This window comes from Breznakibacter xylanolyticus (assembly GCF_003254275.1).
Taxonomy (GTDB): domain Bacteria; phylum Bacteroidota; class Bacteroidia; order Bacteroidales; family Marinilabiliaceae; genus Breznakibacter; species Breznakibacter xylanolyticus.
This window is the reverse complement of record NZ_QKZK01000023.1, coordinates 1-55,824: the sequence shown is the minus strand read 5'-3', so window position 1 is coordinate 55,824 and position 55,824 is coordinate 1. Positions and strand designations below refer to the sequence as shown.

Annotated in this window: 35 protein-coding genes and 1 pseudogene; 22 read left to right on the top strand and 14 right to left on the bottom strand. The window is 47.3% G+C overall.

The genetic code is table 11. From position 1 onward, the window contains the following. Positions 1 to 276 precede the first annotated feature (276 nt). Positions 277 to 675, bottom strand: coding sequence for a hypothetical protein (locus LX69_RS17545; protein ID WP_146260732.1), 399 nt, complete (start codon positions 673 to 675; stop codon positions 277 to 279). Positions 676 to 808: 133 nt separating this feature from the next. On the opposite strand from LX69_RS17545, the gene LX69_RS12645 reads away from it, so the two are divergent. From LX69_RS12645 to LX69_RS12630, 4 genes are all read left to right on the top strand, one after another. Beyond that, positions 809 to 2,749, top strand: a complete 1,941-nt coding sequence (locus tag LX69_RS12645; RefSeq protein WP_111446420.1) for a KUP/HAK/KT family potassium transporter — start codon at positions 809 to 811, stop codon at positions 2,747 to 2,749. A 350-nt stretch (positions 2,750 to 3,099) separates the two neighbouring features. Then, the gene (locus LX69_RS12640; protein WP_170124383.1) at positions 3,100 to 8,967 is read left to right on the top strand and encodes an alpha-2-macroglobulin family protein; all 5,868 of its coding nucleotides are present in this window, start codon (positions 3,100 to 3,102) and stop codon (positions 8,965 to 8,967) included. A gap of 295 nt (positions 8,968 to 9,262) precedes the next feature. Beyond that, positions 9,263 to 10,234 carry a tetratricopeptide repeat protein gene (locus tag LX69_RS12635; protein ID WP_111446418.1) on the top strand — a complete coding sequence of 324 codons (972 nt, stop codon included), beginning with the start codon at positions 9,263 to 9,265 and terminating at the stop codon, positions 10,232 to 10,234. A 269-nt stretch (positions 10,235 to 10,503) separates the two neighbouring features. Next, entirely contained in the window at positions 10,504 to 10,701 is a 198-nt protein-coding gene (locus LX69_RS12630; RefSeq protein ID WP_111446417.1) for a hypothetical protein, read from the top strand. 121 nt (positions 10,702 to 10,822) lie between these two features. Here LX69_RS12630 and LX69_RS12625 read toward each other — a convergent pair whose 3' ends face one another. The 3 genes from LX69_RS12625 to LX69_RS12615 form a co-directional block, all read right to left on the bottom strand. Further along, positions 10,823 to 12,469 carry an AMP-binding protein gene (locus LX69_RS12625; protein ID WP_111446416.1) on the bottom strand — a complete coding sequence of 549 codons (1,647 nt, stop codon included), beginning with the start codon at positions 12,467 to 12,469 and terminating at the stop codon, positions 10,823 to 10,825. A gap of 12 nt (positions 12,470 to 12,481) precedes the next feature. Continuing rightward, entirely contained in the window at positions 12,482 to 13,060 is a 579-nt protein-coding gene (locus LX69_RS12620; RefSeq protein WP_111446415.1) for a helix-turn-helix domain-containing protein, read from the bottom strand. Between the two features lie 262 nt (positions 13,061 to 13,322). Beyond that, positions 13,323 to 13,925 (bottom strand): DUF4494 domain-containing protein, encoded by a 603-nt coding sequence (locus LX69_RS12615; protein ID WP_185741716.1) that lies wholly within the window; start codon positions 13,923 to 13,925, stop codon positions 13,323 to 13,325. A gap of 291 nt (positions 13,926 to 14,216) precedes the next feature. On the opposite strand from LX69_RS12615, the gene LX69_RS12610 reads away from it, so the two are divergent. The 12 genes from LX69_RS12610 to LX69_RS18250 all read left to right on the top strand — a co-directional run bounded on the left by LX69_RS12610 (position 14,217) and on the right by LX69_RS18250 (position 31,391). Continuing rightward, complete coding sequence (locus LX69_RS12610) at positions 14,217 to 14,825, top strand: TetR/AcrR family transcriptional regulator (protein WP_170124382.1); 609 nt, start codon at positions 14,217 to 14,219, stop codon at positions 14,823 to 14,825. 41 nt (positions 14,826 to 14,866) lie between these two features. Continuing rightward, the gene (locus LX69_RS12605; protein ID WP_170124381.1) at positions 14,867 to 16,168 is read left to right on the top strand and encodes a TolC family protein; all 1,302 of its coding nucleotides are present in this window, start codon (positions 14,867 to 14,869) and stop codon (positions 16,166 to 16,168) included. Between the two features lie 39 nt (positions 16,169 to 16,207). After that, entirely contained in the window at positions 16,208 to 17,344 is a 1,137-nt protein-coding gene (locus tag LX69_RS12600) for an efflux RND transporter periplasmic adaptor subunit (protein WP_111446412.1), read from the top strand. A gap of 11 nt (positions 17,345 to 17,355) precedes the next feature. After that, complete coding sequence (locus LX69_RS12595) at positions 17,356 to 20,727, top strand: efflux RND transporter permease subunit (protein WP_111446411.1); 3,372 nt, start codon at positions 17,356 to 17,358, stop codon at positions 20,725 to 20,727. A gap of 207 nt (positions 20,728 to 20,934) precedes the next feature. Further along, on the top strand, positions 20,935 to 21,177 hold the full coding sequence (locus LX69_RS12590; protein ID WP_245935016.1) for an acyl carrier protein: 243 nt from the start codon (positions 20,935 to 20,937) through the stop codon (positions 21,175 to 21,177). Between the two features lie 284 nt (positions 21,178 to 21,461). After that, positions 21,462 to 21,821, top strand: a complete 360-nt coding sequence (locus tag LX69_RS12585; protein WP_111446410.1) for an arsenate reductase family protein — start codon at positions 21,462 to 21,464, stop codon at positions 21,819 to 21,821. Positions 21,822 to 21,931: 110 nt separating this feature from the next. Beyond that, complete coding sequence (locus LX69_RS12580; RefSeq protein WP_111446409.1) at positions 21,932 to 22,621, top strand: head GIN domain-containing protein; 690 nt, start codon at positions 21,932 to 21,934, stop codon at positions 22,619 to 22,621. A gap of 67 nt (positions 22,622 to 22,688) precedes the next feature. Beyond that, positions 22,689 to 27,101, top strand: a complete 4,413-nt coding sequence (locus LX69_RS12575) for a hybrid sensor histidine kinase/response regulator transcription factor (protein WP_170124380.1) — start codon at positions 22,689 to 22,691, stop codon at positions 27,099 to 27,101. Between the two features lie 187 nt (positions 27,102 to 27,288). Next, positions 27,289 to 27,786, top strand: a complete 498-nt coding sequence (locus LX69_RS12570) for an RNA polymerase sigma factor (protein WP_111446407.1) — start codon at positions 27,289 to 27,291, stop codon at positions 27,784 to 27,786. Positions 27,787 to 28,086: 300 nt separating this feature from the next. Continuing rightward, a complete protein-coding gene (locus tag LX69_RS12560) occupies positions 28,087 to 29,283 on the top strand; it encodes a glycoside hydrolase family 88/105 protein (protein WP_111446405.1) in 1,197 nt (398 codons plus the stop codon). A 248-nt stretch (positions 29,284 to 29,531) separates the two neighbouring features. Continuing rightward, positions 29,532 to 31,163, top strand: a complete 1,632-nt coding sequence (locus LX69_RS12555) for a glycoside hydrolase family 43 protein (RefSeq protein WP_111446404.1) — start codon at positions 29,532 to 29,534, stop codon at positions 31,161 to 31,163. A gap of 93 nt (positions 31,164 to 31,256) precedes the next feature. Beyond that, the gene (locus LX69_RS18250) at positions 31,257 to 31,391 is read left to right on the top strand and encodes a hypothetical protein (protein WP_262509761.1); all 135 of its coding nucleotides are present in this window, start codon (positions 31,257 to 31,259) and stop codon (positions 31,389 to 31,391) included. 261 nt (positions 31,392 to 31,652) lie between these two features. Here the strand turns inward: LX69_RS18250 and LX69_RS12550 are convergent, their stop codons facing one another. Further along, positions 31,653 to 33,281: a T9SS type A sorting domain-containing protein gene (locus LX69_RS12550; protein ID WP_170124379.1), complete on the bottom strand. Its 1,629-nt coding sequence runs from the start codon at positions 33,279 to 33,281 to the stop codon at positions 31,653 to 31,655. Positions 33,282 to 33,675: 394 nt separating this feature from the next. After that, positions 33,676 to 34,881 carry a DUF5123 domain-containing protein gene (locus LX69_RS12540; RefSeq protein WP_111446402.1) on the bottom strand — a complete coding sequence of 402 codons (1,206 nt, stop codon included), beginning with the start codon at positions 34,879 to 34,881 and terminating at the stop codon, positions 33,676 to 33,678. A gap of 268 nt (positions 34,882 to 35,149) precedes the next feature. On the opposite strand from LX69_RS12540, the gene LX69_RS12535 reads away from it, so the two are divergent. Then, positions 35,150 to 35,884 (top strand): rhamnogalacturonan acetylesterase, encoded by a 735-nt coding sequence (locus LX69_RS12535; protein ID WP_111446401.1) that lies wholly within the window; start codon positions 35,150 to 35,152, stop codon positions 35,882 to 35,884. A 473-nt stretch (positions 35,885 to 36,357) separates the two neighbouring features. Here LX69_RS12535 and LX69_RS12530 read toward each other — a convergent pair whose 3' ends face one another. The 6 genes from LX69_RS12530 to LX69_RS12500 form a co-directional block, all read right to left on the bottom strand. Then, positions 36,358 to 37,284, bottom strand: coding sequence for a pectinesterase family protein (locus tag LX69_RS12530; RefSeq protein WP_111446400.1), 927 nt, complete (start codon positions 37,282 to 37,284; stop codon positions 36,358 to 36,360). Positions 37,285 to 37,570: 286 nt separating this feature from the next. Beyond that, positions 37,571 to 39,154: a glycoside hydrolase family 28 protein gene (locus tag LX69_RS12525; protein ID WP_111446399.1), complete on the bottom strand. Its 1,584-nt coding sequence runs from the start codon at positions 39,152 to 39,154 to the stop codon at positions 37,571 to 37,573. A 623-nt stretch (positions 39,155 to 39,777) separates the two neighbouring features. Further along, positions 39,778 to 40,449, bottom strand: a complete 672-nt coding sequence (locus LX69_RS12515; protein WP_111446397.1) for a TIGR00266 family protein — start codon at positions 40,447 to 40,449, stop codon at positions 39,778 to 39,780. Between the two features lie 6 nt (positions 40,450 to 40,455). Next, entirely contained in the window at positions 40,456 to 41,136 is a 681-nt protein-coding gene (locus LX69_RS12510) for a TIGR00266 family protein (RefSeq protein WP_111446396.1), read from the bottom strand. A 138-nt stretch (positions 41,137 to 41,274) separates the two neighbouring features. Then, positions 41,275 to 41,937, bottom strand: a complete 663-nt coding sequence (locus LX69_RS12505; protein ID WP_111446395.1) for a TIGR00266 family protein — start codon at positions 41,935 to 41,937, stop codon at positions 41,275 to 41,277. 12 nt (positions 41,938 to 41,949) lie between these two features. Beyond that, complete coding sequence (locus LX69_RS12500) at positions 41,950 to 43,065, bottom strand: M48 family metallopeptidase (RefSeq protein ID WP_111446394.1); 1,116 nt, start codon at positions 43,063 to 43,065, stop codon at positions 41,950 to 41,952. A gap of 1,082 nt (positions 43,066 to 44,147) precedes the next feature. Here LX69_RS12500 and LX69_RS12495 point away from each other — a divergent pair. The 4 genes from LX69_RS12495 to LX69_RS12480 all read left to right on the top strand — a co-directional run bounded on the left by LX69_RS12495 (position 44,148) and on the right by LX69_RS12480 (position 51,929). Continuing rightward, complete coding sequence (locus LX69_RS12495) at positions 44,148 to 47,459, top strand: SusC/RagA family TonB-linked outer membrane protein (RefSeq protein WP_111446423.1); 3,312 nt, start codon at positions 44,148 to 44,150, stop codon at positions 47,457 to 47,459. A gap of 18 nt (positions 47,460 to 47,477) precedes the next feature. Further along, positions 47,478 to 49,454 carry a RagB/SusD family nutrient uptake outer membrane protein gene (locus LX69_RS12490; protein WP_111446393.1) on the top strand — a complete coding sequence of 659 codons (1,977 nt, stop codon included), beginning with the start codon at positions 47,478 to 47,480 and terminating at the stop codon, positions 49,452 to 49,454. Positions 49,455 to 49,474: 20 nt separating this feature from the next. Continuing rightward, positions 49,475 to 51,187: a DUF5123 domain-containing protein gene (locus LX69_RS12485; protein ID WP_170124378.1), complete on the top strand. Its 1,713-nt coding sequence runs from the start codon at positions 49,475 to 49,477 to the stop codon at positions 51,185 to 51,187. A gap of 118 nt (positions 51,188 to 51,305) precedes the next feature. Next, positions 51,306 to 51,929 carry an energy transducer TonB gene (locus tag LX69_RS12480; protein WP_170124377.1) on the top strand — a complete coding sequence of 208 codons (624 nt, stop codon included), beginning with the start codon at positions 51,306 to 51,308 and terminating at the stop codon, positions 51,927 to 51,929. Between the two features lie 293 nt (positions 51,930 to 52,222). Here LX69_RS12480 and LX69_RS12475 read toward each other — a convergent pair whose 3' ends face one another. Further along, entirely contained in the window at positions 52,223 to 52,621 is a 399-nt protein-coding gene (locus LX69_RS12475) for a type II toxin-antitoxin system VapC family toxin (RefSeq protein ID WP_111446390.1), read from the bottom strand. A gap of 975 nt (positions 52,622 to 53,596) precedes the next feature. On the opposite strand from LX69_RS12475, the gene argS reads away from it, so the two are divergent. Beyond that, complete coding sequence (gene argS, locus LX69_RS12465) at positions 53,597 to 55,387, top strand: arginine--tRNA ligase (protein ID WP_111446388.1); 1,791 nt, start codon at positions 53,597 to 53,599, stop codon at positions 55,385 to 55,387. Between the two features lie 156 nt (positions 55,388 to 55,543). Here the strand turns inward: argS and LX69_RS12460 are convergent. Further along, positions 55,544 to 55,824, bottom strand: a pseudogene (locus LX69_RS12460) (IS1634 family transposase); the annotation flags it as partial.

Genomic DNA, 55,824 nt, shown 5'->3' with positions numbered 1-55,824 from the left:
GCCACCCTTGCCATCCTAACGAAAATATCCTATGGGGCAGGTGTTAATCCTCTCAAAGGAAAAAAAATGACAGACACAGTTTGATGAACACTACCGGGTGACCCTCCAAATTGCCGTTCCGAACCCCAATTTTCCCTGTTTGAACGGCAATGATCCCCTTCCGAACTCGCACATTCCCGCTTTGAACGGCAATGTTTCCCTTCCGAAGGGCAATGATTCCCTTCCGAAGGGCAATTTTTTGCCGGTTGGAGGAGTAATTTGCCGTTCCGAAGGCCATCATTTTTCTTCGCAACGGCAAATTGCTGTTCGGAAGTCCTGTTCATTTCCCTTGGGAAGGGAAATGTTCCTGTTCCGAAGGGAAATGTGCTCGCTTGGAACGGAAATTTGGGGGTTCCGAACGGCAATTTTCCCCTTCGGAAGGGAAAATTGCTGTCCGGGAACGGAAACTTGGTCGGTCGGAACGGAAATATTGTCGTTACTGACGGCACATTGCTCGTTTTGAAGGGCATCATCCATCCTCAAAACGGAATGGGAGGGGCTTTGGAGGTTTGTTTGGATGTGCTGATCCCATTCAATGTCGTTCGTAAAGAGAAGAAGACGATAGATCATGAAACGGATGATGAGATGGGGAAAGGGGTTGAGATTGGTTGTATATATCTCTTTAGTCTGATCCATCTGCTTGAAATCTAATTATCTTCATATCTAACACCAACGAAATTCATTGAAGAATTTTTTTTGGCCCATGGTGACATTCTATTGTGAAAACATATACTTTAGCGGCCTCATTTTTAGTCGTTTTTATTGAGCCATGGGACATCAGGGGAAGTTATCGAGGTTGAGTTTGGTGGGGGTGATTGTGTCGTTGGGCATTATTTATGGCGACATTGGCACGTCGCCCCTGTATGTGATGAAGGCCGTGCTACTGGCCACCCAAACGGTGGACGAATCGTTTATATTGGGTGCGTTGTCGTGCATCATCTGGACCCTCACGCTGCAAACCACCATTAAATATATCATCATCACCCTCAAAGCCGATAACCGGGGCGAGGGGGGCATCTTTTCGCTCTTTGCCCTGTTGAGGCGCAAACGGCGACGGTTGTTTTTCGTGGCCATCATCGGGGGGAGTGCCCTGCTGGCCGACGGGGTCATCACGCCATCCATCACGGTGATGTCGGCCATCGAGGCGCTCAATATTCTTGATCCGCGTATCCCGGTCATTCCGGTGGTGATAGCCATTTTGGCCGTGCTCTTTTTTGTGCAGCAGTTTGGCACTTCGGCCATCGGCAAGTCGTTTGGCCCCATCATGTTTGGATGGTTTACCATGTTGGCCGTGTTGGGGGTGGTGAACTTGCTGGCTTTTCCGTCGGTGCTCAAGGCCTTCAATCCTTATTATGCATGGAATGTATTGGTGAGCCATCCCGGCGGTTTTATTCTGCTGGGGGCTGTGTTTTTGTGCACCACCGGAGCTGAAGCATTATATACCGATTTGGGTCACTGCGGCATTCGCAACATTCGCGTGAGCTGGACGTTTGTCAAAACCGCTCTGGTGCTCAACTACCTGGGGCAGGGCGCCTGGGTGCTCTCGCATTTGGATTCGCTGGGCAATGCCAATCCCTTTTTTGCCATGATGCCGCATTGGTTCCTGCCCATGGGCATCGCCATGGCCACGGCGGCGGCCATCATTGCCAGTCAGGCGCTCATTAGTGGCTCCTTCACGCTCATCAGCGAGGCCATGTCGCTCAATTTTTGGCCCAAAATACGTTTGAAATACCCATCTACGGCCAAGGGGCAGATGTATGTCCCGGCCATCAATTGGATGCTGTTTGTGTCGTGCTGCGTGGTGGTACTGTTGTTTCAGCATTCGGCCAACATGGAGGCGGCCTACGGGCTTTCCATCACCATCACCATGCTCATGACCACGGTGCTGATGATTTCGTACCTGGCTTTGCGGCGCGTGAAGGTGGTGTGGATTGTGCTTTTTTCGATGGTGTTTTTTGCCATCGAAGGCGTCTTTTTCGTGTCCAATGCCACCAAATTTATGCACGGCGGATGGTTCACGGTGTTGATGGCCTCGGGGCTGTCGTTCATCATGTTTATGATGTATGGCGGACGTCGGGTGCGCAACCGATTCATCACCTTCGATAAAATTGACCCTTACCTGCCCGTGCTGTGCGACCTCAGTGGCGACGAGTCGGTGCCCAAATATGCCGGCAACCTGGTGTACACCACCCATGCCGACAATCGTACCGACATTGAGTCGAAGGCCATTTATTCCATCATCAGTCGTCAGCCCAAGCGTGCCGATATGTATTGGTTTTTGCACGTCGATATTCTCGACAATCCCTCCACGCTTCAGTACAAAGTCACCCCTTTGGTGGAGGGCAAGGTGATGCGCATCGACTTTTACCTGGGCTTTAAGGTGCAGCCTCGCATCAACGAGTACTTTAAGCAGGTGCTGACCCACCTGGCCGACGAGGGACGCTTCGATAACATCAGCCGCCATCCATCGTTGCGAAAGCATGGCATCCTTAACGATTTCCGTTTTGTGCAAATCGATCGTCAAACCATCCGTCACGTCGATTTGCCCTTTTGGGACAAGCTCTCGCTCAATATGTACTTTTGGTTGCGCCGCCTGGGCATCACTGACATGAACGCCTACGAACTCGATTCGAGCCTGGTGACCATCGAGCGCATCCCGCTCACCATTCCCTGTCGCTCCAAAATTCCAACCATCGAAATGGTGAGGTGACTTTGCAGATTGACGGCACATGGGGCGGTGGTATGATCGATCAAGTTGTTGACGTGTGGTTGCGGACGATGCATCGCTCAGGACGCAGAACTCATGCAGAAGTTGAGCGAGAAGTAAAGTCGTCTGCACTCATTTGTAACAGCAGGTGCAGTTATCTTGTGTCTTGAGACTCATATCTTGATACTTTTTTTAACTTGCTTATCCTCTTCGAAGTCTCCTCGTGGGAGCCGTTTGGAGGGGCTTTTTTATTTTCAGCCTTGCGCATCCTTTGCATGGCTGTCTGCGTCATGCTTTTCATATTCTGATATACTTTCACGATGAAACATCTTTTTCTCCTCACTTTTATTTGGATGATGACCCTCGGGATCGATGCTCAAAAAGGTCGTGCCTACGATTATCCCTCCCAATGGGCTAAGGTCGATACTTTTGAAAAGGAAAACCTGCCCCGTTCGGCCGACAGCCTGGTGTTGCTCATTCACCAAAGGGCGCTCACTGAGCAAAACACCCCTCAGGCCGTCCGTTCGTTGGTTCGTCACCATCATTTCTTCAGGCAGTTCTCCGAAAACGGCCTGCCCGATGTGTACGACGACATCGTGAAGCGCATCCCTTCGGCTCGCGAGCCTTATGCGCAACTGCTGAACGCCATGGCCGCCCGCTGCATCATGGCCTATTATCAACAGGAGCGTTACCGCATTCTCAACCGTCAAACCGACCAGCCGCAGAACGACATTCGCCTGATGAACCGCACCCAATTGGCTGCTCTGATGGCTGCGCACTTCGACCGATCGTTGCATAATTCCCTCCGCCTGCAAATGCTGCCAGCGAGCGACTATGCCGATATGTTGACGCCTTCCGAAAAGCCGGCTCATTTGCGCTCGTCACTCTACGATGTGCTGGTGTGGCAGGCCATCGAAGCGTTTCTCACCGAAGATTTCTCCATCGACCGCTTTGAACCCGATTTTGCCCTGGATGATCCCCTTTTGTTTTCCGATGCCCATTCGTTTGTGGCCTATCGTCCTGCTGTGGCCGACACTTCCGGCTATTCCTACCGGGCTTTTCGTCTCTTGCAGGAAGTGACCCGCTTTCGTCTGTCGGGTGAGAAAAACCCGGAGGCGCTTTACGCCTGTGAAATTGACCGTTTGTTGTTGATGCACCGATATTATAATGGTGTGGATGGTGACGTTCTTTTTGAAAATGGGCTGAAGCTCATTCATGTGAAGGCTGCCAAGTATCCCGTGTCGGCGTTGGCGGCTTTTCATCAGGCTGCTTTGTGGAAAAACCAGGCTGTGACTGACGATGATAAACTGTTGCAAGCCGTTACTTTGTGTCGTAAAACCGTCAAGGCATGGCCCAAAAGTGAGGGCGGTATGCTGTGTCGCGATTTGCTCAATGCCATCACCCATCCCCGGATTTCCTTGCTGACCGAGTCGGTTTATCTGCCTTACCGACAAGCACTCCTCGTGGGTGACGTGAGCAATGTGTCGCGCTGCTTTCTTTCGGTGTTCCAGTGGCCTGAGCAGGTCATGCCCGAAGAACATCGGGTTTCTGATGATTCGATTCCGGCTCGTTTGGCTCAGTGTGTTCGCGTGCATCATCAGGCCTTTGATGTGCCGGGTAAGGCCAATCATCACTCGCGCACCCTGTCGCTGCCCATGCCGGCACTCAAGCCCGGCCGTTATATGGTGGTGTTGGCCGATGGTGCGGTGGATGCCGATTTTAAGGGCGTGCTTGCTTGCCAGCTGGTGCAGGTGAGTTCGGCTGCCGTGTTTCACCAGCCGGGACATGAAGGCTTGCGTGTGTCGGTGCTCAATCGCGGCTCCGGGATGCCCGTGGTCAATGCCCGGGTGCAGGTGTGGAGCCGTCGCAATCCTTACAACTATTACGAACGGTGGGTGAAATATGATCCGGTTCGCACCGATGCGAATGGGAGTGTTCTTGTAAAGGATGTCTCTGAGAATAGTATGTTTATCGTGAGCGCACAAACTCCTGAGGGAACCATTTGGAGTGGCAACGGATGGCAATCGCGCCTGAATCCGCAGGATCGAGAGCCGGAGAAGCTTGTTTTAACCCTTTTTACCGATCGTAAAATATATCGTCCCGGCCAGCAAGTGCATTACAAAGCCATCTTGATGCAGACCGATGGCAAGGAGGCTTCGGCGCGTTCCAATCAGAAGGTGACCATTACCCTTCGCGATGCCAATGGCAATGAGGCAGGGCAACAGCAGCTCGTGACCAACGATTTTGGCAGTTGTTCGGGTTCTTTTCAGCTTCCGCAAACGGGTCTTACAGGCGGTTGGAGTATGGTGTCGCAGTTTGGCTCTGCCCATTTCTCGGTTGAGGAATACAAACGTCACAAATTTGAAGTCGAATTGCGTCCCATCGAGGGGGCTTATGCGTTGGGCGACACCCTCACTCTGCGTGGAGCGGCCGTGTCGTTCAGTGGTGTGAGCATTGCCGGGGCTTCGGGGCGTTTCAAGGTGACCAAGGCCTTGCCGTATCGTCCTTATCGCTCGCACATCATCCCAATACAGTCCGATGAACAGGTGGCTGCGGGTTCGTTTGTGGTCGATGCCAACGGTGATTTCTCATTTAAGGTGATCACCCGTGGTGAGACATCGTTGGCCGATGAGTCGTTTCACTATACCGTGAGCGTAGATGTGACCGATGTGAACGGCGAAACACAAAGCGCAGAACGTGGCTTCACCGTGGGCGTTCGCAACGTTAACGTGCTGGTGTCGATGACTCCTGAATGGGTGGCCGGCCGTGATTCGGTGGTTCTCGACTTTAGTACGCTCAATTTCGATGGTCAACCCGTACCCGCGCAGGGGCAGTTCCGTTTGGTTCGCTCCGTGCCCGATGAACGGATTAAACCAAGTCTTTACTGGAGTATGCCGCAGTGGCAGTTGGCACCCGACTCGGTGGTTAACCAGTATGTCGATCAGGCTGCTCGGCTTCGACAGCACGAAGAGGTGGTGTTGCAGGGGGCATTTAATACCGCCACTGCTGCTCAGGTGGTGTTGCCGGCTTCTCAACTGCCTGCAGCCGGATCTTATCGACTCGAAGCGGTGCTGAGTCATGATTCCGATACCGTTTCTGCTGAAGGCCGAGCCATTGTTGTGCTCGATGGCGCCATGCCTTTTGCCGAGCCGCTTCATTTGAAGTTGCTCCCGGCTGCTTCGCCCGATACGGTGTGGGTGGTGGTGGGTAGCGACTATGTCGATGTTCCCGTATGGATTGAAGTTTGGTTGAGCGACAAGTCGGTGAAGCGTAAGATGGTGCACCTCGACCGATCGCAGAGGGCAATTCCTTTGCCGGTGTCAGCGTCGCGGCCTTTGGTGTTGTCAGCCAAGGCTTATTTGTGCCGCCACAATCGCTTTCATCAGGTGGCTTCTCAGTTGAACCTTCCCAAAACGGATGATCAGATCAAAATTCACGTGGAGACCCTGCGCGATAAAACCTCGCCGGGAGCCACGGAGATTGTGCGGGTGCGCATTGAAGGCGCTGATGCCGACCGCCGTGCTGCCGAAGTGCTGGCCGGGATGTACGATGCTTCTCTGGATGTGTGGGCTCCCAACCATTGGGGAATGGGGCTCTTTTATGCGCACTTTCCCCGTGTGCCGTATCTCAATGTGAATGGGTTTGACGATGCTCGTGGTTCTACAATCGATAAACGGTTGTTGTTTGCCAATGCTCGCTTGTTGGAGTACGCCCGATTCGAATGGGATAAGCTGTTTAATGCTCGACATGGTGGTGTCAGGATTCGCGGGTTGCAAAGTGCTCGTTACTTTGGAGAAGTTGAAGACGAGGCTGATGCTGCTGTTTTTATGATGGTGGCCGATGATGCAAGTGTAAATAATGAAGTTGTAACGGTATCGTTTCAGCAGAAGTCAGCAGCCGGTGCACCACCTTCCCCCGATGTATCCCAGGTGGCCGTTCGCCGCAATCTCAACGAAACAGCATTCTTCTATCCGCATCTCTCCACCGATTCGTTGGGCAATGTAGCTTTTACTTATACCGTTCCCGAAAGTCTTACCAAATGGCATTTGATGATGCTGGCTCATAATAAAGAAGGACAGAGCGGATCGCTCTCGGCTTGGGTGACCACTGCCAAAACACTGATGGTGACGCCCGAGGTGCCTCGGTTTGTACGCGAAAAGGATCAGTTGTGGCTCAATGCCAAAATCAACAATCAGTCCGCTCAGCCTGTTGATGCCCAAGTGTTGATTGAGGTGTTCGATGGCATCACGCAAAAGCCTCTGACCATTGTCTCGGGTAAGGTGCAGCAATCCGTTCGGGTCGATACCATGGGTGTTGCCTCGGTGCAGTGGCCGGTGACCATCCCCGAAGGCATCGAGTTGCTCACGCTTCGTGTGAAAGCCATGGCCGGCAATCTCTCCGATGGCGAAGAGCATCTGTTACCCGTGTTGCCCAGCCGCGTGCTGGTGCGTGAGGCAATGCCTTTTGCCATTTACAAAACGGGCAACCACCGTTTTCAGCTCGAGAACTTGGTGAAGGCGCCTGCTTCGGTGCGCCATCACCAACTGACGTTTTCGTACACTCAAAATGCTGCCTGGGAAGTGTTGAAGGCGCTGCCTTATCTCATGGAATATCCTTACGAGTGCAGCGAGCAGGTGTTTAGTCGCCTGTTTGGATATGGCATGGGACAAACCATTGTGGCCAATCATTTGTCCATTGCCAATGCCCTGAAGGTGTGGGCGCAACAGCCCGACCGGCTTCGCTCGCCCCTGCGTGACAACGAACAGCTCAAGTCGCTTGTGAGCGAGGAAACGCCCTGGCAAAAAGCCGGTGAGAACGAAACGGCCAATCGGCAGCGCCTGCTGTTGCTGCTCGACGACAATGCCACGTCGCAAATGATTGATCAGGCCGTGCAAAAGCTGCAACGAATGCAGTTGCATGATGGCGGATGGGGGTGGTTTCCCGGCATGGTTGCCGATGCTTACATCACCCGTCACATTCTCATTGGCTTTGGGCAGATGAAAAAAGCCGGCTCTGCTGTGTGCCAGCGTCCCGACGTGGAGGAGATGATGCGCGGAGGATTGGCTTTCCTGCAGGGAGAAGCCCAACGTCGTTACGACCTGCTCATCAAGGACACGCTCAAAACAGCCTTGGCGCACGATGATGTGCATTTGTTGTATGCCCTTAGTTTTTACGACAACGCCTTTTCTTCCCCGGCCGCCACAGCTTTGTTGCAACGACTGGCCGAGGGTGGTTCATCCGGAAATGCCATTGTGCAGTCCATGACGGCGCTGGTGTTGAGTCGCAATGGGTTGGATGTTGCACTGCTCATGCGGTCGTTGCGTGAGCATGCCATTGTTGATGGCAACGGCCTGGTGAGCTATCGCACCTCCGACAGATGGCACTGGACTGGCAATCCCATCGAATCGCTGGCTCTGACTCTGGAGGCATTCAACGAAATTGCCCCCACCGACCCGTTGATTGCCGGTATGCAAAACAAGCTGGTATCGCTCAAGCGGGTACAGGCCTGGCCGACGACCCGTTCCACCACCATGGCTGTGTGCGGCATGATGTCGGCATCATCGCGTCTCTTTGCGCCCCTCGAACGTTTTGATGAGGTGACGGTGGGCAAGCAGCGTCTGGATGTGCTGCCAGATGTTCAAACGGAGGTGTTGAGCGGAACTGTATCGGCTACCTGGCACAGAGGTGAAATCACCCCTGCCATGGGGCGTGTGGTCATTCAAAAAACGGGCGATACGCCATCGCAGGGAGCGTTGCACTGGAGTTACTGGTCGCCGGCTTCGGAGGTTAAAGGCACTTCGGGGGTGTTGCGCGTGGCCCGTCACCTTTTTGTTGAATCGCTTACCCCCGGAGGCACCCGATTGTTGCCTGTTGATGAAGCCGGGTTGAAGGTGGGCGATCGCCTGGTGGTTCGTTTGGAGGTCGATGCCGATCAGGCCTTCGATTATGTTCATCTCAAAGATATGCGTTCATCTCTCCTTGAACCCGAAGCGGTTTTGTCACAGTATCGTTGGGTGAACGGGTTGAGTTGCTATCAAACCGTGCGCGATGCGTCAGTGAACTTCTTCATTCATCATCTGCCCAAGGGGCGACATGTGTTGGAATATACGCTGGTGGTGAGAGGGAAAGGCAAAACCTCCAACGGCTTTGCTGTGCTTGAGTGCATGTATGCGCCCGAATTCCGAGGCCAGTCCCATGGGGCGCTTATCGAGACCAAATAATATGTTGATTGATGAATCGGCGCCTTTGATGGGGCATTTATGACGAAAGTGCGGTAAATGATTAATTTTGTACCGGTCGCTTTAATGATTTGCAATGGTTTTTGAGTGAACACAGGGACATGAAGGCACAGTTTTTTGGTCTGAACGAACTCTGTGCTTTTGTTTTATTCGATTAAACTCAGTGTCTTTCTTGGCATAGCCAAGTGACTATGTCGATGAGAGAATCTGTGTTTGATTGTGTTCTGTGTTTGTTGTGAGTGCAATGTTTTGATTTCAATATATTTAAAGTAAAGATATGCGTTTAGTGGGAGTGTTTATTTTGATGTTTTGTTTTGCGATGTCGATACTCTCGCAAACGCCCATGGTGAACCGTTTGATGAATGAAGGGAAGCAGCAACAGGAAAGAAACGATTTTAAAGCTGCTGTGGAGACTTATGAGAAAGTGCTCTCTTTGGAGCCCAAAAAAGAAGAGGCTCGCTTTGAGCTGGCCTATTCGTGGTACAAATTAGGAAACAATGAAAATGCCCTTAAGTATGGTCGAACCGTGATGCACGAAGAAGGGGAGTTTTGGTTAGAGGCTTTGATTTTGTGTGGCTCTGCCTATGATAACATGGGGGAAAGTCGTCGTGCCATTTCGCTTTACAATCGAGGTATTCGCAAACGTCCCAATCATCCGTTGTTGCATTACAATATGGCGTTGAGTCAGTTCAATCTTGGCAAGCTGGGCGAGGCTGAGCAGCATGCCCGTTTGTCCCTGTCACTCGATATGGGTCACCCGTCGGGGCATTTGTTGTTGTCGAACATCATGCTTCAAAAAAACGAACGCGTGAAAAGTATGATGTCGCTTTATTATTACTTGCTGATGGAACAGGATGCCGACCGGAGTATTAAAGCCTGGGATATGCTCAATGCCATTTGGGATTATGTCCTGAAGCAGTCGGGGCGCAGTGCCTCATCTGATTATTATCAGGCCTTTGAGGCAGATCTCGTTAAGCAGGCTAAGTCCGAAAGTCGTAAATTCGATGGAATCGATCAGTTTGTAAGCAGAACCGGTTATTTCCTCGAATATATGCCTCAGTTGGTCGATAATAATGACTTTTGGCAGCAGCATTATGTGGTGTTTTTTAAGCAAATGGCTGTGTATGGATTTTCTGAACCTTTTGCTTATTACGTGAGCGGGTGCAAGTACAAGCCTCAAGCTTTGAGCTGGATGTCGGCAAATAATCAGCTTTTTGAGCAGTTTATCGGATGGATGAATCAGCAGTAATGATGGATGACAGAGGAGACTAATGAAATTGATTTGAAACGTCTTTATTCGGTTCATTATTTCGATCATCGACTTACGTCATCTTATTTTAATAAATCGAGAGAGTAAAATTTTTCTTGCGTTTTGAAAAACTGTTATTTAGTTTCTTCATAGTTGTCATTGACCCCCGCAAAACGCTCTTTTGGTCAAAAAGCGTGAATCTTTACTGGTATTTTCCCGTAATAAGTGGTTAATTCAAGGTGTAAACAGAACCAAAAATCAGAAACAACATGGAAAAAATTAAAACCAAACATTTTCAGTACACAGGAACCGACGATTACGATACATCACTGGACGAGCAAATCAATATTTTTGTGCAAGATGAAAAAATATCGCCCGACCATCTCATTGATGTGAAATATTCCGGTCACTCCTCATTGGGCGTAAATACCTATTCAGCCCTGTTGGTTTACATCAGCAACGAATAATTCATTAGTATTTATTGCTGATGGGTTTTTAGAAATTCAAAACCCGCAAAATTCACCATTTACATTGGATTAATGTCGATGTAAATGACGAAGATTGCGGGTTTTAATTTTTTATCCTTGTTTATCGCTTTGCCTTGCTCTGCACGTATTCGAGTCCCATTTGCCGTAATTTGTATTTTTGAATTTTTCCGCTGGCTGTTTTCGGAAAGTCATCAATGAAGATGACGTGTTTTGGGATTTTGTGGCGTGAAATTTTGCCTCTGCAGAACTCCTGCACTTCTTCTTCTGTAAGGCTTTCGCCTTTTTTTAGCTTTACAAAAGCCCCCACTATTTCGCCATATTTTTTGTCCGCGATGCCTGCCACTTCCACCATCTCTATTTGAGGCATTTGGTAAAGGAAGTTTTCAATTTCACGGGGGTAGATGTTTTCACCACCTCTGATAATCATGTCCTTGATGCGTCCGGTGATGCGGTAAAAACCTTCGGGGGTTTGCATGGCCAGATCACCCGAGTGGAGCCATCCATCCCGGTCGATGGCTGCGGCTGTGGCTTCGGGATTGTTGTAGTACCCTTGCATCACGTTGTAGCCCCGGCAGCATATTTCGCCCTGAACGCCGGCAGGGCATTCCTCGCCTGTTTCGGGGTCAAATATTTTCACTTCCACGCCGGGGTAGTTGGTGCCCACGGTGGTGGCTCTCACTTCGGCCGGGTCGGTGGTGCGGGTGCAGGTCATGCCTGGCGACGATTCGGTGAGGCCGTACACAATGATGATTTCCTTCATGTTCATGCGCTCCATCACCTGTTTCATGGTGTCGATGGGACAAAGGGCGCCGGCCATGATGCCGGTGCGAAGCGAGCTCAAATCAAACAGGTTGAACATGGGGTGATTGAGTTCGGCAATGAACATGGTGGGCACACCGTAAAGCGCTGTGCATTGTTCCTTTTGTACGGATGCCAGCACCAGCAACGGGTCAAAGTCTTCGATGAATATCATTGTGGAGCCGTGGGTGATGACCGAGCACACGGCCAGCACACATCCAAAGCAGTGAAATAGGGGCACGCATACCAACAGGCGGTCGTTGGGTGTGTAATTCATGCTGTCGCCGGTGGTTTGGCCGCAGTTGACTATGTTATGGTGGCTTAGCATCACTCCTTTGGGGAAGCCGGTGGTGCCGGAAGTGTATTGCATGTTCACCACGTCGTGACACGTGATGGTGGCTTTGACACGGTTCAGTTCATCATCGGCGGTGTTGGCGCCAAGGAGCAGTAATTCGGGCGTGTTGTACATGCCTCGATGTTTTTGTGGCCCAATGAATACCACATTACGCAGCACCGGAAAATTCTCACTTCGCAGATGTCCGCGCGCTGATGTTTTCAGCTCCGGAACCAGCTCAAATATCATGTTGACGTAATCGCTGTCGCGATAACCGTCGATGATGCAGATGGTGTGCAGGTCGGCATTTTTCATCAAAAACTCCAGCTCCGAGAGCTTGTAGTTGGTGTTGATCGTTACCAGGATGGCGCCGATTTTGGCTGTTGCAAACATAAAGGTCAGCCAGTCGGGCACGTTGTTGGCCCAGATGCCCACTTTGTCGCCCTTGCTCACGCCAATGGACAAAAGCCCTTTTGCAAGGTCATTGACGCGCTCGTTAAACTGTGCGTAAGTAAAACGGAGTTCCCGGTCGGGGTACACCATGATTTCATGGTCGGGCATTTGGGTGGCCCATTTTTCGAGCAGTCCCCCCAGTGTGTCTTCTGTTAGATGCATGGTTGGTCGGGTTTAAACGGGAATGTAGATCACTGTGAGGACTTTGGCGGGTTCGTTGCCGTGGGTGGTGACCAGATGTTCCACCACCGAGTCGAGATAGATACTTTCGCCTTTTTCGATGGTAAATTCTTTGTTGCCGTAAAATACATCGATACTGCCTTCCATCACAAAGATAAACTCCTCACCTTCGTGCGACGATTTGGGGAGTCGGCTGATTTCCATAGGGGCAATGTCGATGATGAAGGGCTCCATGTGGCGACCGGTTTTGTGGCTGGCCAGTGAGTGAAAGGTGAGGTGCTCACGGCTTTGTGTGTTGCCGGTCGAGAAGCTGTCGGTGGCATTGCTGATATCCTCTTTGCGGGTAATGGCCGGACCGGCTTTGGCGTTGTCATCGAGCAGGGTGCCCAGGCGGATGCCCATGGCCCGGGTGATGCGAATGAGTACGCCCAGCGACGGGAGGGAGATGCCTGATTCAATTTCCTCAATTTGAGTGGGGTTGAGCCCGGTAAGGGCAGCCAATTGTGGTAGTTCAATTTTTTTGATATCGCGCAGAATGGCGATTTTTTTGCCGATTTGTTGGTCTATTTTCATGCGAATGAAGAAGTATTAAGATGTCAGAATCATGGTTGAATTCAGAAGGCTAAATGGCGCAGTTATGTTTCGTGTTCGTTGTATGACTCAATTGGGTTCACGGTTATTTCATGGTGTCGGTTTGGTTGGTTGAAATTAAGGATATTCAATGGAAAAAATGGTAGCTGGGATTGACTTTTTAAACGGAGTTGGCTTTTATTCCTGATTGATTCTATAAAAAAAGCACGCCAAAGTTATTTGTGGCGTGCTTGATGCAGTTGGCTTATTCTTCGTCGGATTCTTCCTTCAAATCTTCTTCGTCTTCTTCGAGCTCCTCTTCATCTTCGTCAAACTCGTCGTCTTCTCGTTGGGCATCTTCCAGTTCCTGGCGACGGGCGTTGGCTTGTGCTTCGGCTTCGGCTTTTTTGCGTCCTTTTTCGCCGGGTTCCGCATCGTCGTTGAAGTATGGAAAGAAGTCGAGGATGGGGCTTTCCGAGACGCTCACAATGTCGTAATCGACAGTCATGCCGGTGAGTGCCAGGTCTATTTTGTCGCAGGCATCTTTCACCCCCGATGCCATTACCAGCATGGTGTTGGCCACTTTCTTCTCTTTGCCGGCGGTTTCGTCAATCGATACAAAGGTGATTTTGCATTTGTACCAACGGTCGCCTTCATCGTTGTTGAAAATGTCGGAATAATTGGCTTTGCGGATGTTGGTGACGGTAAATTCGCCACTGATGTACGCTTCCATTTCACGATAGATGCGTTCTTCTGCTTCGGTAAATGAGATGGCGTCCACCAAATAAGGCTCGTTCACTTTCTTCTCTTTGCCGGTTTTTTCGTCGATTTTGGTATATCGGATTTTACATTCGAACCAGTTTTGCATAGTATTGTTTTTTTATGGTTGATGATGCAACCCCCTCTTGTTTTCGAAGTCTTTAATCCCAGTGTCAGGGGTCTCAATGTGTCGACAAATATAAAAAAAGCTTTTTCCTTGTGTTTCTAAACGTCGTGAATCATTTTTGATTTTATTACTGATGTCTTGTCTTTCAAGTCAATGTGTTTGTATTTTGTTTGAGTATGTTAAATAATCTAAACTCTTAAAACTTTTCAATCCAGGAAACTATAAATGTGAAAATAGTTTCCTAGGTTTGCATTGAAATAATCAATGGATTCAATGACACAGGAACATCAGGAAATATTGGAGAAGGTGAAAACGCTTTATTTGCGTTACGGGATAAAGAGTGTAACCATGGACGATGTGTCTCGCGAATTAGGCATGTCGAAAAAAACGCTTTATCAATATTTTGATGACAAGCAAAAGTTGGTCGCCGGCATTACCCACATGGAAATGGATCGCGCCAAGAAGATGGTGATGGATATTTTTGAGCAAGGCTTGGATGCCATTAGCGAGATGTTTCAATTACACCGTTTTCTCGATCAAATGGCGAAGGCTCATAGTCATGTGTGTGAGTATGATTTGAAGAAATATTACCCTGCATTGTTTCAGGAAATCATCAATATGAAGCGTGATATGCTTTATCGGCTTTGGAAGACCAATATTGAAAAGGGGAAATCTGAAAGCCTTTACCGGGCAGAAGTGAACACCGAGATTATTGCAAAAACCAATCTGTTGCGTTTCGAGAGTTCTATGGATACCTGCATTTTTACAGATGCAGAGATGGCATCGTTGGATTTTTTCAACGAGATTTTTGTTTACCACGTTCGGGGCATTGCCACAGCTAAAGGAATTAAACGTCTCGAAGCATTGTTGGCGGAGGCGTGATGTTGTTTTTAAATTCTAAACAAAATCAAACTACATTATATATGAAACACCCTTTTCTTGTTTTTCAATTATGTCTCTGGGGGCTGGTCGGCACTTTGAATCCCTTGCTGGCTCAGGTGGCTGATGTCGGCACATCCTTGTCGCTTCAACAAGCTCAGGAGCATGCATTGTCGTATAACAAAGAGATTCAGTCGGCTCGCCTGGATGTGAATATCGCCAAAAAGAAGGTGATGGAAACCACCGGAATCGGTTTGCCGCAGGTGAATGTGACGGGTAGTTATCAGCACATTTTTAAGGTTCCGACCATTGAATTTGTGCCCGGCGAAAAAATTCCCATCATGGAGGCCAATAGCACCAGCTTTGATTTCACGGTGAGTCAGCTCATTTTTAGTGGGGAATATATTGTGGGTTTGCAGGCTAGTAAGGTTTATAAAACCATCACTGAGCAGGCTTTGCGCAAAAATGAAATAGAACTGCTTCAAAGCGTCGAAAGTACTTACCACATGGCTTTGGTGCTGGACGAAAACAACAAGATTGTGTCGCAAAACCTGATGTTGTCGCGCCAAACGCTCACCGAAATGGAAGCCATGCTGGCTGCCGGGATGATTGAAGACACAGAGGTGGATCAGTTGCGTGTGAACGTCTCTGCCTTAGAGAATCTGGCCAATTCGTTAGCCGGACAGCAGCGCAATGTTCTGAATTTATTGAAGTATCAAATGGGGATGGAAATGTCGCAGCCCATTGTTTTGACTGATTCCCTGGGGGGCTTTATTAATGATGCATTACCTGATGTTGCGGGGGCTTTTAACCCCGAGCAAAACATCGATTATCGCATGGTTCAAAATCAGGTGGAAGTGCAACGATTGAGTTTAAAGCGCGAGAAAAGTACCTTTCTGCCCACCCTGTCGGCCTTTTATCAGCACACCGAGAAACTTAACGCACCCCTTTTGGACATGACGCCGAAGGATATTTTGGGAGCGCAGGTGACCATTCCCATCTTTGGCGGAACCCAACGTTTGATGCGCGTTAAGCAGGCTTCCCTGGAGCTCGAAAAAGCTGAGCTGACTCGCGAGCAGACCGCCAATGGCCTGGCGTTGCAATATGCCAATCAGCAATTGGCTTATGAAACGGCCTATCGCAAGTATTTGAATCAAAATGAGAGCGCACAGGTGAGTCGTCGTATTTTCGAGAAAACACATCTCAAGTTGAAAGAAGGGGTTGCCTCATCGCTTGAGTTGACTCAGGTGCAAAGCCAATATCTCACAGCTATCAGCAATTATTACAATTCGGTGCTCGAGATGCTCGATGCCCGTGGTCAATTGCAAAAACTATTGGCGCAATAATGATTTAACAATCCGATTACCCTATAGAAACACAAAAACATGACACAATTTAGAATTATTCAAATAGGAGTTGCTCTGTTGGCCTTGGTGGTGATGAGCAGTTGTAATGACGATAAGCAGGCTAAATTGGTAGCCTTGAAGAAACAGCAACAGGAACTTGCCGAAGACATTGCCCGCTTGGAGGCTGAACTCAAGAGGGATGGCGTGGAGTCGGCTCGCGACGAGGGTGTGAAAGTGGTGACCCTGCCTGTTGTGCGTGAGTCTTTTGCCCATTACATTGAAGTGCACGGGAAACTTGATGGCGATGAAAATCTGCAGGTCTATCCCAAAGGACAAGGCGTGGTGACGCGCGTGATGGTGAAAACGGGCGATGCCGTTCGTAAGGGGCAGATCATTGCCCTGCTTGATGATGGTGCCCTTCGCAAGTCATACGACCAAACCAAAGTACAATATGATCTGGCCAATGATGTGTTTGTGCGTCAGCAGCGTTTGTGGGAACAAAAAATTGGTTCCGAAATGCAATACCTTCAGGCTAAGAGCCAGAAAGAAGCCCTGGAAAGTGCCCTTGCCGGTCTCAAAGAGCAGCTGAGCTACATGCAGATACAGTCGCCCATCGACGGGAACGTCGAAGACCTTCCGTTAAAAGTCGGTATGGCTGTGTCGCCTGCCATGCCGGTTGCTACCGTCATCAATTTTGCTTCTCTCAAAGTGGTGGCCGATGTGGCTGAGGCATATAGTAGTAGCATTATGGCTGGTGATTCGGTGATGGTTTCGTTCCCTGACATTCAGATGTCGCTCAACAGCACCATTGCATCGGCCAGCAAGTACATCAACCCGGTGAACCGCTCCTTTAAAGTGGAGGTTCGATTGCCCTCTGCCGCCAAGGGCTACAAGGCCAATATGATTGCCGTTCTCAAAATTGCCGATTATCGGCAGCCATCGGCTTTTGTGATGCCCGTGAATCTGATTCAGACCGACTCGCGTGGCAATTACGTGATGCTTGCCGTTCCTCAGGACGGGGGGCTCAAAGCTCGCAAGCAATACATCAAGCAAGGTGTTAGCTATAACGGACTGGTCGAGATTGTTGACGGGCTTCAGGAAAATCAACAGGTGATAACCGTAGGCTTTCAAGGCTTGACAGATGGCACTCTGCTGAGTCAATCATCTCAACGTTGAAATAAGGAGATATGGAAACAAATCATAAAGAGTTTAAGCCCACCAGTTGGGCCATTGACAATAAGACCAGCATCTACGTCTTGACGCTGATTCTGATCATTTTCGGGATGGTTAGTTACACACGAATTGCCAAGGAACAGTTCCCCGAAATTGTGATCCCTACCATCATTGTCAATACCATTTATCCCGGTACGTCGCCGCAGGATATGGAGAACCTGATAACCCGCCCTTTGGAGAAGAATATTAAATCTATCAATGGCATTAAAGAAATTCGGAGTAACTCCATTCAGGATATGAGCTCAATCATTATCGAGTTTCAAACCGATGTGGATAAGGCCGATGCCAAGCAAAAGGTAAAGGATGCTGTGGATAAGACCAAAAGCGATTTGCCTACCGATCTGGATCAGGATCCCTCGGTGATGGAGATTGATATGTCGGAAATTCCTATCATGTACCTGAATATGTCGGGCGACTATCCGCTGGATCAGCTCAAGGTGTTTGCTGATGAGGCTCAGGATCGCATCGAGGAACTGCCCGAAATAACCCGCGTGGACATCGTGGGGGCACTTGAGAAGGAGATTCAGGTGAACCTCGATATGTTCAAAATGCAGGCCTATAACCTTACCTTTAGCGATGTGGATCGAGCCATTGCCTATGAAAACATGACCATCTCGGGCGGTTCCATCAATTTGCAAGGTATGAGCCGTAACATTCGTGTGGTAGGGGAGTTCAAAGATGTCGAAACCCTTCGTAATCTTGTGGTGGGTGCCTCTGGCGGCGGGTTGGTTTATCTCAAGGATGTAGCTGAAGTGAAAGCCGGATTTAAGGAGCAGGACAGTTTTGCCCGCCTGAACGGTCAAAATGTGATCACACTCAATGTCGTCAAAAAAAGTGGCGAAAACTTGCTGGATGCTTCCGATGGCATCAAAAAGATTTTGGACAACCTGAAGGAGCATAAAGTGCCTAAGGATGTGACCATTACCATTTCGGGCGATCAAAGTAAATACACCCGTACCACTTTGGCCGATTTGAATAATACCATCATTATTGGTTTTGTGCTGGTCACCATTGTGTTGATGTTTTTCATGGGCGTGACCAATGCGTTTTTTGTGGCAGTGTCGGTGCCTTTGTCCATGGCCTTGGCATACATCGTGATGCCGGGTATCGATTTTACTTTGAATATGTTGGTGATGTTCTCCTTTATTTTTGCATTGGGGATTGTGGTTGACGATGCCATTGTGGTCATCGAAAACACGCACCGCATCTTCATGAAAGGAAACATGACCATTGTGCAGGCTGCCAAGCAAGCTGCCGGGGAGGTGTTTGTGCCCATTTTGGCCGGAACGCTTACCACTCTTGCGCCATTTTTTCCGTTGGCCTTTTGGCCGGGCGTGGTGGGCGAGTTTATGTTTTACATCCCCGTCACCATCATCATCACCCTGTTTGCATCATTGGTGGTGGCCTACATCATCAACCCGGTGTTTGCCGTTCAGTTTATGAAGCGCGATGAATCCGTTGGACATTTGCCTCGTAAAAAAATGTGGCGTAATGTGGGCGTGATGCTCGTGGGAGTTCTGTTGGCACATTTGGCAGGAATGACGATGTTGGGTAATCTGGTCGTTTTCTTTGCGATTTGTTATGTGCTCCATAACATGTATGGGGTGAAAATGCTCGATCGTTTTCAACATCATTATTTGCCTCATCTGCTCGATCGTTACGAGCACCTCTTGCGCCGGTTGTTGTGGAAGCGTCGTCCCGGTATTTTGCTGTGGAGCATGGTGGGTTTATTCTTTCTTTCAGTGGTGCTTTTTGGGATGTTTGCTCCTCCCGTGGTTTTCTTTCCCGACAATGAGCCCAATACCGTGAATGTTTATATCAAGATGCCCGTCGGCACTGATGTGAATGTCACGGACTCGGTGACCTGCGAGGTTGAATCACGCGTGATGGCCGTGTTGGGGAAAAACAATCCCATTGTGGAATCGGTGGTGTCGAATGTGGCTTTGGGGGCTTCGGCCGATATTTTCGATTCGGGAACAAAGACTTCTCACAAGGCCAAGGTGACTGTCAATTTTGTAGAGTTTGGTGAGCGCAACGGCGAGAATACCAACGACTACATGGAGAAGGTGCGTGAGGCTGTCAGGGGCATTGCCGGGGCTGAAATTAATGTAGAGAAAGAGGCCAATGGTCCTCCCACGGGAAAACCCATCAACCTTGAGGTGAGCAGTGATGACTTGGATGTGCTGATGGAGACATCTAATCGCTTGATTGCTTATCTGGATTCGCTCAATATTTTGGGTGCCGATAAGTTTAAAACCGATTTTGAGAGTACCAAGCCCGAGGTGATCATCGACCTGGATCGCGTCAGAGCCAATCGTGAAGGCATTTCTACCGGCCAGGTGGGCAGTGACATCCGGGCTGCCGTGTATGGTAAGGAGTCTTCGAAGTTTCGTGAGGGTGAGGAGCAGCATCCCATCATGGTGAGGTTCCTTAAAGATCAGCGCGAGAACATCGACCGGTTGGTGAACCTTCATATTACCTATCGAGATATGAATACCGGCATCTTGCGAAGCATCCCCTTGTCGGCTGTGGCTAAAATCCATTACGAGAATTCGGTAGGAGCTATTACTCGTTTAAACCTGAAACGTGTGATTACTGTCAATGCTAACGTTATTACCGGCTTTACGGCCAATGAGGTGATTGCGGTGATGAAGAAGGCCATCCCTTCGTTTCATAAACCCAATGACGTTACGATTAATATTACCGGAGAGCAGGAAGATCAAAAGGAATCTTCAGATTTTTTGAGTCTGGCCATGTTGCTGGCGCTCTGTTTGATTGTGTTTATTTTGATTGCTCAATTTAATTCTATCAGCAAGCCGGTGATTATTATTTCTGCGGTGTTTTTCAGTCTGATTGGGGTGTTGATTGGTTTTACAGCCACTCAAATGCCGTTCTCCATCATCATGACCGGCATGGGGTTGGTAGCGCTGGCCGGTATTGTTGTGCGTAACGGCATCCTGTTGGTGGAGTTCACCGATGTGTTGCTCAGCGAGGGATTGCGCCCGCGTGAAGCCATGGTGCAGGCTGCTAAGGCTCGTATCACGCCGGTGTTGCTTACTGCGGCCACAACCATCCTGGGGTTAATTCCGTTGGCCATTGGTTTCAACATCGATTTTGTAGGGCTATTCACGCATTTTAATCCCCATATTTTCTTTGGGGGTGATAACGTGTCGTTCTTCGGCCCGCTGTCGTGGACTATCGTGTTTGGATTGACTGTAACCACTTTTCTCACGTTATTAATGGTGCCTTCGATGTATCACATCATCTATGCCTATAAAATTTGGCAAAAAAGGTTGATTCATCGTTTGCGTTTCCGTAAAGGATAATGCCATTGGAGTTATTTTAAAGGCCTTTCCGACTGATGGTTGGATAGGCCTTTTTAAAAAGCTCCATTTTGTAATGCAATTAGGGACTCCTTTTTTTAAAAAAAATGAATAAAAAATGCCGTTGTTCATACGTGTGCAACCCGCATGATTTGTCATAGTGATGTAAGTGTTCAAACGAGAGAGATAGTTAACCTTAAAAGGTTTAAAATGATGACAGCAAAATCAATTCGCCGGAATCTTTATAAAGTATTGAGAAAGACCGGAGTGCCCCGTAATTTAATTGCCGAAGAAGCCCAATTGAAAAATGAGCTTTTTGTGGACGATGTGGATATGACTTGTTTTCTTTATTATTTAGAGACCAAGTTTAAAGTGAATGTGAAAAATGAGGAGATAGCACAATTGGTGTCGGTACGCTCAACCATCGATTATTTGCAACGACACTGTGCGTAGTTTGAATCGTGTGTTTTAAATAACAAATTTCTATCGGTTGTTTTCAAAGCAGCGTGCTTATAATTGCTGTTTTGAAAACAACTTTTTTATGATTCCTTTTGTTTGGTTGACATTTTTTGCCAATTCATCCCTGATATTAAACCATTGGTAAAAATGACCCTTTTAGTTGTGGTGCTTCTATGCTGAATAGCCTAATTTTATTGGCTAGTTTATAAGCAATCGTGTGTTTTTTACAGGCATGGATGCTTGTCACGTGATTTAATGGCCAAATCAGGAACCTATTTATGAAGCACATTTTTCATTTATCGACTTGTTCTTCTTGTCGACGCATCATTCGGGACATCGCACCGAATGAGGAATTTACTTTGCAAAACATCAAAGATGAATCCGTAACACCCGAGCAGCTGGATTACCTGGCCGGGTTGAGTGGTTCGTATCAGGCGCTTTTTAATCGTCAGGCTCGCAAGTATCGCGAAATGGAGCTTTATAAGCGTGAGTTGTCGGAATCGGAAATCCGGCAATTAATTCTCGATGAATATACCTTTTTGAAGCGACCTATTTTTGTGCTCGATTCGCAGTTGTTTATTTGTAAAAATAAGGAGAGCATCAATCGTTTAAAAAATCTGTTGCAGTATAAGAATTGAGCTTTCTTAGAGCATTGTCCTGTGTCACCTTTTTTAGACAAAGGCTTTTTGTTGATTGTCGGATTGCTTATCTTTATCAATTGTCCCGATGATTGACATGAAATGTGATTATGCGATTAGCTGTGTTTTTTATTTTACTCCTGATTTGTTGCATCCCAGACTCGCTGTGTGCACAGGAACGTATACCCCGCGCTGTTGGCGGTTTTCATAGTGTGGCGGTCTCCTCGGGCATTGACCTTTACCTGAAGCAATCGGATATTTTTGCGGTCGAAATTGAAGGGGTGCGCCCTTCGTTGTTTCATGTTCGAACCGAGATTCAGGACAGTATTTTGGTTATTTCGGCTTTACTCCCTGCGCATTGGCCTTTAAAATTCCCGCCTAAAGTTTATCTGCAGTGCAAAACATTACGTGAAGTCGGTGCCTCGGGTGGTTCTGATGTTTATGGCGTTAATGAATTGGTGATTTCTAAGTTGAAAGTGCATGCACACAGTGGTTCGGATATTTTCCTTTCCGTCAAAAGCGAACATTTGGTATTGACGGCACTTAATGGTGGCAGTATTAAGGTGGGTGGTGAGTCCCTGTCGGTTGTTGTGACTGCTGAGGGTGGGAGTGAAGTCAATGCCATTGGATTGATTGCTCTTGATGGATTGGTGACTGCTTCGGGTGGTTCGGAAGTGTTGATTAATGTGAGTCGGTCGCTGAGTGCCGACGCTTCTGGCAAAAGTCACATCGGTTATCGGGGGACTCCTGTGGAGCAATTTTTTAATACCTTTGGCGGTTCTGCCATCTACCCGAAATGAAGAATCTTTTGTGATGCACGTTTTTGTGCAGTTTGATGTCGTTTTTTTACGGACTAATAGTGTGGTGATGAGGAATTTCGTAGTGCTGTTGTTTGTTTTTGTGTTTGTATCGGGCTTTTCTCAGCCTCATTGTTCCATTCGTCATTATTCCGATGCCGATGGGCTCTCTCAAAATACCATTATGCACATGTTGCAGGATCGCACCGGCAATATGTGGTTTGCGACCTGGGATGGTCTCAATCGGTTTGATGGGCATCGTTTTACCATATTTAAACCACGTCCGGGCGATCAGGTGAATGTGGTCAACAGTCGCTTCGATTACATTGTTGAAGATCATTACGGCTACATTTGGGTGTTGACATACGACCGTAAAGTGTTGCGATTTGATCCGCGCAGTCGTTTGTTTTCCAATTTCCCGGCATTGGGTGACAATGTGGCGTCGTTTCCTAAAAGCATTCGCCAAATATTGGTGCATACCGATGGTAGTATTTGGTTGGCTTCCGAATCGGGTGAAGGGCTGGTGAAGGTTTGGCTTGATAAAGACGGTGTCATTGTTAAAAGCAAGGTTTTTTCGACCGAAACAGGTTTTGTCATGGGCAATCAGGTGGTTGATATGGTTGAAGACAGCCGCCAAAATGTTTGGGTGCTGACCGATAACGGTGTGGCGTTGTTTAAGCACGGGACGACAGATCCGGTTGTTTTCTTTTATGAAACCCCCGATGTGAATGGCGGTAATCGTCAGCAGTTTAATGCGATGGTTGAGTTTGATCAAGAAATATGGTTTGGGGTGTCAGCGGGGCGTATTTGGCGTTATGATATTCAGGGAGGACGATTCAATTTGCTGGAAACAGGCGTTCGGTCGTCTGTAAAAACCCTCAATAAGGTTGGCGAAAGTATTTTGGTTGGTACTGATGGTGAGGGGCTTGTGTTGTTTAGCCGTCGGGGAGAATTGCTTAATCGCTTTAGTGAGCCGCGTATGCCATCCGGTGTGGTTCAGCATGTGTTTGTGGATAGTTATGGCGAAGCGTGGGTGCAACAGGATTATAACGGCATCACGCAAATAACCCCTGCGAGCGGTCAGGTACGTGTGCATCGCACATTTACCGAGTACAATGAGGCTGCCACGTCCTTGTTTCATCCCTCGTTTCATATTTTAGAGGATGGCGAGCGACGTTTGTGGGTGCATCCCGTGGGGGGAGGATTCTCTTATTTTGATCGTCAATTGGGCGCATTAAAGAGTTTTTATAATGATCCCCGTGATCCCGCCCGTTTGTTCTCGAACATGCTCCATTCGATGTATTCCGATCGTCAGGGAAATCTGTGGCTTTGCACGCGCTCAAAGGGGCTTGAGCGCGTGACGTTTTATAATCCCAATTTCCGCATCATCAAGCCGGGTGCGGCATTGCATGAACCTTTTGTCAACGATGTGCGCTCGCTCATGCAGGATCGTGATGGTCGTTATTGGGTGGCTACCAAAGATGGCCGGGTACACATTTTTTCCGCCAATTTTGTCTTTATTGGTTACTTGACCGAGTCGGGGCAAATTGCGACCTCCGGCAAGCCCGTTGATGGAATTCAATATTCGATGCTTCAGGATTTAAGAGGTAACATCTGGTTGGGATCAAAGGGAAAAGGATTGGTGAAAATGGTGCCTGCATCATCCACAGGAGCCTTGAGCTATCGGATGGTGCGTTTTCGTTATCAATCGGATGACCTTTATAGTTTGAGTAACGACAATATCTATCACATTCATGAAGATGGTAAAGGACGCATTTGGGTGGCCACCTACGGGGGGGGGCTCAATTATATTGATGAATCGTCCGACGGCCAGATTCGGTTTATTAACCATCGCAATCATATGAAGGGGTATCCCATAGGGGCGTTTTATCGTGTCCGTCACATCAATTCGGTGCCGGGTGGTGATATTTACGTGGGCACTACCAACGGGTTACTAACGTTTAACGAAGATTTTGTGGATGCCGAGCAAATTAGTTTTCGAAAGCATGCTTTTAAGGCCGGTGATCCAACTTGTTTAAGTAATAACGATGTGCATTATGTGATTTCAACGCGTGATCAGCAGGTGTTTGTGGCCACCTTTGGAGGCGGCATCAATAAAGTTGAGAAGAGTTCTGGCAAGGGTGAATTGCGTTTTCGTGCCTATACCACTGCTCACGGTTTGCCATCGGATGTCATTCTTGGGATGAGTGAAGATTCCCACGGCAATGTGTGGATCAGTACCGAAAACGGGTTGGTGAAATTTGATCCTGTGGCCGAAACATTTGAACGTTATCAGGAAAACGGTTTTGGTGAGCAAGCCATTTTTTCGGAAGCATCGACGATGATTGACCGCAACGGGGTTGTGTACTTTGGGATGGATAAAGGGCTTCTGCAATTTAATCCCGCTGATGTCAAACGTAGCGAATTTGTGCCATCTGTTGTTTTAACCGATTTGTATCTTTCCAATAAACTGATTGACCCCCATTCCGATAATTCCATTTTGCCAATCGAAATCAATGCATTGTCGGAGTTGGTGTTGCCCCATGATAAAAAGATGGTGTCCATTGCCTATGCTGCCCTCGATTACAAGAATCCTGATAATGTATCGTATGCTTATTTGTTAGAAGGGTTTGACAGTGAATGGAACTATGTGGGGCAACAACGCGTTGCGACCTATACAAACTTGCCCAAAGGTGAATACCGTTTGCGGGTGAAATCGACCAACAGCGACGGGGTGTGGGTCGACAACGAAAAGGTGCTCATGGTTCGGGTGCTGCCCTCGTTTTGGGAAACGGCTTGGGCTTATGTTGTTTATTTCTTGTTTTTTATGTTTGTTGTGGCGTTGGGGGGCTACATTCTGTTTATCATCTATCGTTTAAAAGGCCGGGTCTCGCTCGAGCACCATTTGGCCGAGTTGAAATTGACTTTTTTTACCAATATTTCCCATGAACTGCGCACTCCCTTGACGCTTATTGCCGGCCCTGTTGAACACATGCTTGAGAATCAAAGTCTGCCGGCTCAAACCCGTGAAGAACTGGTGGTCGTGCAAAGTAATACCCGTCGGATGTTGAGGTTGATTAATCAGATTCTCGATTTTGTGAAGATTCAAAACAAAAAGATGCAGCTAAAGGTTGAGGAGGTATTGTTGGCTGATGTGACCCAATCCATCATGACTAACTTCACAACCTTAGCTGCCGAGCACGACATAGATTTTTCACTGACAGATCTTACCAATGGCAGTCGCATTTACGTGGATGTGGATAAATACGAAAAAATTGTGTTTAATCTTCTTTCCAATGCCTTTAAGTTTACGCCCCGCGGACGGCGCATTGCTGTAACCATTGACGATGCCAACGGCCGAGTGGCGCTGAGGGTTGCCGACAGTGGTACCGGCATTCCCGAAAATAAGCGGCAGATGTTGTTTCAACGATTCGAGAGTTTCATCGATAAAAACTTGTTCGATCTGCCGGGAACAGGCATTGGGTTATCGCTGGTAAAGGAACTGGCCGATATGCATGGTGCTGAGGTGGACGTGGAGAGTCGTGAAGGCGAGGGAACCACTTTTACGTTACTGTTCCGTCGGGGCATTGAGCATTTTGATGCCGATACGGAAATCATCATCGCCGATAATGCGGCGCTTTCGGTTGGCGATTCCGCGCCGGTAATGGATGACGTAATGGAGGATGTGTCATGTGACATTGAAACCACGGCCACTTCAATTCTGATTGTTGAGGACAATGCTGAATTGCGCGCCTTTTTGCGAAAGATACTCATTCCCGAGTATTTGATTTATGAAGCAGTAGATGGCGAGCAGGCCTTGAAGGTCGCCTCGGAGCATGTGCCCGATTTAATTCTTAGTGACTGGATGATGCCCGGTATGAATGGGTTGGAGTTGTTACGTCACTTGCGTGAAAATGTCAACACATCGCACATTCCATTTGTGATGTTGACGGCCAAGACTGATATTGATAGTAAAATTGAGGGTCTTGAGACCGGTGCTGACGACTACATTACCAAACCCTTCAGTACGTCATATTTGCTGGCGCGTATTCAAAACCTGCTGGCTCAGCGTGAAAAGTTGCAGCAGCTTTATCGAACCAACATGCCCACGCGTGGTTTTGAGGTGGTGCCTTCGCAACCTCAAATACAGTCGCAGGATCAAAAATTTATGGAGCAACTGATTGGTTATATGGAGCAAAACATCGACAATGGCAATCTGGTGGTCGATGATTTGGTGAGCCACATGGCCGTGAGCCGGTCGGTGTTCTTTAAAAAACTCAAAACCATCACGGGGCTTGCACCCATCGAGTTTATTCGCGAAATAAGGGTGAAACGTGCAGCCCAGCTCATTGAGTCAGGCGAGTTTAACATGACTCAGATCTCGTATATGGTGGGTATTAATGATCCTCGCTATTTCAGTAAATGTTTTAAACAGCATTTTGGCATGACCCCATCGGAGTATAAAGATCACCTGAAAAAATAACTGACTCTGCGTCGCTAATTTAGATTTTGCCTGTTCGTGTTTCAAATCATTTTAATACACAGTGCTTTATTGTTGTGGTTATTTAGAATGATTTCAAACAGAATGGTGGTATCGGAATAAAAGACTTGTATGTCGGAAATATCTTTTCTAACTTTGTTCTATCAAACCAGAATAAAAGAGAAGCGATATGACCACATTACAGTTCAATAACAGCTTGTTGAGCCTGCAGGATCGGTTGCGTTTTTTTGCATTGAGCCTGACATCCAATGCCGAAGACGCGAGTGATTTGTTACAGGAAACGACCTTAAAGGCATTGACCTATCGCAGTCAGTTTGTGAACAATTCCAACTTCAAAGCCTGGATGTTTACCATCATGAAAAATACTTTTATCAATAACTATCGTCGCAACCAAAAGAGTCGGAACACTTTTGATGGGAGCGAAGATGCGTTGCGTGTGGCTAATAAACAGAATTATGACTCCGAAACTCCCGAGGAGATTCACCGCGTTCAGGAGCTTGAGATGACCATCGAACGACTGGATGACGATTTTAAAGTGCCTTTTAAAATGCACACCCAGGGGTTCAAGTACAAAGAGATTGCCGAAACGCTTGATCTGCCCATCGGGACTGTGAAAAGCCGCATTTTCTTTACGCGTAAAAAACTTCAGCAGATGCTTCAAGACTGAGTCTTCTTTTTCTACCATTTTTCTTGTTGCCGGAATGCCTTGCGTGCGTTCCGGCATTTTTCGTTTATCCCTTTTTTATCGTCCTCACCGGGTTTTATGCCACGTGTGGACGGATGATGTGTTTGTATGGTTATGTTTGTCAGGGTGGTGGGGTGTTTCTTGTAAGACGGAATGATTTGATGTTTCGACACCGAAAGGTCATTTTTTGAACCATCTTCAACAGTTTTTACACATTTAAACATTCGCATTGAATTAGTTTTGATTATCCCAAAATGGAATCTCAACTAAAAAATAATGAATATGCTGAAAAGTAAAATGACGTCAACGGGGGTAGCCTTGATGTTGGTTAGCCTGCTGCTTTTGGGCGGATGCAAATCGATCCGGGTGACTCCCATGTCGGTGCGCATGGCCGAGTCGGAAATGAAACGATCGCCTGAGGGCTGGATGCTCGATTTCTCAGATCGCCTGAAGTGGAATTATTGCCATGGTCTGGTTTCTCAATCGTTTTTGGATGTGTACGACCGTTATGGCGACGAAAAGTTTTTTAAATACGTGAAGCAGTATGCTGATACCATGATTTATGAAAATGGCGAAATCATTGGTTATAAACCACACGAGTTTAATATCGACCGCATCAATACCGGAAAGATTCTTTTTCGGTTGTACAATAAAACGAAGGACGAGAAGTACAAAAAGGCGCTCGACCTTCAACGGTCACAATTAAAGGAGCATCCTCGAACTCAGGAGGGGGGCTTTTGGCACAAAAAAGTTTATCCCTGCCAGATGTGGTTGGATGGTCTTTACATGGGGGCGCCATTCTATGCCCAGTACGGTAAGGAGTTTAACGAGCCAGAGGTTTTCCCCGATGTGGTGAACCAGTTTATGTTAATTCGCAAGCATCTGTACGACCCGGCCACCGGACTATTTCGTCATGCTTGGGATGAGTGCCGTCAACAGGCCTGGGCCGACAGCATCACGGGGCAGTCGGCTCACGTGTGGGGACGTGCCATGGGCTGGTATGCCATGGCGCTGGTTGATGCGCTCGATTTCATTCCGGCAGAGACCCCTCGGCGCGATTCCATGGTGATCATATTCCGTGAGTTGGTGCAAGCTGTGGAGAAAGTTCAGGATCCGGCCACCGGTTTGTGGTACCAGGTGCTCGACCAGGGCACGCGTGAAGGCAACTACTTGGAATCGTCCTGCTCGGCCATGTTTACTTATGCCATTCTCAAAGGCGTGCGCATGGGGTATCTCGATGCCTCGCATCGTCAGATTGCCTTGAAAAGTTATGACGGCATCATTAAAAACTTCATTCGCGAAAATGCCGATGGTACCATCTCGATCACACGAGGGTGTGCCGTGGCCGGTTTGGGCGGAAAACCTTATCGCAGCGGTACGTTTGAATATTACATCAGTGAGCCGGTTCGCGATGACGACCCCAAAGCCGTCGGGCCTTTTATCATGGCCAGTCTTGAAATGGAGGATTTTAAGAAGTAAGTTTGTTCAAGTATCAAGACGCAAGTATCAATGTTGTTATTTAAGAGAAGAAGACGTCAGACATTGAGACAGAGGATGAGATGAAGAAAGACATTGAGATCTGTCTTCTTCGTCTTCACAGTCTAATCTATCTGTCTGCTGTCTAAAATTCTTCTTGTCTTTTATTGTCTCTACTAAGCGACATTGATATAAGTATCAAGACGCAAGTATCAAGATGCGATGTATCAACTCAAAAAGTAAACGAACGAATGATGAGAATAACCCAATTGTTTGCAACAGCCATGTTGATGGCTGCTGGTGCGGCACAGGCGCAACAGCCTTATGTGTCGAAAGTGTGGGTGGCCGATAAGGGGAATGGCACCTATCAGAACCCGATTTTGTATGCCGATTACTCTGACCCCGATGTGTGTCGTGCCGGCGACGATTACTACATGGTGTCGTCGAGCTTTAACTGTGTGCCGGCCTTGCAGATTCTGCATTCAAAGGACATGGTGAACTGGAGCCTGGTGGGCGCTGCGGCTCCCGACGGCCTGAAATACGAATCGGTGTTTGATAAACCCCAGCATGGTAACGGCATGTGGGCGCCAAGCATTCGCTACCATCAGGGTGAGTTTTTTATTTACGTGGGCGATCCCGATTTTGGCATTCTGATGACCAAAGCCAAAAAGGCCGAAGGTCCCTGGTCGCCCCTGGCGATGGTGAAAGCCGGCAAAGGACTCATCGACCCATGCCCGTTGTGGGATGAGGACGGGCGTGCGTATGTGTCGCATGCTTTCGCGGGCAGTCGTGCCGGGCTCAAGAGTGTGTTGGCCGTGTTTGAAATGACCCCCGATGGCACCCAAGCCATCTCCGAAAGCCGCATTGTGTTTGATGGTCACGAGAAGCACGAAACCGTTGAGGGAACCAAGTTTCATAAAAAGGATGGTTACTATTACATCTTGGCACCGGCCGGTGGTGTGAAGCCCGGATGGCAGTTGGCCATGCGTTCAAAAAACGTGTATGGCCCCTACGAGGAAAAGATTGTGCTGGCACAAGGCAAAACGGCCATCAACGGTCCCCATCAGGGTGCGTGGGTGGAAACCCCGGGCGGAGAGCACTGGTTTTTCCATTTTCAGGATGTGAATGCTTACGGACGCATTGTGCATCTGCAACCCATGACCTGGAAAGATGGCTGGCCGGTGATGGGCGTTGATAAAGATGGTGATGGCTGTGGCGAACCGGTTTTGTCGCACCGCAAACCCAATGTGGGAGCTACCTATCCGGTGTGTACTCCGCTGGAAAGCGACGAATTTGACGGCATCTCCCTTGGGTGGCAGTGGCAGTGGCATGCCAATCCACAGCCTACCTGGGTTTTTAATGCCGGCCACAAGGGTTATGCCCGATTGTTTTCGGTACCCCTCGCTGCCGATTATAAGAACCTGTGGAATGTCCCTAATTTGCTGATGCAAAAGTTTCCGGCACCCGAATTCTCGGCCACCACTAAGGTGACTTTCACGCCCAGTAGCAAGTTTACCGGCGAACGTGCCGGATTGGTGGTGATGGGCTTTAACTATGGCGGTCTGTTTGTTGAAAATACCCCCGCGGGGTTGGTGCTCACGCAGGCCGACTGTGCCAAGGCCGACAAGGGAACGCCCGAAAAGGTGAATGCGACAGTAAATTTGAAAGATGGCAACCTGTGGCTGAAAGTTTCTGTGGCCAAAGAGGGCGTGTGTACCTATAGTTACAGCACCGACGGGAAAAAATACCAGTCGCTGGGCAACACCTTCACCGCTCGCGAAGGGCGATGGATTGGTGCCAAAGTGGGTTTGTTTGTGACCCGTCCGCAATTCTCAAACGATGGCGGATGGATGGATGTGGACTGGTTTAGAATTGATAAATGATTCAAATTTTTAGGTTTGTAAGTTTGTGAATAGGAAGGCGCTCCCTGGTGGGGCGCTTTTTTTATGGCCTGTTTTTAGCCTTAACCTGTAACTTTGCGACACCTGTGGCTGGGGGGAGCGTGGATCCACAACGACCGCTTCGACAGTCAGTCGCGACTCGCCAAATCGGCCGACCCGCAAGTGTATCCCTTCTGCATCGGGTTTTCGTTTTTGCCCGATTGGATGTAATAAAATGATCGATTCCATGGCATTTCGTTTTTTTCAGATGTAAGACATGACGATTGGTCGACGGCAGACAGATAGATGAGACGAAAAGACCGGATCTATAAATCTTTCTTCATCTCATCATCTGTCTCTTTGTCTTAAGGTCTTCTGTTCTAAACTATATTGGGTGCCGATTCATCCATGTCGGGGGCATCTGACAAAAAACACAAAGGTCGCAAAGCCATTCAGCTCTGCGACCTTCGTGTTTTATCCCAATGGAGAGGATTAACGGGTTTTGAGGAATTTTTGGGTCATTGTTTGTCCGTTGCTGAAAGTGATTTGCACCAGGTGCAAGCCTTGGTTGAGTTTTTGAATGTCAACAGTCACTTCGTTGTTGTTGGCTGATTGCTGCAACATCATTCGACCTTGCAGATTGATGATGGTGACGTTTGCAATGCTGTTTTCGGATGTCAGAACCAGGCTTTTGGCATCGTTGGTTTGGTAATGGGTCAACATGGTTCGGTTTTTGGTGGATGCCGACGATGTGGGTTTTGCCGCATCGTTGAGATATTCTTCTAAGTAAGTGTAGCCCGAGGCTGCTGTTGTGTTGCGATCCGAAGCATTGTTGGCATCGAGTCCGTTGGCTTGTTCCCATTCATCGGGCATTCCATCCTTGTCGGTGTCGGTTGGCACATCTGACGCTTGATAAGAATAGGTATCCCATCCGCCCACATCTGATTGTGTGTCGATAAGACCGCCCCGGGTGGTGCCCAGTGTGGCGCGCATGGGCGCTAATCCGTTGGTTACTTCGTTGATGACCCGTTTGTCGGTGGCATCGCGCCGCTTCGACGCACCACAATGATTGAGAACCAGGTTGTAGGCTTCTTGGGCTGTGTGAGTGGTGACATAGGGAACGGTAAATTCGGTCAGCGATTTCAGTTCTTCTTTTGATTTTGTGGTTGGGTTCGGATGTATGCCTACCCAGTTGTCATTGGTCACCGTTGTGCTACTGTGCATGTAATTGCCATTGACATAAAACGTGCCCCAAACGTCATTGTAGGCATTGGGTTGGAAGATGCGTGTGGGATTGCTCGAGTAGCTGGAGGGTTTGTAATAGTTATTTACAAAGTTGTACGATCCGCCTTCACCGGCGTATCCACTGTTGCCCCCCCAATTGTAGATGACGTTGTTGCGGAAATCGACAAGTTCCAATTCCGGTTGTCCGCTGAATCGTGATCCGCACATGCGTGGGTTTCGGCTGTCGTGGTGAGCCAATAAGTTGTGGTGAAACGTGGCTGTTTTGCCGCCCCAAATGCCCCCGTAACCATGGGCTTCTTTGACGTGAACTGAATTTCGAAGACTTTCGGACAGGATGCACCATTGCAGGGTAAAGTTGGTGTTGTCGTAAAACGAGCCGCATTCATCGGTGCTCCAACTTAATGAGCAATGGTCGATGATGATGTTGGACAAATTACGTCCCCATAAAGCATCGCCTTCGTAGGCTTTTTCGTCACCCATCCTAAACCGCATGTAGCGGATGATGATGTTGTCGCCAGAGAGCGTGGTGCTGTAGTTTTTTAGGCAAATGCCATCGCCCGGTGCTGTTTGACCTGCTATTGTGGTGTTGGCCGGTATTTTGAGTGCGGAGTTGAGTGCAATGATTCCGGCGACTTTAAAAATGATGGTGCGAGGGCCTGTTTGAGCCAGGCACCACCGCAGGGTGCCTTCGCGGGTGGTGAGGTTGCCGGTGGATGTGTCGTCGAGTGATGTCACGAAGTAAACATTTCCACCTCTTCCTCCGGTGGTGTACATCCCGCCACCTTCGGCGCCGGGAAAGGCCGGCTGTTGTGCCAGTGTGAGGTGTGTGAGTAATAATGCGGTGGTGATGGTAATGAGTTGTAGCGCTTTTAACATGGTGTTTTGTTTTTTGGCTCACGAGCCTGTTTGTGTTGATGCTGTAAAATTACCCTCTCTTATTTGTTAAGATGTGTAAAAAGTGGTTTCAAAGGTGGACGCATTGTTACAATGGATGGCCATGTTTGTTTTGACCATGTTTGCATCAGCCCGTTGATTGGATCAACAGCCTTTGCGAGCGTGCAAAATGCCGTTGATCCGATCAACAGCCCTTTGCACGCGTGCAAAACGTCGTTGATCCAATCAATAGCCCTTTGCACGCGTGCAAAACGCCGTTGATTGGGTAGATGGCCTTTTGCACGCGTGTTTGATGCCGTTGATTCAATCAACAGCATTTTGCAGCAAAGGCTTCGGTGAGTTCCGAAGCCTTTGGGTGAAATGAGGTGACGATGCATTAACGCACCACAATTTTTTGCGTGTGGGTGCTGCCGTTGGCCGTCACTTGCACCAGGTAGATGCCTTTGGCCAATGAGGCTGTCGACAATGATGTGCAGTCGCTTTGTTGCAGCACGGTTTTGCCGGTCAGGGTCATGATGTGAATGGTGGCAGCATGCTTGCTAGTGATGGTTGCATTGCTATATTGGATGTTCTCGTCCTGTTGCAGTTGGGGAAGTGAATTTAAGGTCCCTTTTAACCAACGAGGATCGCCAATGTTGAGTGTGATAAGTGAAGAACCTTCGGGGATGGTGAAGTTGTATTCTGCACTATTTTTAAAAGCCGGATCCGATTCCTGATTGTCGGTTTTGGTGATCCAGGCTGCTGCCAGCAAAGCCCCATTGGCATAATCGAAAATCACATTGTTGGTCAATTCGGCTGTAGTGACTGATTTGTCAAATGATATTTCACCTGATGTGTGAACCGGCGACTTTGCAAAGATGTTGTTTTGGACATAAATCTTTCCCGATTTCCCGCTAAAAGGACGTCGTGCTTCATTCGTAACGGTGTTGTAAAAGGTGTTGTTTTTGAACAATATGATTGCATCGTCATTTCCACCTACAGTTCCGTAGAATTGAACATACTCATTGGCAAAATCGGCAATGGTACTGTTGGTTAACTCAAGGCTGTTGGTGAATTTTGTTTTGGTGGCTTGAAAAAACGGATATGCGTTTGAATATCCCATTTTTTTAATGATGCAGTTGTTCACTTTAAAGCTAGTGCAGGTGCCTTCAGCTCGGTTGGCTCTCAACATGCAGTTTCCGTAGTTATTTATGTCGCAATTCTCAAAAAGCACATTGCTCAGGGTGGTGGCACCATTTATGTCAGCCACATATAATGTCAAGGTCGCATCGATGTTTTTTGTGCCTTCTAATACCAAATCTTTAATAATGACATCGCCAATGTTTGGCGTTTTGAATGAAAATCCGACACCAATAAGGGTTGCTTTTTTTGCATTCTTTGCTTTGATGGTGATTCCTTTGGTGATTTCGAGATTCGCATCAATAATGTAATCCCCGTCTTCTAAAATGATTACATCATTTTCTGATGCTTCCGAAATGGCTGTACTTAGTAGGGTTGTGTTGTCAATGTTTTTTTCAGCTGCAAAAACATTGGTGCATAGCGCAAAGGCGATGCCGGCTAAAAGAGTAGTGATTCTTTTCATAAAAACTGAATTTAGTTGTTAATAAATCTTCAACCAATTTCGCGTTTTTGCACTCCGTCGATGTGTAAATAATGTTGCATCCATGGGATTTTTTGACACGCCACCGGTTCTAATCAGTTTGTTTTGTTGATTTTTTGAACGGTTTGATGCCGCATGTCTGTTGAATGATTTTCACACCTATTCACCCAGTTATTACCCGCTTGTTTGAGGCGCGATTGATACTTTTGTGTGGTTAACTGATTTCCTAAACATCAAAGCATATGCGATCATGAAGAAGTATCTTCTCCTTTTGCCGCTGTTGTGGTTACTCATGGCGGCTCAAACGCCCAAACGCACCATCTTTATGGTGGGCGACTCAACCATGGCCAATAAGGCCACTAAAGTATTTCCCGAAACCGGCTGGGGGCAGGTGTTGCCTGCTTTTGTCGATACCTCCCGCATTGTGGTCGACAACCACGCCAAAAACGGTCGCAGCACCAAAAGCTTCATCGAAACTGGGCTGTGGCAGGCGGTGCTCGATAAAATCAAGCCCGGCGACTATGTCTTCATCCAGTTTGGCCACAACGACGAAAAAAAGGAGAAACCCGCCGTGTATGCCCGCGCCGAAACCTCTTATCAAATCAACCTTAAGCGCATGATCAGCGAGGCGCGTGCCAAAGGAGCCATCCCCGTGCTGTTTACCTCCATCGTGCGTCGCGACTTCCTGCCCAACGGCCGCCTCAACGATACCCACGGCAACTATCCCGCCGCCATGAAAACGGTGGCGCAAGAGACCTCTGTGCCCCTCATCGACCTCGAAGCCCAAACTCACCTGATGGTCGAAGGTGCCGGCATCGAAGCCTCCAAACGTTTTTACCTGCATGCCCCTGCCGGTGCCTATGCCGGACACCCCAACGGCGTGGAGGATAACACCCACCTGAGCCGCGCCGGTGCCATGCGCGTGGCCGCCCTGGCCGTCGAAAGCATCAAAGTGCAATTGCCCGAACTGGCCGATTGTTTTTAAAGGATTATTTAAACGCAACGCGTTACAAATTCACTCAGCGCCTTCGCGTCTTTGCGTTTATTTTGACTCTGCTATATCACTCTTTTGAGTTATCTGCTTTGTTATTTAAACGCATGGCGCAACAAAATAACTCAGCGTCTTCGCGCCTTTGCGTTTATTCTGCCTCTGTATTCGAGAAAAATTTTTGGTTTAAAATTGTGTTTGTTTGTGTTTATGCCAAAAGGGTGTCCCCAATTCCGGAGACACCCTTTTGTTTCAATTTAGCCCATATCCATCCCCCCGAGGGGGGTAACATTGAACCGTTTCGTATTTATACCAGTGTAGTCCTCTTTCTATCTCCACTCTTCCACTCCTCCACTCCTCCACTTCTCCACTTCTCCACTCTTCCACTTCTCCACTTCTCCACTCTTCCACTTCTCCACTTCTCCACTCTTCCACTTCTCCACTTCTCCACTTCTCCACTCTTCCACTCCTCACCTCCATCCCTCAAACACATTGGCCTGAGTATAAGCCTTAGCCTCTTTTCGGGTCAGCTCGCGGCACCAGGCCACGCGTTTGCTGCGGTCGGCACCCGGGCCACTGTTGCGATATTCGGCATAGCGAGCGGTTTTCTCATTCTCGGGGTTGCGCCAGTTCTCCCAGCCCTCGGGCAGAATGTGGGCGCCCAGTTCGCACTGCATAAACACAGTGGCCGCATAAGCCCGCCACGGACGACCCAGGTACACCTTGGTCACATCGTCGTTGGCCGTAAGGCGACAGCGGTTGAACACGTACCCAAATTTCTTCGCTGCAGGCGTGGAGGCGGCCGTGATGTACGAGTCGCGCTTGCTGTGAATCACGCATTGCTCAAACCACACAGTGGCCGGCCCGAAAATGAAGTCGGTGGTGCCCTCAATGTAGCAGTGCTCGTACAGCTGCATGCTGAAGTCGTTGCCCGTGAACAGCGTGTCCTGGTTGCCTAGCAGACGACAGTTGTGCATCACAAATTTGTTGCCCTCCACGTGCAGCGCCACGGCCTGCCCCAGTTGCGGGGCATTGTTCTCCACCGTCAGGTTCTCAATGGCAATGTTGTTGCCCTCCACCTTGAGGGTGTAAGTTCTGAAGGTGCCCATTTTGTTGATGTTGGCATGGTCGTCGTGCGTGATGATGGTGCTGTCCTTGCTTTCGCCAATGAGCGTGATGTCGCATTTATTGGCCGGGATCACCACCTTTTCGATGTACACCCCTTTTTTGATGAAGATGGTTTTGGGCACCGGCGTGTAGTCGCGCACCGACATGATGGCCTCCTGCACCGTTTTAAAGTCGCCGCTGCCATCTTTGGCCACCACAATGTCGTAAGCCCATGCGGGCAAGCTCAGCAGCAGGGCTGCGATGATGAGGATGGTTTGTTTGATTTTCATGATGTTTTAAGTTTAAGCCCCCTAATCCCCCAGGGGGAGACTATGGTTTGTTTCGTTATGTGTTTTTCGTTCCGGATGTGAATATTATTCAGTTCGCATCATTGATTTTACGAATGTCCGAGTGCACACCAGTTTGTTATTTAAACGCATGGCGCAACAAAATAACTCAGCGCCTCTGCGCCTCTGCGTTTATTCTTACGCTGTGTTTTTTTACCGCCAAGCGAAGACTTTGCGTCCTCTGCATTCCTCACTTCGCGCCCTTTGCGGTTAACACTTCACGCATGTTTTATTTCATCATCACAGCACCCTCGCCACTTTGATTCACCACCGGGGTGGTCACATTGTGAAAGGCGTTGTTGTTAAAATAGATTTTTTCCGATGCGCCCTTTACCTCAGCAAACGTATCGGTTGCGTACAGCGGGAAGCAGTTGCTCACCAGCGCGTTTTTCACATCTTCGAAACGAACAACAGGCGTGTTGGCCAATGGACGGTTGCTTTTAATGTTGCTCATCACCACATCGGCCGACGCTTTAACGTTGAACGCGGCACCCTTTTGTGTGTCGATGGTCACGTTGTGAAACTCGATGTTTTTGGCCGTGGTGATGTCGAACCCGGTCTCTGCTTCGATGTTGATGTTGTGGAACGTCAGGTTTTGGATGGGCATCTCGGGGATTCCCAAAATCATGCCGGCCTGTTTCACCTCGGTGGCCGTCACGTTGCTGATGTGTATGTTGCGGAAGCTGGGCGTTTTTTCGGTCACCGGCCCCTCGGGCAGACTCTTGTCGTAAAACAGGTCGAAGGTAAAGGCCTGGCGCTGGATGTTTTTCATCACGATGTTGTCCACGCGAATCTCTTCCACCACGCCGCCCCGTTCGCGCGATGCCTTCAGGCGAATGCCCCGGTCGGTGCCATCGAACACGCAGTTGGAGATGGTGATTTTGCGCACGCTGCCGCTCATTTCGCTGCCAATAACCACGCCGCCATGGCCGCTCAGCATGGTGCAGTTGGTGATGGTGATGTTTTCGCATGGGTCGGCCAGACGTCGTCCGTCGGCATCGCGTCCGCTCTTGATGGTGATGCAGTCGTCGCCCACGCTGATGTGGCAGTTGCTGATGTGCACGTTGCTGCACGACTCGGGGTTGATGCCGTCGGTGTTGGGCGAGTCGGGGTTGATGACCGTCACCCCGTCGATGGTCAGGTTATCGCAAAACTCGGGATTGATGGTCCAAAAGGGCGAGTTGGTAAACTTCACCCCCGCGATGCGGATGTTTTTGGAATGGTGCAACTGGAAGAACGGTGGGCGGAAGAAGCGTCGCTTAAGGGTGTTTTTGTAGTAGTCCGACACCTCAATGTTGGGGTTGGCCTCCATCCACATCTTTTGGTAATGGTTCAGGTTGGTCAGGTCGCCGTTTTTCTTAATCTCGGCGATGTTGGCCAGGGTGGTGTTCCACCATTTCTTGCCCTGCCCGTCAAGCACGCCGCGTCCTTCAATGGTGACATTCTCCACGCTGTCGGCATAGATAAGCGGGCAAAAGCTGTTCATCATCACCCCTTCCCAGCGCACCTTCACAAAGGGGAGGTAGTGGTCGGGATTATCGGAAAACTTGAGCGTGGCACCCCCGTCGATGTGCAGGGTGATGTTACTTTTTAGTTTGATGGCACCCGTGAGGTAGTCGCCCGCAGGAATGTAAACGACGCCGCCGCCCTGTTGTGCCGCACGGTCAATGCATTTTTGGATGACGGCGGTGGTCAGGGTTTTGCCATCATTTTTGGCGCCCTCTTTCGTCACGTTGATCCATCCCTGTGGTTGCGCCGTTGCGCTCAATGCCCCGCCAATGATCAGGGCCATGCTGATAAGCAGTTTTTTCATTCCGTTATAATTTGTTGTTGATTGTATTTCAAGCGTATTTCCCATCAATGACGATGTTTTACGAACTGTGAGATGTGATAATTGAATGTTGGTACTCTTCCACTCTTCCACTTCTCCACTTCTCCACTTCTCCACTCTTCCACTCCTCCGTATTGTTATTGCTTCAATTATGCTATGTCAAGATTACTGCTTTTTGTGCTTTTGGATGTGAAAAATCTGACGGGAATGGGTGGATTATTGTTCGATTTGATGCTGTTTTTATCTCACGATGTCTGTTGTTTGAATGGGATGTCACTTTGGGACGGTTGGCAGGTGAGGGCGTTGTGCGATGGTGGGTCACTTCGTCCCGATCCCAACGCTTCATCAATCACTTTCATCAAAAAAAAACGGGACACCCCATTTGGGACATCCCGTTTTCTGTCTTTTGATGATCTTCTATGAAACTTTAAACCTAAGAGCGCCCTCAGCGGTAGAACCTATAGTTCTTTACCGCAAAGACGCCAAGGTGACGCCAAGATCGCTAAGAAATACTCCGTGCACTTTCTTTGCTAAGGCAAAGCGACTTTGTCGATTAGCGTTCCTCACTTCGCGCCCTTTGCGGTTAAATCATGTAAGAGTAATTTTTAATTGTTCGACGCCTTAGGTCTAAACGGGTGCAGCCATCCCGCAAAGGGGTTGATTTTGCGCGACTGAATCCACACCTTGCCTTGTCCCGAAAACTGGCACACAAGTCCTTCGCCCGAGAAGAAGAGTGACTTGTAGCCACCCACGCTGGTCACGCGGTAGCTCAGGCCTTCGGTAAAGGCCACGATGTGACCGGTATCTACCGTGTAACCGTCTTTCACGTCAATCTCCACGATGCCGCCAAAGCTGTTGAGCCACAGGTCGCCAGTGCCGGTACATTTCACCAGAAACAGACCCTCGCCATTGAAGAAGCCTTTGAGTCCCTGCCATTTCATGTTGAGGTCGATTTCGGGCGATGAGGCCACGTAACCCGAACTTTGAATGTAGATGGTTTCGTTGTTCAGGTAATGGTGTATCATGTCGCCGGGGGCACCGGGGGCGATTTTGATTTCGCCGGCCGCATTCTGCGCCGTGAACTCGTTGATGAAGAGCGATTCGCCCGTGAACAGGCGCGAAAAACCTCCCTTGAATCGGGTCTTCATTTTAATGTTGGTGTCCATCGATGCCATGGCCGAGGCTTCCACCTTGAGGGTGCGACCGGCAGGTATGTTGACGGTCAGCAGGCTAAAATCGGGCTGACCTTCCAGTTGATATTCAAATTTCTCGTTCATGGATGCTTATTTTCGGGGTTTGAGTTTGGGGCCAATGGAGTAGCCGAATGATTTGGGGTTGTGGCTCTGGCACCATACGGTTCCTTTGCCCTTAAATTTGCACACCAACCCTTCGCCGCCCAGGAACGACGACATCCAGCTTTTGCCGGCTTTGGTGATGCTGAAGTTGAGCGTTTCGTCAAATGCCACAATGTGGCCGGTGTCAACGATGTACTCGCCATCCACCTTCACCGGATAAATGACCCCGTACGAGTTGATAAGCACCTTGCCCTGTCCGCTCACCGAGAGCCAAAACATGCTTTCGCCCGACAGCAGCGATTTAAAGCCCTGCCAGTTGAAGTCCACATTCACCCCTTCGGAGCTGGCCACGTACGAGCCCGACTGCACAATGATTTTTTGTCCCTGCAGCTCCTGCACAAACATGTCGCCCATGAGCGTTGGTGCCACCCACACTTCGCCGCCCTGCGAGGGTGCCGTGTAGTGGTTCATAAAAAAGCTTTCGCCCGAAAATACCCGTTTGATGGCGCCAAAAATGTTGCCTTGTTCGCGTTTGTAGGTCGTGGTGGTGACATTCACTCCCGGGCTCATGGCCACCATGCTGCCCCCCTCGGCCGTTAAATGTTCGCCGGGCGTCAGGCTGACTTTGGCCATGGTGCTGCCCGGGCGTAAAATGATATCGATGTTCATTGATTTTTTATTTGATGGTTAAGTGTGTGAAGAAGTGCAAGAGTGCAAGAGTGCAAGAAGTGCAGTGGTTTTGATGCCTAAAGTCTTACATCTTGATACTTGTGTCTTGATACTTACATCTTGCTTCTTTCTACTTCATTAAAACAGATGCGGATTAATCCAGTGCGTCATTCCCGAGAGGCTGCGCGACTGCATGATGACTTTCCCGTTGCCGCGCAGGCGGGTCACAAAGCCTTCGCCGCTGGTCATGCTCGAAATGAGGTTGCCCGCCATCTGAATGCTTAGTTTCATCTGCGGGTCGTAGCCCACCAGGTGACTAGAGTCGACGATGTATTCGCCCTCCACTTGTTTTTCGACCAATGCTCCAAAGCTGCCGAAGATCACCTTGCCGTGACCCGATACCACCAGTTTAAACAATCCCTCACGGGCGATGAATGAAGCAAAACCGGCCCATTTCACGCCCAGCTTAATGCCGGGGGTCGAGCATACGTAGGCTCCGGGTTGCAGACAAAAGCTCTCGCCGTTGAGTTCCTTTTCCATCATGCCCCCGGGAACCGGCTGGGTGATGGTAACCCGTTTCTTGGCCGAGGTGCGGTTGGTGAACACGTTCACAAACAGGCTCTCACCGCCCAGGTACTTCTTGGTGAGACCCGAAAAGAGGCCACCGTTAAATTTGGCCGACATATCCACATCGGCATCCATGCTGGCCATGGCATCCGATTCGGCCGTGAACGATTCGCCCGGCTCCAGGTCAACATGCACAAACGTAAACGAAGGTTGTCCTTCAAATGTCAAGTTCATAATTGTTGTTGGTTAAAGTTGTTTCTGTAATAATTGTTGAAAACTTTTGATGTCTATCGCCGGCTCGGGTTGCGATGCCGGCGTGTATGCTTGAATGCGTGATTTCAGGTTGTCGATGCGTTCACCCGTGGGAGGGTGGGTGCTCATAATTTTGGTGAAGCCGCTGGTGATGTCCTCCGGGTGGGCTTTTTGCAGCTTTTCGAAGAACGAAATCATCCCGTTGGCATCCACGCCGGCCTGTTGCAGGTAATCGACCGCCCGGTTGTCGGCCTCAAACTCAAACTTGCGGCTGTACATGAGCGACTCCAGGTGGCTGCCGTACCCGGCCAACGTGGCCACCATGTCGGAATAGCCGCCTACCAGTGCCGAGATGAGAAAAAAGAGTCCTTGTTGATTAATGACGCCGCGCACGTGGTGGCGAAGCGTTACGTGGGCAATTTCGTGCGCCAGCACCCCCTGTATCTCGCTCCATTGGTCGCTTTTGAGGATCAGACCGCTGTTGACCACCACCTTGCCGCCCGGCAGCGCAAAAGCGTTCACGGTGGTGTCGCTGATCATGTAAAAGTCGAAATGGTGGGTTGTGTCGCTCACCTGCTTCACCAGGGGCGCCACCATGTTGTTGAAGTGTTGATTCAGTGTGGTGTCTTCAATGATTTTGTAGCCCGACGACACTAAGGTAAAGAGGTTGTCGCCCACCTTTTGTTCATACGACACGGGTATGTGGTCGGCAATACTGCTCACAATGCTGCTCCGAAACGTAAAAATAAGTGCAAGGGGGCTCAGTAACAGCAGCACTACTGCCAGAGTGATGAGCCGACTCCTTTGATGCCCTGCCCGGAGTACCCTGATGTTGTCGCGAGTGGCGTAGTTGCCTTGTAAGGCGGTATCTTTGATGATTTTTTTGTCGCTCGTGTAAAGCGTTGGCGTGGCGATGGTTCGGTGTTTGATATAAACCAGCGCGTTGCCGGCACCGCCACGGGAAAATTCGACCTCGTTCAGCGGCCAGGTGATGACGCCTTCGCTGTGGCGAAACACAACGCTGCCGGTTTCAAGCGTTAGTTCTCCCGAACGACGGCCTCCCACATAGTTGTCGTCCAGAGCGATGGCATGATATTTAACGGGTTCCATGATGTTGTTTTTTCAGGTTGTTGAAGATAGATATTTTTTCCATGTGTTTAAAAAACCTATGAATTTGAATTATGGGTTCGTTTACTCCGTGAAAGATTTAGTATAACACTAAGTTGCACTGAGCAAACACAAAGTAACACTGAGTTAAATAATATCCCGTATTATCCCATTTATTAGAAATGTCAATTAAGGGTCGGGGTTTATTATTTGCAGCATTAAGTGTGGCTCACAAATTATCTCAAGGAAAGACAAACGAGATATTGGCGTTGATATGACCAAGGGATTTTTGATGGGTATTAAAGTTTCCCCGTAGGGAAAAAGAAAGGTAGAAAACAATTGGTTGGTTGATTCTTTTGCCCCAATTAGGGCAAAAGAAAATCGATTCCTCAAAATGCTACCGATACTTGGCCCCGATGGGGCTTTCTTCATACCATCTTCGTGCCTTATTCGGGGTTTCTTCGACTATGAGTCGAAGCGGTGTCGAAGCGGTGTCGAAGAAGACCCGAAGAAGCCTCGAAGCGGTCCCGAAGCAGGGGCGAAGAAATAGGGGTGAAATCATAGGGAGGCTTTGTGTTGTATTTTGGTGTTCTGCTTTAGTCTTGGTCAATTTTGTTCAGTCGTGTGAACAATCTCTCACTCCTAGTCTTTTCTTTTTCTAACCAGGTATCATCGCATCTCAAACGCGTATCACAACCTCAAAAAACTCCGTGCCTCTCTAAACCTTTTTTTCCTCTGCGCTTCATTCAATCACTTCAATTAGAAAGAACAGCCACATTACCCGCTTTTATTGATTCTCTTTTTAACGCTTGTTAAGCTTCTGCATTGCTTCTCGTGTGCGTGTGTAATTTTTGATGTTTTCTATTGGTCTGGTATTCAGTCGGTGAAAAAAATGGTGGACAAATTGTTTTTTCCTGTGCGTCAATATTTGCGGTCATGCAATCAATATTTACACATCGGCGCGTTAACAAATTTTTAGTTTTACCATCGTCATCTAAGGCCATTTTCCCTTTGTTGACAATTCATATTGAAAAGGGTGAATCATTTTAAAATTTATTTCCAAACAATAATTTATGTATGAGGTTATGATCAAAGATCAAAATGCAAACAGAGGAACATCTGTGCGTACATTCTCCAGAGCTGCGCTGCTCTTTGTGTGCATGATGTGTCTGAGTGTTTTCCCTGCTTTGGCGCAAAACATTCAGATTAAAGGGAAGGTCGTGGAGACCGGTACCAATGAACCCATTCCGGGCGTGAACATCGTTGTCGAAGGGACAACCAACGGGGTCATCACTGATTTCGACGGTAACTACCAAATTTCGGCACCTTCTAACGCCACACTGGTTTTCTCTTTCATTGGCTTTATTCCACAAAAACAAGCTGTGCAAGGTCGCAATGCCATCAACGTGACCTTGGCTTCTGATACTAAGCAGTTGGATGAGGTGGTGGCCATTGGGTATGGGACGGCTAAGAAAAAAGACTTGACGGGATCTGTTTCTTCTGTAAGTGGCGAAGTCCTTCAGAAAATGCCCGTAGCCAATGCTGCTCAAGCCATGACCGGACGTTTGGCCGGTGTGCAAATTACTTCTGCCGACGGTTCGCCCGATGCGGAAATGATTATTCGCGTTCGTGGTGGCGGTTCGGTAACAGGTGACAACTCTCCTTTATATATTGTGGATGGCTTTCCTGTGAAAAGTATCAATGATATTGATCAAAGTAACATTGAAACCATCGACGTGTTGAAAGATGCTTCTTCAACTGCAATTTATGGTTCTCAGGGAGCTAACGGGGTTATCATTATTACCACCAAAAAGGCGAAGGAAGGACGCACAGAAGTGAATTATAATGGCTATGTGCAGACCAAAAAAATGGCGCGCAAAGTTGATGTCCTCAGTCCTTATGAGTTTGCCTTATTCAATTATGAGTTAAATGCCATTGCCGGTTCCAGTGATTTGATCAAGTTTGAGAAGGCTTTTGGTGTTTATGAAGATCTTGATTTGTATAAATACATTGATGGTAAAGATTGGCAGGAAGATATGTTCGGTAATGAGGTAATGTCTTATTCTCATAATTTGAATGTGTCTGGTGGTACCGAAAAAACCAAATTCAATTTGGGTGCGACTTATAACAATGATGAAGGTTTGATGAAAACTGATGGGTACAACCGCTTGAACCTGAATTTTAAAATCAACCATGATATTGCTAAAAACCTGAAGCTTGATTTTTCTGCACGTATTTCTGATACCAATGTGGATGGTTCCGGATCATCAGGTGGTTCTTATAAAGTGCGTACTTACGAAGCTGTGAGCAAGGCTCCTGTAGATGGTTTGTTGGGCATGGTTAAGGTTAATCCATCCATGTTCGATACTGAAGAGGAGTATGAGCAATATCTGACTTCTACGATGTCTCTTTCCGATAAGGCCGCTCAGTATTGGAAACGTAAAGAAACCAATACTTATAACTTTACAGGGGGTGTTACATGGAAGATGCTCAAAGGCTTGACATATCGTCTCGAAGGTGGTTATGAATATGGATTTATTGATACCAAAAATTATTGGGGGCCTCAAACCTCTGTTTCTTCTAATGAAGGTCAAAATTTGCCCTTGGTTGACTGGGACAAGACTACCGTAGGTCGATACCGCGTCGCAAACACGCTTAATTATGATAAGACATTTGCTGACATTCATAAAGTGAACGTCCTCGTAGGTCAGGAAGCCACTTCTTCAAGTAGTGATTATAACTATATGAAAGTGAAGTTTTTCTCAGAGACCATGTCGCCTGAAAAAATCTTTGCAAACATTGCTTTGAACTCTGGTGCTACCGGTGCCATGACCACTTCTTCGTATGTATCACCTGATGATAACTTATCTTCTTTCTTTGGTCGTGCCAATTACACCTTCATGGATAAGTATTTGCTGACACTGACTTTCCGTGCCGATGGTTCCAGCAAGTTCGCTGAAGGTAACCAATGGGGATATTTCCCGGCTGCTTCTGTGGCTTGGCGTATTAAAGAGGAGTCATTTATGGCTGGATTCGATTTTATCTCTAACCTTAAGTTGCGTGCCAGCTATGGTACTGCCGGTAATAACCGCATCGCTTCTTCGCTTTATAAGCTCGATTATAAGATATACAATGCGAAGACCTATGGTGTGGGTGAAACAACCAATGCTTATTACGCACCTACAAATACCATTCTGGCCAATCCTAATTTGAAATGGGAAACGACCATTACTCGTAATGCCGGTTTGGACTTTGGTTTCTTCGATGAGCGTATTAGCGGTAACCTGGATGCATATTGGAATTCAACTGAAGATCTGTTGATTACCAGTCCTGTCGTTGCACCCGGTTATACTCATCAGCAACTCAATGTGGGTAAAACATCCAACAAAGGGATTGAGTTGGCTTTGAATGCTTACATCATTGAAAAGAAAAACTTCTCATTGTCTGCTAACTTCAACATTGCTTTCAACCGTTCTCAGGTGGATGAGCTTGCTGACGGAATTGTTGAGCAGGAATATAATTCCGGTTGGGCAAGCACCGACTTGACTGGAGCCGATGACTATCGCGTGATTGTAGGGCAACCCATTGGTTTGATTTATGGTTTTGTGACAGATGGTTATTATAAAACCACCGATTTTTCTGATTATAATGGCACAAAGTATGTTGTAAAAACAGGGGAAGATGGTAAACCTGTTGCCCCCAAAAGCAGTGTTGCATCAGGTAGCATTGGAGTACGTCCCGGTGCTGTCAAATTTAAAGATTTGGATGGTAATGGTGTGATTGATCTCAATGACCGTCAGATCATTGGTCGTACTGCTCCTAAGCATACCGGTGGTTTTGGCTTAAATGGTACTTTTTACGGGTTTGATGCATCTGTAATGTTCAACTGGGTGTATGGCAATGATATTTACAATGCCAACAAAATTGCCAGCTCTCAAAAGTATCGCACCACTAATCCTAACTTGTTAGGCTTTATGAGTCAGGATAACCGTTATTCATATATTGATGAGAGTGGAAATGTGTTAACGTCATTAGAAGATTTGGCACAATACAACGAAGGGGCTAACGCTAAAGAATATTGGTCGCCTTTGTCGTTTGGTAATGCCAATGTGGTACCTCATTCTTGGGCTATCGAAGATGGTTCATTCTTGCGTTTGCAAAACATTACCCTTGGTTATTCCATTCCTAAGTCTTTGTTGAGCAAAGTTTATATCCAAAATTTCCGGATGTATGCATCTGTTAACAACATTTATTGTTGGACTAACTATAGTGGATATGACCCCGAAGTAAGTACCCCTGTTCGTTCAAGTTCTACTTCCGGATTAACCCCCGGTGTTGACTACTCTTCCTATCCTAAGAGTTTGTCTTGGACTTTTGGTGTGAACGTTACTTTCTAATTTTTAAATGATATTGAGATGAAAAATAAATTGTTATATATTTTGGCCGTGGGAAGTGCCCTCTCCTTGACATCTTGCGAGGATTATCTTTCCCCTGAGTCACCTTCTTCATTTGAGACGGAGTATGTGTTCTCTTCTACCGAAGATGCGTACAAAATGATTATGGGTGCATACGCTCCGTTTGCACAGGATCCGTATACCTCGCGGATGTCCAACGTGTTTTTACAGAATACGGATGTGGAAGAAAATAGTGCTCCCAATGCTGCCAATCAAACAGCTCACCGTATTGGTGTTTGGGAACTCAATGGTGGTGCCCTCGAAGGTTGGAGTGATATTAAAAATGCTTGGAGCAATAGCTATCTAGCTATTGACCGTGCGAATCAGTGCATTCAGGGAATTAAAAATAGCCCTCTCTATCTGTCTGGTGATGCCGATATGAAACAAATGTTGGGTGAAGCTTATTGTATCCGTGCATATTGGTATTATTTGGTGTGTAATTATTGGGGCGATGTGCCTTTCTCCGAAGAGCCTTCTAGTGCCCTCAATGCAGGTACTTCTACGCGAGTTAGCAAGGATACCATTTATAGCCGTTGTATTCAAAACCTAATCGATCACCAAGGCGGTATGAAATGGGCTAAGGATTTGAACGGTGGTGTTGAGCGCATGAGCCGCGATTTTGCCTTGGGCTTAATTACTCGTTTGTCGATGTTCCGTGCAGGTTACTCTATGCAGGCTAATGGAACCATGGTTCGCCCTGCTGATTACATGGATTATTACAAAATTGCCCGTGATTATGCCGATACGCTCATTCAGGCTAAAAAGCACACCTTGTCGCCCAAATTTGCTGAAATCTTTAAGGATCAATGCGAGTATACTGTGAATAACGATGGTGATATGATTTATGAAGTTGCTTTTGGGAAAAACCAAGGTGGTGATGTAGGTTGGTGTATCGGTTTGTCGGTTGAAGGAGGAACTTATGGTGCAGGGACTTCATATATCACTTTTCCTGTAAGTTATTACTATTCTTTTGACAAAAAAGATACCCGTCGTGACGCGACTTGTTCATTGGTGCGTTATAAAACTGAATCTAAAGAGAGTGTGAATGGCGTGGTGTCGATTGATCCCGGTAAATGGTGCCGTTTGTGGTTAAAAGAGTCTCCCGGTTCTTCTTCTTCTAAATCAACAGGTATTAACTGGCCTGTGATGCGTTATTCGGATGTGCTTTTGATGTATGCTGAAGCTGAAAATGAGATCAATGGTGGTCCTACCTCTGGTGCCATAGAAGCTTTAAAACAAGTTCGTCGTCGCGCTTTTGATGCCACTGAGCATGCTGAAAAAGTTGATAATTATGTGGCTGCCAATTCATCTTATGATAGTTTCTTTAATGCCATTGTTAATGAGCGTGCCTGGGAATTTGGTGGTGAATGTCTTCGCAAGTTTGACTTGGTGCGTTGGAATCTTTATGGTGAAAAAATTGAAGAAGTAACGTCCACGCTTTACAATATGGGAAAAGCTGCCGTTGGCATTGATTTGGAGAATCCTGAAGTCGCACAATATGCTGCTTTACCTGATGTGAGATTTTATACCTTGGTTAAAGGAACTTCTGCGATTACCGGAAAAGAATGTGAAGTGATTCAGTTCAAGAATGATCCGTTTACGAAACTTGAAGAGGATCAATATCCAACTTCAACGGTTTCAAAATATGACGATTTGAAAGCCGGTAGTGGTAGCTTTGTGAAATTAAACTGGTTAAGCGGTTTAATGTCAGCTAAGGAAGATGATAAGGGTAACTCTATTACTGACGATTTGGGGAACAAAATCTATGACCCTTGCAACTTGATTCGTTATGGTTATAAAGGTTATACAGGTACTGATTATGTGCCGGGTAGTGGTGTTGCCAAGAGTGTAGTACCTTATCTGTTACCGATTCCTTATTCGATTACATCTGCCAGTGATGGTAAACTGAGCAATGATGGTTACGGTTTGGTTAAATAATAAATTGAAATTCTATGTTTATGAAATATAATATTTTAAAGAACATTGCTCTTTGTCTGGCCGTCAGCTCGGTGCTGTTTACCGGTTGTAAGGATGATGATGAGCTTGGGGATGCGCCCCGTTTGTTCCGTCCCTATGGTGTTTTGTCTGCGACAACTCAAAATTTGAGACCTTTAATAAATGTTGATTTAGAAGCTCCCATTTCCGGTGCTGAAAAGTACGAGATGACTCTGTTTAAGGCTGATTCGGTGGTGAATGGTACCGTGTATTACGATTCATCAAAAGTGGTTGATCAGGGCACGACGACTGAAACAACGTTTACTTTTGGGAATGAGAAATTCCTTACTTGGGATGTTAACTATACCGTGTTGGTGAAAGCTGTTGGTGCCTCTATTGAGTCGAAGTATTTCACTTGCGCGGCCGTGACAAGTACTGATTATCCCACTTCGTTGAAGAATATTGTGGCCAGTGAATTGATTGACACTGCAGTGGTTGTTCGTTGGGAAGATGGGGATGAAAAATATTCTTTCATCGATCTGACTGATGCCAAAGACAGTATCTTGCAACGTTTCGATATTTCCGGCGTTTCTGATAATAAGTTGGCCATTGTTGATAAGTTGAAGCCTTCGACTTCTTATAAGGTGAAAGCTTATGTGGGTACAATGCCGACACAACCGGTCGAAGGTGAAGCATTCGCTGCTGTTCCGGATGCCGATTATCGTGGGAAAAAGGTGTTTAAAACATTGGCACGTCAGGAGTATAAGGTGTTTACCGATTTGCGTAACTTGACGGATGAGGTAGCTTACACTTATCTTACTACTGACTTTGTGGCCAGTCTTCCTGATAGCAGTGTTGTTATTTTGAAGGGAGGGGTGACTTATAAGATTTCCGGTTTGACCTTTACTGCAAATGACATCAAATTTGTGACCGGTTATTCATTAGATGGTCAGGCGAAGTTGGAAATGAGCAGTAACTTTAAGTTGACTCCTGCTGCGACAACGAAAGGGATCGAATTTGAAAACATCCATTTTTATACGCCTGGTGTTGATGAAACAACAGCTAATTATGGTGGAAAATATCTTTTCAATATTGGTAGTGCTGAGGCTGATGCCGTTCTTAAGCATTTGACATTTAAAGCTTGTACCTTCAAATTCTTCCGTGGCGTATGCCGTATTCAGGCTGCTGCAACCATTGAGAAGTTTTCTGCTTCTAATTGTATCTTTACTTATATTGCAGGTTTTGGAATTGCGAATGCCGATAATGCTGCTGCAGTGATTGGAGAGATGAGTCTGATTAATTCAACAGTTTCTTATGCTGATAAGGTATTTGTAAATACAAAGAATCCTACAAAGACCACCAAGGTGACTGTTGAGAAATGTACGTTCACAAATTCTCCCATTAGTGATGGTAAAAGCTATATGTTTGACTTCAATGGTTCAAGTGCCGATTTCAAGTTTAGCAAGTGTATTTTTGCTAAATCGCGTGATGCAGTGAACGGTTCGATTTGCTTCCGGGCTTCTAAATCTGCGGATTTCTCTTCTTGCTATAAATCTTCTGATTTCGTGTGGTATTATGCGGTTGATGCAACTGCTCCAACCGGTGCATTAGATGGTGTTTTATTATATAGCAAAGATTGGACTGAGCTGTTTAAAGCCCCTGCTGATTTTGATTTCACATTGAAGGATGAGAAGTTTGACGGCTATAAAATTGCCGGCGACCCTCGTTGGTGGTAATTTCTCTCTCTTATAAAAAAAACGCCCGACCCGTCGGGCGTTTTTTTTTTGCTCCTTTGGCACGTTTTCTGTTTGGGTTAAAATGTCTATTTTTAAAGTCTATCAAAAACATTCGACCTTGAAGAAACTCTTTTACCCCCTTTTGATGACACTGTGGTTGGGCATGTCAGTTGCGTTGTTGTCGCAAAACACCAAAATCATTCGCAACGACCTGACCTTTCGCATGGAGTTTGAAGCCCTCAAATCCGATACTTCTGTGCGAAATGGCTATTATCGCTTGTTCTACAAAGACAAAATCATCGAGCGGGGACAATACGTTAGCGGTAAACGTGCCGGTTTGTGGCGTTTTTACAATCTCAAGGGAGTGTTCGATTACGAGTATGACTTCGAAACCCGCCGGGTCACCCAAATGTCGGGCGAGTGGGATGTGAACATCGAAACGCCCTGCCTGTTTCTGGGGAGTCCTTTTATTCCGTATCATTTTTTGCGCAGCATCAACTACCCTCAGGAGGCTTACGACATGAACCTGAAAGGGAAAGTGGTGTTGACGCTTAAAATTAACAAGGAAGGTAAAATGTGGTCCTATTATCTGTCCGAAAAGACCCATCCGTTACTCGATGCCGAAGTGATGCGGGTCATGGACACCATGCCCAAGTCGTGGGAGTGGGTTCCGGCCACCCGCTTTGGGCAGCCCATCGACAGTGAGTATGTGATCACCATTTATTTTGATGGGGATGAGTGAAGTGGATGGCTTTTTGGGAATTGTAAGTGGTGAGTCCACTCGGAGAAGTTATTTATCCGCGAATTCTTTGCTGCGCAAAGCGACTTTGTCGATGAACACGAATTTCGATAATTCTAAAACACTGATAAATTGTTGATTGTAATTCTATCAAGCTGGTTATTTTGAGAAGAAAACACTTTTAGGAGTCGATTTAATCTTGAAATGTAAGATTAATGAGCATGCCCGGTTCATAGGCCGTGACATAATGGTTTGAATGTTGTTTCTTATCCGATTTCCACCTGTTTTAGATGAGCCTATCTAATAATCCAGTTTTCGATACTAATTCCTTTAATCCGATTGAATTCTTTGGTGTTTTCTGTTATCATGATTAGTTTATTTGCTATTGCAGTACATCCAATCAATAGATCAAAGTCACTAATCATACTGCCGGATTTTCTAAGTCTTGCTTTTTCCTTGCCGTAGGTATATATTGAGTCGAAAATTGGTAGTATCGTGGTTTGAGATGCAAATTGATCAATAATATCTAAATTTTTTATGGGATGATGGCTTTTTTCTGCCCCATAAACCAGTTCTGCAAGTGTGATTTCGGAAATTGCACAATTTTGTAATCCAACCTGTTTAAATTTTTGGATGAGGTCAAATTTACCTCTGAAAAAATGGATACAGATGTTGGTGTCAAGCAGATATTTCATTCAAATGTCTCAGTGTCTGGTTGATTGATTCTGGTTTCTTGTATCTCTTTGATAATTTCATCTGAATCTCTTGTATCCTCCCATGCCCCATAGATGTTTTCTATATTGAATGAGCTATGTTCCCGTTTATGTAACGATTCGGAGAGTTTCATGATGAGTCTTTTCTTTGAGTTATTGTCAAGTTTGTTCAGAAATGAAAAATATTTTTCAATGGTCGTGTCGGTGATCGTAAGTGTTGTCATGGCTTTTCTTGTAAATATACCACTTTCCCGTTTTGAGTGCAATGGATAAGAGTTCTTTGTTTCTCATGTCAATTCTACTTTAATAGATTAAATTTTGCTGACGGTTTTTTAGCTCTGTAAGAGCCGAAGCATTAACGTTGGGCGTCGCCCTTCGATGAACGAAATGCAGATATTGAAAGCCTTTACGGGGCGTAAGCATTTTTTATAACCCCATACCAATATCATTTAGTGAAGAGAAAATGAAATAAGACGATGAGACAGATGATGAAATGAGAACATCTGTTTAAATGTGTTCTCATCGTCTCTTTAGTCTAATCTATCTGTCTTTAGTCTAATCACCTTCTTGTCTCTTTTGTGAATCGCACTAACTTCACGACATTGAATCCCATACATATTGGTTGGCTACTACATAAATCTTTTGAGTTATCTGCTTTTTTATTTTAACACAGATATATTTGTATCTCAAACGTACATCATAACTTCAAAAACCTCGGTGGCTATGCGTCAGCGTTTATTCTTACGCTGTGTTTTATTTAAAGCTTTGTGATTCATGATGTCCAGTGTGTAGATTGACTGTTTTATCAGGATTGTTTGTTTTTTGATTATCGCCACAATAATCTCTCGTGATGCAAATGTGAGCCCTGCCGTTTTATCACGCATTTTATTAATTTTGCGACCTTGTTGGCGTAAACATCTGTTTGCGTCGGTTTAATGTCATTTAACATCACGATCAATGGAAATTGAGAGCACAATAAAGGCCCTGGTGAGTCGGGCCATTGGTGAGTTGTATCAGGCCACCGTGAGCGATGAATCGGTGCAGGTTCAGATTACCCGTAAGGATTTGGAAGGTGACCTAACCGTAGTGGTTTTCCCTTATCTCAAAGTCTCTAAAAAGGGACCCGAGCAGACTGGGTCCGAGATTGGTGAATTTTTGAAGGCTCATTTATCGGCTGTCGATTCGTTTAATGTCGTGAAGGGCTTTTTGAACCTCAATCTCTCACATCAATTTTGGATTGGCGAGCTCAATAAGATGGTTGCCAATGTCGATCACGGTTTTGTAAAGCCAGCTGATGATTCGCCTTTGATGATGATTGAGTATTCGTCGCCCAACACCAATAAACCCCTCCACCTTGGACACATTCGCAATAATCTGTTGGGTTTTTCACTTTCGCGCATCGCTGCTGTCAACGGATTTCGCGTGGTGAAAACCAACATTGTCAACGATCGTGGGATTCATATTTGCAAGTCTATGCTCGCCTGGAAAAAGTGGGGCGAGGGTCAAACGCCCGATTCGACCGGGATCAAAGGTGACCACCTGGTGGGCGACTTTTATGTGAAGTTCGATAAAGAATACAAACAGGAGTTGGCTCAATTGCAGGCGCAAGGTCTTAATAAGGACGAGGCTGAGTCTCAAAGCCAATTGATGAAAGAAGCCCGTGAGATGCTGCTCCTTTGGGAACAAAACGATCCCGAAGTGGTTGGCATCTGGAAAATGATGAACAGCTGGGTTTACAAGGGGTTCGACGAAACATACAAAGCCCTTGGCGTTGATTTCGACAAAACATACTACGAGTCTCAGACATATACTTACGGGCGCGACATGGTGCTCGACGGCCTGGAAAAAGGCGTGTTCTATCGTAAGGACGATGGCAGCGTGCGCGTCGATTTATCGTCCGACGGACTCGACGAAAAGGTGTTGTTGCGCAGCGACGGAACCAGTGTGTACATGACTCAGGATATTGGTACAGCCAAATTGCGTTTCGACGATTATGCCATCGACAAGATGGTGTATGTGGTGGGGAACGAGCAAAATTACCATTTTCAGGTGTTGTCGCTGGTGCTCGATAAATTAGGCTTCTCGTGGGGTAAGGACTTGGTGCACTTTTCATACGGCATGGTGGAGCTGCCCGAAGGCAAAATGAAATCGCGCGAAGGCACAGTGGTCGATGCTGATGATTTGGTGGCTGAGATGATCAATACTGCACGCGAGATGTCTAAGGAGCTGGGCAAGCTCGATGGGTATTCTGAGCAGGAAGCAGAGGCCATCTATCGCATGATCGCCCTGGGAGCCCTCAAATATTATATGCTGAAGGTTGATCCTCGCAAAACCATGACCTTCAATCCTCGTGAATCCATCGACTTTAACGGCAATACCGGACCGTTCATACAATATACCTATGCGCGCATTCAATCGGTGTTCCGCAAGGCTGTTGAAAAAGGGATGACACATCACGACGAAGTTGGCGATGTAGCGCTCACCGATAAGGAAAACAATCTGGTGCGCATGCTTACCAGTTTCCCGACTGTGGTCAGTGAGGCTGCTCAAACCTATAGCCCTGCGTTGGTGGCCAACTACGCTTACGACCTGGCCAAGGAATTTAATCAGTTTTATCACGATTCGCCCATCTTGTTCGAAGAAAACGACGATAAGCGGAATCTACGCCTGACGTTGTCAAAAACTGTGGGGCAGACTCTTAAGAATGCCATGTGGTTATTGGGCATCGAGGTGCCACCTCGGATGTAATTGAAACGTTTTCTGTAAAAGCCATTATAAAAAAAGCCGGATGTCAAGTCCGGCTTTTTTGTCTTCACATGTCTGTTATCGCGTGTTTTTGATGTATTTGGTTGATGAATTTGCATGAAGGAAGTCTCAAGATGTAAGTATTAACCCACTTTGCAGCTATCCCAAAGCCATCGCCTGTATTTCAATGAATTGTTCATTTTCAAGTTCCGATTTGTGTACTACAGATTTTCGCTTTGTAAAGGGAGCGTATTTGTATTTTAGGGCATCGTAAAGCTTGCGGACATTTTGGTTTGGCTCAGAGCATCGACGAATCATGATTACTTGATCCTGCTGATTTTGCGCCAATGTGGTCACCGCTTTTTGGGTGTTCATGGTACGAACGATCTCACGCCAACCGCTATTGATGCCATGTGGCTTTAGTTGATGTCGGATCGTGT

Bases quoted from the DNA above. Each gene is read 5' to 3' on its own strand.
- LX69_RS17545 (WP_146260732.1), bottom strand. From the start codon at position 675: ATGGATCAGACTAAAGAGATATATACAACCAATCTCAACCCCTTTCCC.
- LX69_RS12605 (WP_170124381.1), top strand. From the start codon at position 14,867: ATGAAACACCCTTTTCTTGTTTTTCAATTATGTCTCTGGGGGCTGGTC.
- LX69_RS12495 (WP_111446423.1), top strand. From the start codon at position 44,148: ATGATCAAAGATCAAAATGCAAACAGAGGAACATCTGTGCGTACATTC.
- LX69_RS12505 (WP_111446395.1), bottom strand. From the start codon at position 41,937: ATGAACTTGACATTTGAAGGACAACCTTCGTTTACGTTTGTGCATGTT.
- LX69_RS12645 (WP_111446420.1), top strand. From the start codon at position 809: ATGGGACATCAGGGGAAGTTATCGAGGTTGAGTTTGGTGGGGGTGATT.
- LX69_RS12635 (WP_111446418.1), top strand. From the start codon at position 9,263: ATGCGTTTAGTGGGAGTGTTTATTTTGATGTTTTGTTTTGCGATGTCG.
- LX69_RS12580 (WP_111446409.1), top strand. From the start codon at position 21,932: ATGCGATTAGCTGTGTTTTTTATTTTACTCCTGATTTGTTGCATCCCA.
- LX69_RS12630 (WP_111446417.1), top strand. From the start codon at position 10,504: ATGGAAAAAATTAAAACCAAACATTTTCAGTACACAGGAACCGACGAT.
- LX69_RS12510 (WP_111446396.1), bottom strand. From the start codon at position 41,136: ATGAACATCGATATCATTTTACGCCCGGGCAGCACCATGGCCAAAGTC.
- LX69_RS12625 (WP_111446416.1), bottom strand. From the start codon at position 12,469: ATGCATCTAACAGAAGACACACTGGGGGGACTGCTCGAAAAATGGGCC.
- LX69_RS12595 (WP_111446411.1), top strand. From the start codon at position 17,356: ATGGAAACAAATCATAAAGAGTTTAAGCCCACCAGTTGGGCCATTGAC.
- LX69_RS12500 (WP_111446394.1), bottom strand. From the start codon at position 43,065: ATGGAACCCGTTAAATATCATGCCATCGCTCTGGACGACAACTATGTG.
- LX69_RS12600 (WP_111446412.1), top strand. From the start codon at position 16,208: ATGACACAATTTAGAATTATTCAAATAGGAGTTGCTCTGTTGGCCTTG.
- LX69_RS12535 (WP_111446401.1), top strand. From the start codon at position 35,150: ATGAAGAAGTATCTTCTCCTTTTGCCGCTGTTGTGGTTACTCATGGCG.
- LX69_RS12585 (WP_111446410.1), top strand. From the start codon at position 21,462: ATGAAGCACATTTTTCATTTATCGACTTGTTCTTCTTGTCGACGCATC.
- LX69_RS12590 (WP_245935016.1), top strand. From the start codon at position 20,935: ATGATGACAGCAAAATCAATTCGCCGGAATCTTTATAAAGTATTGAGA.
- LX69_RS12570 (WP_111446407.1), top strand. From the start codon at position 27,289: ATGACCACATTACAGTTCAATAACAGCTTGTTGAGCCTGCAGGATCGG.
- LX69_RS12560 (WP_111446405.1), top strand. From the start codon at position 28,087: ATGCTGAAAAGTAAAATGACGTCAACGGGGGTAGCCTTGATGTTGGTT.
- LX69_RS12530 (WP_111446400.1), bottom strand. From the start codon at position 37,284: ATGAAAATCAAACAAACCATCCTCATCATCGCAGCCCTGCTGCTGAGC.
- LX69_RS12610 (WP_170124382.1), top strand. From the start codon at position 14,217: ATGACACAGGAACATCAGGAAATATTGGAGAAGGTGAAAACGCTTTAT.
- LX69_RS12575 (WP_170124380.1), top strand. From the start codon at position 22,689: ATGAGGAATTTCGTAGTGCTGTTGTTTGTTTTTGTGTTTGTATCGGGC.
- LX69_RS12615 (WP_185741716.1), bottom strand. From the start codon at position 13,925: ATGCAAAACTGGTTCGAATGTAAAATCCGATATACCAAAATCGACGAA.
- LX69_RS12475 (WP_111446390.1), bottom strand. From the start codon at position 52,621: ATGAAATATCTGCTTGACACCAACATCTGTATCCATTTTTTCAGAGGT.
- LX69_RS12515 (WP_111446397.1), bottom strand. From the start codon at position 40,449: ATGAACGAGAAATTTGAATATCAACTGGAAGGTCAGCCCGATTTTAGC.
- LX69_RS12485 (WP_170124378.1), top strand. From the start codon at position 49,475: ATGAAATATAATATTTTAAAGAACATTGCTCTTTGTCTGGCCGTCAGC.
- LX69_RS12540 (WP_111446402.1), bottom strand. From the start codon at position 34,881: ATGAAAAGAATCACTACTCTTTTAGCCGGCATCGCCTTTGCGCTATGC.
- LX69_RS12640 (WP_170124383.1), top strand. From the start codon at position 3,100: ATGATGACCCTCGGGATCGATGCTCAAAAAGGTCGTGCCTACGATTAT.
- LX69_RS12620 (WP_111446415.1), bottom strand. From the start codon at position 13,060: ATGAAAATAGACCAACAAATCGGCAAAAAAATCGCCATTCTGCGCGAT.
- LX69_RS12525 (WP_111446399.1), bottom strand. From the start codon at position 39,154: ATGAAAAAACTGCTTATCAGCATGGCCCTGATCATTGGCGGGGCATTG.
- LX69_RS12550 (WP_170124379.1), bottom strand. From the start codon at position 33,281: ATGTTAAAAGCGCTACAACTCATTACCATCACCACCGCATTATTACTC.
- LX69_RS12490 (WP_111446393.1), top strand. From the start codon at position 47,478: ATGAAAAATAAATTGTTATATATTTTGGCCGTGGGAAGTGCCCTCTCC.
- LX69_RS12555 (WP_111446404.1), top strand. From the start codon at position 29,532: ATGATGAGAATAACCCAATTGTTTGCAACAGCCATGTTGATGGCTGCT.
- argS (WP_111446388.1), top strand. From the start codon at position 53,597: ATGGAAATTGAGAGCACAATAAAGGCCCTGGTGAGTCGGGCCATTGGT.